50 protein-coding genes, 1 tRNA gene and 1 pseudogene (2 of these 52 running past the window's edge) are annotated in these 57,671 nt (G+C 72.1%); 35 read left to right on the top strand and 17 right to left on the bottom strand.

What is annotated here, in order from left to right:
• From P9841_RS07490 to P9841_RS07470, 5 genes are all read left to right on the top strand, one after another.
• Positions 1-378: the final stretch of a helix-turn-helix transcriptional regulator gene (locus P9841_RS07490; RefSeq protein ID WP_283321435.1), read on the top strand. Its footprint begins 2,313 nt before the window's first position; 378 of the gene's 2,691 nt are visible here — the last part of the coding sequence; the start codon falls outside the window, past its left edge; it ends in the stop codon at positions 376-378.
• Between the two features lie 204 nt (positions 379-582).
• The gene (locus tag P9841_RS07485; protein WP_283321434.1) at positions 583-1,713 is read left to right on the top strand and encodes a glycosyltransferase family 2 protein; all 1,131 of its coding nucleotides are present in this window, start codon (positions 583-585) and stop codon (positions 1,711-1,713) included.
• Positions 1,714-1,764: 51 nt separating this feature from the next.
• Positions 1,765-1,926 carry a hypothetical protein gene (locus tag P9841_RS07480; RefSeq protein WP_283321433.1) on the top strand — a complete coding sequence of 54 codons (162 nt, stop codon included), beginning with the start codon at positions 1,765-1,767 and terminating at the stop codon, positions 1,924-1,926.
• A gap of 103 nt (positions 1,927-2,029) precedes the next feature.
• The gene (locus P9841_RS07475) at positions 2,030-3,160 is read left to right on the top strand and encodes an ABC transporter permease (protein ID WP_283321432.1); all 1,131 of its coding nucleotides are present in this window, start codon (positions 2,030-2,032) and stop codon (positions 3,158-3,160) included.
• Positions 3,157-3,912 (top strand): ABC transporter ATP-binding protein, encoded by a 756-nt coding sequence (locus P9841_RS07470; protein WP_283321431.1) that lies wholly within the window; start codon positions 3,157-3,159, stop codon positions 3,910-3,912. The genes P9841_RS07475 and P9841_RS07470 overlap by 4 nt, the downstream gene beginning before the upstream one ends.
• 10 nt (positions 3,913-3,922) lie before the next feature.
• On the opposite strand, the gene P9841_RS07465 is transcribed toward P9841_RS07470, so the two are convergent.
• The 3 genes from P9841_RS07465 to P9841_RS07455 all read right to left on the bottom strand — a co-directional run bounded on the left by P9841_RS07465 (position 3,923) and on the right by P9841_RS07455 (position 6,602).
• Positions 3,923-4,570 carry a TetR/AcrR family transcriptional regulator gene (locus tag P9841_RS07465; RefSeq protein ID WP_283321430.1) on the bottom strand — a complete coding sequence of 216 codons (648 nt, stop codon included), beginning with the start codon at positions 4,568-4,570 and terminating at the stop codon, positions 3,923-3,925.
• 116 nt (positions 4,571-4,686) lie between these two features.
• Positions 4,687-6,069, bottom strand: a complete 1,383-nt coding sequence (locus P9841_RS07460) for a hypothetical protein (RefSeq protein ID WP_283321429.1) — start codon at positions 6,067-6,069, stop codon at positions 4,687-4,689.
• Positions 6,066-6,602 carry a sigma-70 family RNA polymerase sigma factor gene (locus P9841_RS07455; RefSeq protein ID WP_283321428.1) on the bottom strand — a complete coding sequence of 179 codons (537 nt, stop codon included), beginning with the start codon at positions 6,600-6,602 and terminating at the stop codon, positions 6,066-6,068. The genes P9841_RS07460 and P9841_RS07455 overlap by 4 nt, the downstream gene beginning before the upstream one ends.
• A 274-nt stretch (positions 6,603-6,876) precedes the next feature.
• On the opposite strand from P9841_RS07455, the gene P9841_RS07450 reads away from it, so the two are divergent.
• From P9841_RS07450 to P9841_RS07440, 3 genes are read left to right on the top strand one after another with little or no spacing between them, the layout of a single operon-like run.
• The gene (locus tag P9841_RS07450) at positions 6,877-7,635 is read left to right on the top strand and encodes an ATP-binding cassette domain-containing protein (RefSeq protein WP_283321427.1); all 759 of its coding nucleotides are present in this window, start codon (positions 6,877-6,879) and stop codon (positions 7,633-7,635) included.
• Entirely contained in the window at positions 7,632-9,122 is a 1,491-nt protein-coding gene (locus P9841_RS07445; protein WP_283321426.1) for a YhgE/Pip family protein, read from the top strand. Before P9841_RS07450 ends, P9841_RS07445 begins: the two co-directional genes overlap by 4 nt.
• Positions 9,008-9,568, top strand: a complete 561-nt coding sequence (locus P9841_RS07440; protein ID WP_283321425.1) for a YhgE/Pip family protein — start codon at positions 9,008-9,010, stop codon at positions 9,566-9,568. Before P9841_RS07445 ends, P9841_RS07440 begins: the two co-directional genes overlap by 115 nt.
• A gap of 123 nt (positions 9,569-9,691) precedes the next feature.
• On the opposite strand, the gene P9841_RS07435 is transcribed toward P9841_RS07440, so the two are convergent.
• Positions 9,692-10,240: a hypothetical protein gene (locus P9841_RS07435; protein ID WP_283321424.1), complete on the bottom strand. Its 549-nt coding sequence runs from the start codon at positions 10,238-10,240 to the stop codon at positions 9,692-9,694.
• A gap of 468 nt (positions 10,241-10,708) precedes the next feature.
• On the opposite strand from P9841_RS07435, the gene P9841_RS07430 reads away from it, so the two are divergent.
• Entirely contained in the window at positions 10,709-11,020 is a 312-nt protein-coding gene (locus P9841_RS07430; RefSeq protein WP_283321423.1) for a hypothetical protein, read from the top strand.
• 172 nt (positions 11,021-11,192) lie between these two features.
• A tRNA-Arg gene (locus P9841_RS07425) sits at positions 11,193-11,265 on the top strand.
• A 265-nt stretch (positions 11,266-11,530) separates the two neighbouring features.
• On the opposite strand, the gene P9841_RS07420 is transcribed toward P9841_RS07425, so the two are convergent.
• Positions 11,531-12,871, bottom strand: coding sequence for a hypothetical protein (locus tag P9841_RS07420; protein ID WP_283321422.1), 1,341 nt, complete (start codon positions 12,869-12,871; stop codon positions 11,531-11,533).
• Between the two features lie 770 nt (positions 12,872-13,641).
• Entirely contained in the window at positions 13,642-14,103 is a 462-nt protein-coding gene (locus P9841_RS07415) for a RipA family octameric membrane protein (protein WP_283321421.1), read from the bottom strand.
• 431 nt (positions 14,104-14,534) lie between these two features.
• Here P9841_RS07415 and P9841_RS07410 point away from each other — a divergent pair, with 431 nt between their 5' ends.
• A complete protein-coding gene (locus tag P9841_RS07410) occupies positions 14,535-15,140 on the top strand; it encodes a hypothetical protein (RefSeq protein ID WP_283321420.1) in 606 nt (201 codons plus the stop codon).
• A 12-nt stretch (positions 15,141-15,152) separates the two neighbouring features.
• On the top strand, positions 15,153-16,148 hold the full coding sequence (locus tag P9841_RS07405; RefSeq protein WP_283321419.1) for a thymidylate synthase: 996 nt from the start codon (positions 15,153-15,155) through the stop codon (positions 16,146-16,148).
• 10 nt (positions 16,149-16,158) lie between these two features.
• On the opposite strand, the gene P9841_RS07400 is transcribed toward P9841_RS07405, so the two are convergent.
• A complete protein-coding gene (locus P9841_RS07400; RefSeq protein WP_283321418.1) occupies positions 16,159-17,220 on the bottom strand; it encodes a nucleotide kinase domain-containing protein in 1,062 nt (353 codons plus the stop codon).
• A gap of 424 nt (positions 17,221-17,644) precedes the next feature.
• Between P9841_RS07400 and P9841_RS07395 the strand changes: the two genes are divergently transcribed.
• From P9841_RS07395 to P9841_RS07380, 5 genes are all read left to right on the top strand, one after another.
• Positions 17,645-17,938 (top strand): hypothetical protein, encoded by a 294-nt coding sequence (locus P9841_RS07395; protein WP_283321417.1) that lies wholly within the window; start codon positions 17,645-17,647, stop codon positions 17,936-17,938.
• Complete coding sequence (locus tag P9841_RS07390) at positions 17,935-18,807, top strand: hypothetical protein (protein WP_283321416.1); 873 nt, start codon at positions 17,935-17,937, stop codon at positions 18,805-18,807. The genes P9841_RS07395 and P9841_RS07390 overlap by 4 nt, the downstream gene beginning before the upstream one ends.
• The gene (locus P9841_RS19090) at positions 18,804-19,244 is read left to right on the top strand and encodes a holo-ACP synthase (protein WP_502848667.1); all 441 of its coding nucleotides are present in this window, start codon (positions 18,804-18,806) and stop codon (positions 19,242-19,244) included. Before P9841_RS07390 ends, P9841_RS19090 begins: the two co-directional genes overlap by 4 nt.
• Positions 19,245-19,295: 51 nt before the next feature.
• Positions 19,296-19,715, top strand: coding sequence for a helix-turn-helix domain-containing protein (locus P9841_RS07385; protein ID WP_283321415.1), 420 nt, complete (start codon positions 19,296-19,298; stop codon positions 19,713-19,715).
• A 67-nt stretch (positions 19,716-19,782) separates the two neighbouring features.
• Positions 19,783-20,844, top strand: a complete 1,062-nt coding sequence (locus P9841_RS07380) for a protease inhibitor I42 family protein (protein ID WP_283321414.1) — start codon at positions 19,783-19,785, stop codon at positions 20,842-20,844.
• A 925-nt stretch (positions 20,845-21,769) separates the two neighbouring features.
• On the opposite strand, the gene P9841_RS07375 is transcribed toward P9841_RS07380, so the two are convergent.
• Both P9841_RS07375 and P9841_RS07370 read right to left on the bottom strand, forming a co-directional pair.
• Entirely contained in the window at positions 21,770-22,645 is an 876-nt protein-coding gene (locus tag P9841_RS07375; protein ID WP_283321413.1) for a class I SAM-dependent methyltransferase, read from the bottom strand.
• A gap of 106 nt (positions 22,646-22,751) precedes the next feature.
• Positions 22,752-23,732, bottom strand: coding sequence for an NAD-dependent epimerase/dehydratase family protein (locus P9841_RS07370; protein WP_283321412.1), 981 nt, complete (start codon positions 23,730-23,732; stop codon positions 22,752-22,754).
• Positions 23,733-23,880: 148 nt separating this feature from the next.
• Between P9841_RS07370 and P9841_RS07365 the strand changes: the two genes are divergently transcribed.
• Positions 23,881-24,348 (top strand): MarR family winged helix-turn-helix transcriptional regulator, encoded by a 468-nt coding sequence (locus P9841_RS07365; protein WP_283321411.1) that lies wholly within the window; start codon positions 23,881-23,883, stop codon positions 24,346-24,348.
• A gap of 43 nt (positions 24,349-24,391) precedes the next feature.
• Here P9841_RS07365 and P9841_RS07360 read toward each other — a convergent pair whose 3' ends face one another.
• The gene (locus P9841_RS07360; RefSeq protein WP_283321410.1) at positions 24,392-25,138 is read right to left on the bottom strand and encodes an alpha/beta fold hydrolase; all 747 of its coding nucleotides are present in this window, start codon (positions 25,136-25,138) and stop codon (positions 24,392-24,394) included.
• Between the two features lie 166 nt (positions 25,139-25,304).
• Between P9841_RS07360 and P9841_RS07355 the strand changes: the two genes are divergently transcribed.
• From P9841_RS07355 to P9841_RS07320, 8 genes are all read left to right on the top strand, one after another.
• Positions 25,305-25,928 (top strand): GntR family transcriptional regulator, encoded by a 624-nt coding sequence (locus P9841_RS07355; protein ID WP_283321409.1) that lies wholly within the window; start codon positions 25,305-25,307, stop codon positions 25,926-25,928.
• Between the two features lie 88 nt (positions 25,929-26,016).
• A complete protein-coding gene (locus P9841_RS07350) occupies positions 26,017-27,030 on the top strand; it encodes a LacI family DNA-binding transcriptional regulator (RefSeq protein WP_222171435.1) in 1,014 nt (337 codons plus the stop codon).
• Between the two features lie 272 nt (positions 27,031-27,302).
• The gene (locus tag P9841_RS07345) at positions 27,303-28,436 is read left to right on the top strand and encodes a substrate-binding domain-containing protein (RefSeq protein ID WP_283321408.1); all 1,134 of its coding nucleotides are present in this window, start codon (positions 27,303-27,305) and stop codon (positions 28,434-28,436) included.
• 97 nt (positions 28,437-28,533) lie between these two features.
• Positions 28,534-30,036: a sugar ABC transporter ATP-binding protein gene (locus P9841_RS07340; protein WP_283321407.1), complete on the top strand. Its 1,503-nt coding sequence runs from the start codon at positions 28,534-28,536 to the stop codon at positions 30,034-30,036.
• Positions 30,033-31,019 carry an ABC transporter permease gene (locus P9841_RS07335; protein ID WP_283321406.1) on the top strand — a complete coding sequence of 329 codons (987 nt, stop codon included), beginning with the start codon at positions 30,033-30,035 and terminating at the stop codon, positions 31,017-31,019. The genes P9841_RS07340 and P9841_RS07335 overlap by 4 nt, the downstream gene beginning before the upstream one ends.
• Positions 31,020-31,053: 34 nt before the next feature.
• The gene (locus tag P9841_RS07330; RefSeq protein ID WP_283321405.1) at positions 31,054-33,159 is read left to right on the top strand and encodes an alpha-amylase family protein; all 2,106 of its coding nucleotides are present in this window, start codon (positions 31,054-31,056) and stop codon (positions 33,157-33,159) included.
• Between the two features lie 13 nt (positions 33,160-33,172).
• Complete coding sequence (locus P9841_RS07325; RefSeq protein ID WP_283321404.1) at positions 33,173-33,955, top strand: hypothetical protein; 783 nt, start codon at positions 33,173-33,175, stop codon at positions 33,953-33,955.
• Positions 33,956-34,301: 346 nt separating this feature from the next.
• A complete protein-coding gene (locus P9841_RS07320) occupies positions 34,302-34,697 on the top strand; it encodes a hypothetical protein (protein WP_283321403.1) in 396 nt (131 codons plus the stop codon).
• A 73-nt stretch (positions 34,698-34,770) separates the two neighbouring features.
• Here P9841_RS07320 and P9841_RS07315 read toward each other — a convergent pair whose 3' ends face one another.
• From P9841_RS07315 to P9841_RS07305, 3 genes are read right to left on the bottom strand one after another with little or no spacing between them, the layout of a single operon-like run.
• Positions 34,771-36,807 (bottom strand): YjhG/YagF family D-xylonate dehydratase, encoded by a 2,037-nt coding sequence (locus P9841_RS07315; protein ID WP_283321402.1) that lies wholly within the window; start codon positions 36,805-36,807, stop codon positions 34,771-34,773.
• The gene (locus tag P9841_RS07310; RefSeq protein WP_283321401.1) at positions 36,804-37,697 is read right to left on the bottom strand and encodes a dihydrodipicolinate synthase family protein; all 894 of its coding nucleotides are present in this window, start codon (positions 37,695-37,697) and stop codon (positions 36,804-36,806) included. Before P9841_RS07310 ends, P9841_RS07315 begins: the two co-directional genes overlap by 4 nt.
• Before the next feature lie 5 nt (positions 37,698-37,702).
• Positions 37,703-39,673: a right-handed parallel beta-helix repeat-containing protein gene (locus P9841_RS07305; RefSeq protein ID WP_283321400.1), complete on the bottom strand. Its 1,971-nt coding sequence runs from the start codon at positions 39,671-39,673 to the stop codon at positions 37,703-37,705.
• Positions 39,674-39,881: 208 nt separating this feature from the next.
• Here P9841_RS07305 and P9841_RS07300 point away from each other — a divergent pair, with 208 nt between their 5' ends.
• Complete coding sequence (locus tag P9841_RS07300) at positions 39,882-40,916, top strand: LacI family DNA-binding transcriptional regulator (protein ID WP_283321399.1); 1,035 nt, start codon at positions 39,882-39,884, stop codon at positions 40,914-40,916.
• Between the two features lie 62 nt (positions 40,917-40,978).
• On the opposite strand, the gene P9841_RS07295 is transcribed toward P9841_RS07300, so the two are convergent.
• A complete protein-coding gene (locus P9841_RS07295) occupies positions 40,979-42,019 on the bottom strand; it encodes a LacI family DNA-binding transcriptional regulator (protein WP_283321398.1) in 1,041 nt (346 codons plus the stop codon).
• 189 nt (positions 42,020-42,208) lie between these two features.
• On the opposite strand from P9841_RS07295, the gene P9841_RS07290 reads away from it, so the two are divergent.
• The 7 genes and pseudogenes from P9841_RS07290 (at position 42,209) to P9841_RS07255 (ending at position 52,339) form a co-directional block, all read left to right on the top strand.
• Positions 42,209-43,858 (top strand): GH39 family glycosyl hydrolase, encoded by a 1,650-nt coding sequence (locus tag P9841_RS07290; protein ID WP_283321397.1) that lies wholly within the window; start codon positions 42,209-42,211, stop codon positions 43,856-43,858.
• 41 nt (positions 43,859-43,899) lie between these two features.
• A complete protein-coding gene (locus P9841_RS07285; protein WP_283321396.1) occupies positions 43,900-45,216 on the top strand; it encodes an extracellular solute-binding protein in 1,317 nt (438 codons plus the stop codon).
• A gap of 112 nt (positions 45,217-45,328) precedes the next feature.
• Positions 45,329-46,477 carry a carbohydrate ABC transporter permease gene (locus P9841_RS07280; protein WP_283321395.1) on the top strand — a complete coding sequence of 383 codons (1,149 nt, stop codon included), beginning with the start codon at positions 45,329-45,331 and terminating at the stop codon, positions 46,475-46,477.
• Positions 46,474-47,403 (top strand): carbohydrate ABC transporter permease, encoded by a 930-nt coding sequence (locus P9841_RS07275; RefSeq protein ID WP_283321394.1) that lies wholly within the window; start codon positions 46,474-46,476, stop codon positions 47,401-47,403. The genes P9841_RS07280 and P9841_RS07275 overlap by 4 nt, the downstream gene beginning before the upstream one ends.
• Before the next feature lie 824 nt (positions 47,404-48,227).
• Positions 48,228-50,396, top strand: a complete 2,169-nt coding sequence (locus tag P9841_RS07270) for a DEAD/DEAH box helicase (protein WP_502848657.1) — start codon at positions 48,228-48,230, stop codon at positions 50,394-50,396.
• Between the two features lie 195 nt (positions 50,397-50,591).
• Positions 50,592-51,805 (top strand): annotated as a pseudogene (locus P9841_RS19085) (low temperature requirement protein A).
• Positions 51,806-51,859: 54 nt separating this feature from the next.
• On the top strand, positions 51,860-52,339 hold the full coding sequence (locus P9841_RS07255; RefSeq protein ID WP_283321392.1) for a GNAT family N-acetyltransferase: 480 nt from the start codon (positions 51,860-51,862) through the stop codon (positions 52,337-52,339).
• 79 nt (positions 52,340-52,418) lie between these two features.
• Here the strand turns inward: P9841_RS07255 and P9841_RS07250 are convergent, their stop codons facing one another.
• A complete protein-coding gene (locus P9841_RS07250) occupies positions 52,419-52,790 on the bottom strand; it encodes a hypothetical protein (RefSeq protein ID WP_283321391.1) in 372 nt (123 codons plus the stop codon).
• Here P9841_RS07250 and P9841_RS07245 point away from each other — a divergent pair.
• On the top strand, positions 52,783-53,442 hold the full coding sequence (locus P9841_RS07245; protein ID WP_283321390.1) for a PD-(D/E)XK motif protein: 660 nt from the start codon (positions 52,783-52,785) through the stop codon (positions 53,440-53,442). The genes P9841_RS07250 and P9841_RS07245 overlap by 8 nt on opposite strands.
• 627 nt (positions 53,443-54,069) lie before the next feature.
• Here the strand turns inward: P9841_RS07245 and P9841_RS07240 are convergent.
• Positions 54,070-56,568: a glycerophosphodiester phosphodiesterase family protein gene (locus tag P9841_RS07240; RefSeq protein ID WP_283321389.1), complete on the bottom strand. Its 2,499-nt coding sequence runs from the start codon at positions 56,566-56,568 to the stop codon at positions 54,070-54,072.
• A gap of 185 nt (positions 56,569-56,753) precedes the next feature.
• Positions 56,754-57,671, bottom strand: the 3' portion of a protein-coding gene (locus P9841_RS07235; RefSeq protein WP_283321388.1) for a LacI family DNA-binding transcriptional regulator. Its footprint extends 117 nt past the window's final position; 918 of the gene's 1,035 nt are visible here — the last part of the coding sequence; the start codon falls outside the window, past its right edge — the gene reads right to left on this strand; it ends in the stop codon at positions 56,754-56,756.

Below are 57,671 nucleotides of genomic sequence, written 5' to 3'. Positions count from 1 at the left end.
GACGAGGCCGCGCGCGTCGCGCCGGAGCTGCGGGCGGCCGGGCTGCGCGTGCACGCCGTCCGCGCCCACGCGCGCGCCGCCTCGCTCGCGGCGCTCCAGGGCGACCCGGCCGCCGCGCGGGAGCAGCTCCGGGCTGCCGAGGCGGTGATCGCGGAGGCCGGGGGAGACCTCGACCGGGCGCTGGACGCGGTCGGGCCGGTCGCCGGGCTCAGCGCCCGCGAGCTGGAGATCGCCCGGCTCGTCGCCGGCGGGGCCTCCAACCGGCAGGTGGCGGAGACGCTCGGCGTGTCCGTGCGGACCGTCGACAACCACCTGTACCGGATCTACCGGAAGGTCGGCGTCAGCGACCGCGAGAGCCTGGCCCGCCGCATCCACTGACCGCGACCCCGCCGGCCGGGGCGGGCCTCGTGAGCACCGCCGCCCGGGTCGCTCGCCGCCTCGCGCCCGGCTGCTCCACCGCGTGCCGCGCCCTGCTCGCGGGCGTCGCGCGGCCGGTGAGCACCACCCCCGCGGAGGTCCGATGGGTGCACACCGCACCCGGTCCTGCCGACACCCGGGTGCCCGAGCGCCCCGGAGGTCCCCATGCCCACCGCACCCGCGCCCGCCCCGCACGGGACGCCGCAGCGGCAGACCGCACGCCGGTCCGTCGACCGCTCCCGGCTGGTGGTGCTGGTGCCCGCGCACGACGAGCAGGCCGCCCTGCCGGGCACCCTGCGCGCGCTGCGCCGTCAGACCGTGCGGCCGTCCGCGGTGACCGTCGTCGCCGACCGCTGCACGGACGCGACCCCGGAGGTCGCCCACGCGTTCGGCGCCCGCGTGCTGCGCACCCGCGACAACGCGGACCGCAAGGCCGGCGCCCTCAACCAGGCGCTCGCCGCGCTCGCGGTCGCGCCGCCGGAGTACGTGCTGGTGCTGGACGCGGACACGCGGATCGCCCCGACGTTCGTCGAGACCGCCCTGGCGCACCTCGACTCCGACCCGGCGCTCGGCGCGGTGAGCGGCATCTTCCACGGCGACGGCGCGCACGGGATGGTCGAGCGCTGCCAGGCGAACGAGTACACGCGCTACGCGTCGAAGATCCTCACGACCGGCCGGGTGGCCGTCGTCACCGGCACCGCGTCGGTGTTCCGCTACCAGGCGCTCGCGGACGTGGCGGAGCACCGCGGCGACGTCCTGCCGGGGCCGCGCGGCGACGTGTACGACCGCGCCGCCGTCACGGAGGACTCCGAGCTGACGCTCGCGCTGCGGACCCGCGGCTGGCGGCTCGTCGCCCCGTCGGACTGCCGGTGCAGCACCGAGCTGATGCCGACGTTCACGACGCTGCACCGCCAGCGCGTGCGCTGGTACGCCGGGATGCTCGACAACCTGCGCGCGTACGGCCTGACGCCGGTGACCGTGCGGTACCACCTGCAGCAGGCGGCCCTCACCCTGGGGACGCTGACCTGGTGGGCGATGCTGGCGATCATGCTGGGCGCCGCGCTCGCCGGCACGTTCGTCTGGCAGGCGTTCTGGCTGGCCGTCGGGGCCGTGTTCGTCGTCGAGCGGCTCGTCACCGTCTGGGACGGCGGCCCGCGGGCGCGGTGGCTGAGCGCCGCGGTGCTGCCGGAGCTCGTCTACGACACGGCGCTGCAGTGCGCCTACCTGCATGCCTGGGTGACCCACCTGCGCGGCCGGCAGCCGAGCTGGGGTCACCTCGCACCCGCGCGCGCCTGAGCGTGCACCGACCCGCGGCCGCGGCCGCACGACACGAGAGGAGGGGGAACCGTGTACCAGATCACCGGACAGGGGGCGGGCGTGCTCGCCACGACAGGGCTCGCGCTCGCGAGCGGCTGGGTCGCCGCGTGGACGCTGGCCGTCGCGGGCGTGGCCGTGTGGTCGGTCGCGCGCGTGCTGCGGCGGCGCGTGGCCGCCCGCGCGGGTCGCTGACCCGCACCGCGACGGGGTGTCGGTGGGATACCGACACCCCGTCGGTATGATCCCGACATGACGTCGGAAAACCGGCGTCCGACCCGAACGGAAGAGGCCACCCGTGTTCCTCGCCCTGCGCGAGCTCGCCTTCGCGCGCACCCGCTTCGGACTCGTGGGAGCGGTGGTCGCCCTGATCGCCGTCCTCATGGTCCTGCTGTCCGGGCTGTCGTCCGGACTCGTCACCGATGGTGTCTCCGGCCTCCAGCGCAGTCCGATCGACGCGCTGGCCTTCGCCGAGGGCACCAAGACCGACTCCGCCTTCACGCGCTCCGAGGTCACCACCGAGCAGCGCGACGCCTGGGCGGCCCGGGACGACGTCGCGGTCGCCGAGCTGCTCGGCACCGCGATCGTCAACGCCAAGAACGACGACGGCACGCCCGTCGACCTCACGCTGTTCGGCGTCCGGCCGGGCGGGTTCGTCGCGCCCGAGGCGGCGCAGGGACGCGAGGTCGCCGGGGACGGCGAGGTCGTCCTCAGCGCCACCGCGCGCGACGAGGGCGTCGAGATCGGCGACGTCATCACGCTCGACCGCCTCGGCACGCCGCTCGAGGTGGTCGGCTTCACGGCCGACCAGCGCACGTTCGGCCACGTCGACATCGGCTACATCGCGCTGACCACCTGGCAGGAGGTGCACGCCGGCGTGTCCCCGGGGGACCCCGTGCCCGCCGACGCCTACGACGTCGCGAGCGTCGTCGCCCTGCGGGGCGTCGGCGGCGACGGCATCGACCTGGCCGCGGGTGACGCCGCCGCCGGGACGTCCGCCCGCACGATCACCGAGGCGTACGACTCCTCGCCCGGCTACACCGCCGAGCTCATGACCATGCAGCTCATCCAGGCGTTCCTGTACGCGATCTCCGCACTCGTCGTCGGGGCGTTCTTCACGCTCTGGACCGTGCAGCGCACCCGCGAGCTCGCCGACATGCGGGCCATCGGCGCCTCCACGCGCTACCTGCTGACCGACGGCCTGCTGCAGGCCGCGATCCTCCTGGTGACCGCCACCGCAGCGGGCGTCGCCGTCGGACTGGGGGCCGGTGCGCTGCTCGACGGGACGGGCATGCCGTTCGCGCTCGAGGCCGCGCCCGTGCTCGGCGGCGCGGCGCTGATCGTCGGGCTCGGCCTCGTCGGTGCCGCCGTCGCGACCACCCGCATCGCCTCCGTCGACCCCGTCACCGCCCTGGGAGAGAACCGATGACCGCCACCACCGCCGGCCCGTCCGGCACGCAGGGCACGCCGGGCACGCCGCGCACGCCCCGCCGGCGCGACGCCGAGCCGCGCATCCCGTCCGAGCTCGCGCTCACCGACGTCGTGCTGACGTTCGGCGACGGCGACCAGCTCGTCACCGCGCTCGACCACGTGGACCTCGTCGTCCAGCCGGGCGAGATCGTCGCGGTCGTCGGCCCCTCCGGCGCCGGCAAGTCCAGCCTGCTGGCCGTCGCCGGCGGGCTCACCCGCCCGACGTCGGGCTCCGTCGTGGTCGACGGCACCGAGCTCACGGACGTCTCCACCCGGGGCCTCGCCCGGTTCCGGCGCGACCACGTCGGGTTCGTGTTCCAGTCCGGCAACCTCGTGCCCGCGCTCACCGCGATCGACCAGATCCGCCTGGTGGAGAAGATCACCGGCCGCCCCCCGGCCCGCCCGCCGCTCGAGCTGCTCGACGCGGTCGGCATGGCCGAGCACGCCCACCGGCGCCCCGGGCGGCTGTCCGGCGGCGAGCGCCAGCGCGTCGGCATCGCCCGGGCGCTCGCGGCGACCCCGTCGGTGCTGCTCGTCGACGAGCCGACCGCCGCGCTCGACCGCCGGCGCAGCCACGAGATCGTCGAGCTGCTCGCCCGGCGCACGCACGAGTTCTGCGTCGCGACCGTCATGGTCACCCACGACCACGACGTGCTGGAGCACGTGGACCGCGTGGTGGAGATGGTCGACGGGCGGCTCCGGCCGGCGTGACCCGGGGCGGCTAGGTCCGGTCGGGGACGGTGCCGTCCGCGGCGCCGCCGTCCTCGGCGGTGCCGGTGCGCCCGCGCGTGCCGGCGCCGCCGAGGTACGGCTCCAGCAGCGCCGCCGTCGCCTCGTACGCCCGCTCCAGGTCACCGGTCTGCTCGACCCGCCGCGACGCCGCGTGCACCAGGGCGTTCACCAGCTCGGCCGTCGTCTCCGGGTCCGGGACGCCCAGGGCCCGCAGCGCGTCCAGCACCGGCAGCAGCAGCTGCTCGTGGAACGCCCGCGACTCCCGCGCCAGGTCCTCCGCCGGTGCCACCACGGCGAGCGTCCGCGCCAGCGCGTGCTCGCCGTCCGCCACCAGCTGCAGGTTCGCGCGCACGAACGCCAGCACCCGCTCCGCCGGGTCCGGCGCCGCGCCCATCACCGCGTCGAGCCGCTGCTGCCACCGCGGGAACGAGTCGCTCACCACCGCGCGCAGCAGGTCGTCCCGCGACCGGAAGTACTCGTACACGCTCGACCGCGACAGCCCCGCGCGCTCCCCGACCTCCGCCAGCGACGGCAGCCGGTCGGGCTCCGCGGTCAGCGCGTCGCGGGCCGCGTCGAGCAGCGCCCGGCGCCGCGCCGCCCGGTGCTCCGCGACGGTGGGGGCGTCGATCCGCGGCACCGCAACCCCTCCTGTCCGACCGGTCGGCGGGCCCGGGCGGGCCCGGCGGCCACTCTAGGCCGAGCCGCTCGCGGCGGGAGGACGCCGGGGCGCCGACCGGCCCGGTCCGGGGCCGGTCAGTCCACGACGACCGTCGCCCTCGCGCTCACCACGTCCGACCACTGCGTGCCGTCACCGTCGGGCAGGACGATCGCGGCGACCAGCGCCTCGTACCGCCCGGGCGGGACGGGGCTGCCGTCGCACAGCGTGAGCCCGGCCGAGGGCGGATCGAGCTCCGCCGCGGTCCCGGTGGCCAGCAGCGGACGCCATGTGGGTTCGTACGGGTACGGGGACGAGCCCACCACCTGGCCGTCGGAGAGCAGCAGCACCCACAGCGGGGTCGCGTAGAAGCCGAGCCGGCCCTCGCCGGTGTAGCGGATCCGCGCGGACGTCGACGTGAGCTCCTCTGCCCCGACCGTGGTGCCCGCGGCCGACCACTCGAGCCCCAGCGGCGACGGTGGGTCGGCCGACGGCGTGACGTCCGTGCGGCACGCGACCGTGACCCCCGGCGCGGGGAGCGTCGCGGTGCCGCCGGCGCCGGGCACGGGTTCCATGCGGTCGGCGGCACCTGTGATCGTCAGGGGGACCGCGGCGCCCACGGCCGTCCCCGGCGTCCCGCCGCGCGCGAACGCCTCCTCGCCCGAGACCAGCTCCCCACCCGGCCCGACCAGGCCCTCGCCGGACGTCCCGAGGTCGACGACGTCGGCCCAGGCGAGCACCTCGTACGAGCCGGCAGGCAGCGGGGCGCCCGTCGAGGTGCCGGACTGCCCCTCCGGCCCGCACACCGACAGCGGCATCCAGTCGGCGGCCCAGCGGTACTCGCCGAGGTAGTCGTTGCGCAGCTCCCACGAGTCGTCGCCGCCCAGGGTCCCGGTCGCGACCACGACCCCGTCCCGCAGGACGGCGAGCTCGGGACCGGAGGACGGCACGAGCGTGTACCGGGTCGACGACCCCTCCAGGCGGTGCGCGACCGACCCGCGGACCTCGGCGTTGCCCCCGGCGGGCACCGACTGGCTCCCCAGCTCGAACCGCACCTCGAACGTGTCGGTCACGGGGTGCTGCGGCGTCGCGGACGCGAGCGACCCGCACGACCCGAACGGCAGGGCGGGATCCCCGGCCGGGAGGACCACGCGCGGCGTCGCCGGCTCCGCGTCCGCCGTGGGCGTGCCGGACGGGCTCGGCGCGGTGGTGGTGGACGGGCTCGGTGCGGGCGTGGTGGGCGTCGGTCCCGCGGGCTGCGGGGTCGGCTCCGGCGCCAGGGCGAACCCGCCGGCCACCAGGGCCGCGACGACCGCGAGCCCGCCGGTGGTCGCCGCAGCGCCCCGGACCCGCCGCCGCCGTCGCACGCGCCGGACGGTCGGGGCCAGCACGAGGCGGTCGTCGTCGGCGGCACGGGCGCGGTGCGCCGCCGCGGCGCCGGCGGCCAGGTCGTGCAGGGCGGCGTCGAGGTCGTGGTTCATCGCGCGCTCCCGTTCGTGGTCGTCGGCAGGTCCTCGGAGGCCAGACCCGGCTGCGGTCCGAGCAGCGGGGCGAGCGTCCGGTTGGCGTCGTGCAGGTAGCGCTTCACCGCGCCGTCGCTCACGTCGAGCCGGGCGGCGATCTCCGCCACGGTCAGGTCCTCGTAGAACCGGAGCACGACGCATGCCCGCTGCCGCGGGCTCAGGTGTGTGAGCGCCGTCGCGACCAGGTCGCGGTCTTCCGTGCGCGTCGGCCCGTCCGCGGACCGCTCCGGCGTGGCGACCAGGTGCGACACGTCGCGCCACCGCCTCGCCCGGCGCCGCCCGTCGACGAACGCGTGCAGGATGCACCGCCGGACGTACGCCTCGAGCCACGTCACGTCGCCGTCGCGCCTCCGCCGGGTCCACGTCCGGACGAGCCCCTCCTGCACGAGGTCCTCCGCCGCGGCGAGGTCCCCCGTGAGCAGGTAGGCGTAGCCCACCAGCGCATCCCCTCGCTCGCGCACGAAGTGCTCGAGCTCCCGCTCCCAGGCCACGCCGCCCCCTCCGCTGTCCGGTCCCCACCACCTTGTCGCCCGCTCAGACGCCCGGGGGAGGTGCGACGTTGGGGGTGTCACCCGATCGGAGCAACCCGGATCGAGCGCCCGCCTCCGGGGGGCCCTGCGCGGGACCGGTGGCGCCCCGCCGGCCCGTGCGGTGCTCGACCATCCCGACGGCGGGCCGCAGCGCGGGCGGTTGCGGCCACCCCGGGGCGGGTCGAGGCTGACCGGCAGGGGGCCGCTCCGTGCTGCCCACGGCAGGAGGTGCCGGATGTCGTCCGAGCAGTCGCGGCCCGCCCACGAGGGCGTCGTCCCGCTCCCGCCCGCGGGGACGCCCGATGCCCCGGACGACGCGTCCGCCGTGCTCCGCGCGGACGGCCTCGGCATGCGCACGCACGTCGGGTGGGTGTTCCGGCACGTCGACCTGCGGGCGGACGCCGGCGAGGTCGTCGAGGTCCGCGGGAGCGGCGGGACCGGGCGGTCGATGCTGCTGCTCACGCTCGCGGGCCGCGCGCGCCCGTCGGTCGGCACGCTGCGGGTGCTCGGGCACGACCTGCCGCGGGGCTCGCGCGCGGTGCGGCGCCGGTCGGCGGTCGCGCGGCTGGACCGCGTCATCGGGCCGGAGGAGCACCACACCGTGCGGATGACGTTCCGGGAGCGGGCGCGGTGGGAGCGGGTGCACCCGCCGGGGTCGGACGGCCTGGGCTACCGGGTGGACGAGGTCCGCGAGCTGACGGGGCTCGTCGCCGACCCGGACGTCCACGTCGAGGGGCTGCCCGCCGTGCAGCGCACCCTGCTGGCGGTGGCGCTCGCGGCGCTGCCCCGGCCCGAGCTGCTGGTCCTGGACGACCTCGACGACGGCCTGCCGCCGGACGAGCAGGCGCTGGTCTGGGAGGCGCTCACGCGGGTGGCGGACGCCGACGGGTGCGTCGTCCTCGCGAGCACGGCCGGCGACCCGCGGACGCCGGCGCCGGACGATCCGCCGCGCACCGTCCTGGAGCTGCACCCGACGCACGTGGAGGAGTCGTGACCATCCCGCTCGCGTGGTCGGAGCTGCGCCGCTACCGGATGCCGGTGCAGCGGGTGGCGCTGCTGTTCCTCGTCCTGCTGCCGTCGCTGTACGGCGGGCTGTACCTGTGGTCGAACTGGGACCCGTACGGGCACCTCGGCGACATCGAGGTGGCCGTCGTCGACGAGGACGAGCCCGTGGAGGTCGCCGGGCAGCGCGTCGACGCCGGGGCGCAGGTGGTGCGCGAGCTCCAGGCGGACCCCGTCGTCGCGTGGACGCCCACCGACGCCCGGGACGCCCGCGCGGGCCTCGCCGACGGCACCTACCCCATGTCCATCACGATCCCGCGCGACTTCTCCGCGAACCTGGCCGCCGTCCAGTCCGGCGAGCCGGAGGTCGCGGAGGTCGTGCTGCGCCGCGACGGGGCGAACGGGTTCATCGTCGGCGTCGCCGCCCAGGGACTCGCCCTCGAGCTCAAGGAGCGGATCAACGCCGCGGCGACCTCCGCGTACTTCACGGTCGCGTTCCGCCAGCTCGCGGAGCTCCGCAGCGGGCTGCAGGACGCCGCCGACGGCGCGACCGAGCTGCGGGACGGCCTGACGACCGCGCACGACGGCGCCGCGACCCTCGCGTCCGGGCTCGCCGGGGCGGTGCAGGCGTCCGGCGAGCTCCGCGACGGCGCGGGCCAGGTCGCCGAGGGAGACGAGCGGATCGCCGCCGTCGTCGACCCCCTGGTCGACCGCGTCGTGCCCGCGCTGCCCGCCGTCGCGCAGGCCGCCGACCAGGTCGCGGGCGGCGCGGCGGGGCTCGCCGGCCTGGTCGCGCAGGACGCCGAGGGGCTGCCCACCCGCACGGCGCAGCTCGTCGCCCTGCTCGACGGCTGGGCGCAGACCCACCCCGACCAGGCCGCCGACCCGGGCTTCCAGCAGATCCAGGCCGCCGCCCGCGCCGCCGACGCCCGCGCCGGCGAGGTCGTCGCCGCAGCGCAGGCCGTGAACGGGGCGGCGGCCGACGTCGCCGCCCGCGCGGACGCCGTCACCGCCGAGGTCCCCGCGATCCAGCAGCGCATCCGCGCGGCGCAGTCTGACATCGACCGGCTCGCCACCGGCTCCCGCCAGGTCGCCGACGGCCTGGGCGAGCTGACCACCGGCCTCCAGACCGCCGCCGACGGCGCGGGCCGGCTCGCCGACGGCACGCAGCAGCTCCAGCAGGGCGCGGCCACGCTCACCGACGGGCTGACGTCCGCCGTGCAGCGCGTCCCCACGCTCGGCGCGTCCGACCCCGAGGGCACCGCCGACCAGCTCGCCGACCCCACCCAGGTGCGCGTCGAGTCGCGCAACGAGGCCCAGTACTACGGGCAGGGCCTCGCGCCGTTCTTCTTCGGCATCGCGCTGTGCGTGTTCGGCGTCGCCGTCTTCACCGTGCTGCGGCCCGTCAACCCCCGCGGGCTCGCGTCCGCCGCCGGTCCCTGCGGGTCGCGCTCGCCGGGTTCCTCCCCGTCGCGCTGATCGGCGTCACCGGCGGCCTCGTGCTGCTCGCGATCGTCCAGCTCGGCCTCGGCCTCGACCCCCACAGCTGGCCGCGCACCCTCGGCCTCGTCGTCGTCGGGTCCCTCACGTTCACCGCCATCGCCCACGCGTTGCGCACCGCGTTCGGCGTCGTCGGGTCCGCGGTCGCCCTCGTCCTGCTCATGGTGCAGCTCACCAGCGCCGCCGGCATCTACCCGCCGCAGACCCTCCCGCTGCCCTTCCGCGTCGTCCACCCGCTGCTGCCGATGTCCCACGTGGTCGACGGGCTGCGCATCGCGCTCACCGGCGGGCCGCCCGAGCGGTACCTGCGGGACCTGCTGCTCGTCGGCGCGATCGGGGTCGGGGCGCTCGCGGCGGGGGTCGGGGCGACGGCGTGGCGACGGCGGTGGCGGATCACGCAGGTGAAGCCGGTGCTGGGGGAGTAGGGCGGGATGAGGGTGCTGCCGGCCCTGGACGGCCTCCACAGGTGGGGATGCCCCGGCCGGCCGGCCTGCTCGGTCGCCACAGACGGCGTCGATCTCCTCTGGCGACCGCGCGCGGTCAGGCGGTCACCCGCCGCGACGGCCGGTGGCGAGCACCTCTCCGGTGTCCATGTCGAGCACGACGGAATCGACGTCGGCGGGCCACTCGTCGGTTCGTGTCGGCACGTAGGTCGGATCGGGACCGCAGGTGATGCGGTCCCAGGTCGAGTACACCTCTGCGCTGTCCACGCCCACGACTGCGACGCGAGGGTGGTCGCGCATCCGGGCGTCGGGCCACTCCTCCGGGTCCCGGATGGTGCTGCCGTCAGGATTCGCCGGCGCTCCGTTCCACCAGCCCTCGAGGTCGCCCGCCGGTGTCTGCCCAGCGGGCGGGAACTCCGCGCACAGGGCGTACTCCGAGGGGACCCACTCGGTGGGTGCAGCCGTCGGGCCTCCGCGCTCGGCCTGCTTCGCGATGAGCTCGGCGGCGCTCGGGCCGGTGGCGGAGTCCGATGCGGGCGCCGATGCCCCGTCTGCCGTCGCGCATCCCGCGAGCGAGGCGACGAGGAGGGCCGAACCGCCGAGGGCGACGCCCCACGGGCCGCGCGGCCGTAAACCGGGACGGGTCGTGTTCATCCGTGCCACCTTCTTGCGGTCCGTCCGGACAGGGACTGCGCGTACGAGGTCGTCAGCGACTGTCGTGCATCTCCGTGCCGGCCGTCTGTCGCGTCCGACTGTTCGGGCCCCGGGTCCATCGCGCTCCGGACAAGCATCGAGTTGATCGCGCGGTTCGTCGAGGGTGGTCGATCCGGGACCGGCTGGACAGGCAGAGGCTAGGACGGGGCTTCACCTCGTCGCAGGCAAACCGATGTGCCGTGGTCACACATGGCTCTGCCGCAGAGGACCGACCGGAGGGCCGGCTCGGGGATCCGGCCAAGTTCTCTGGCCGGGCCCCCGGCGTCTGTGGACCATGAGGGAACTCCGTGCGGCCTGGTCGGGTGTGTGCCATACGTTGAGGGACAGAACCCGACACTTGTGCAAGCGAGGTCCTGATCGACCTCTGACCTGAGAGGTCCTGGACCACCTGCTGGAGGAGATCATCGAGTGAACGACCAGCCGTTCGACGACATCGAGGCGTGGCTCGCGCTTCCTCAGGAGGAGCGGGACGAGCGTTTGCGTGCCTGGAAGGCGCGCCGCGATGCCGAAGCCGCGAGCGGGCCCATCGGGCTCCGCAAGGCACGGGTGTCGATCGCCAGCCGGGTGACGGGCCGTCGACGACCTGACGGCACGATCGAGCCACTCGATGCTCCCGCGTCAGGCCCGGAGGGCGGCCGGGAACGCGAGTCTCACGGCACCTCGCTGCTCGCCGAGCAAGAAGACGTTCGAGCGAGAGCGACGCTGCCGATGCCCTTCTGAGCGCCGGGGGACGGTCTGCCTGCACCCACCCGCTCCGCGCACCGGTAGGCTGAACGGGCGTCAAACGGCTCGTGTAGAGCCGGCTGGCGTCGCACGGGGCCGACGAGAACACGCACGGGCCGACCCGGGACGATCCTCGCCGGGTTCCGACCACGTATCTGGCCTGGCCCGGGCGCCTGTAGCTCAGTGGATAGAGCACCGCTCTCCTAAAGCGGGTGTCGGCAGTTCGAATCTGCCCAGGCGCACTGGATGTTCGTGCAGGTCAGCGGCAGTATCGGCGCCTTGGCCGCGTGGGGACGGTCTTCGATTGGCCGACCTTTGGTCAGCGTGTGGTCAGCGACTTGTCTCAGGGTGTGGACGGACCGTCGGGAACGTGGGCGGACGCCGGCGGCGATCGCCGGTGCTCGCTAGCAAACGAATTGTTGCGGCCATGACCCGGGATCCCCCGTGGGCGGCCGCACCCGGCAGGCACGCGTCGGCTGCGGCGCGGGCCGCGGGAATGTAGGGCACTCAGAAGGGTGCGCTTGAGTCCAGCACGGGCGCCACCCCCGCCGCGGACTCGCTGACCCACTTGTCCTTCACGGCTACGAGCGTCTGCCGTCCGGTCCTACTCAGGTCTGCTATGACCGCGTGCAGGTGCTTTGAGTGAACCGAGTCGGTGCCGATGAGCCCGCGTCGTAGGAGCTCGACGAACGGAGCCCGCGTCAAGTATCTCGTGTTGCTGTGTCCGAGCCTGAAGCCGCCACGCTCACCCGTGCGAAAGGTACCGTCTTCCACCGCTAGTCGAAGGTACTCGGCGGGGACGTACATGCCCTTGAGGACGATGTTGTCGTCGTCGCGCCCGGCGTCGCCATTCACAAACTTGAACCAGAACGGTGAGGGAGTCAGGCGCCAGTCTCGGCTCATCACTGATTGATTGGCGAGCGTCGGCATGAGGGCCAATTGCTTCTTCAACTCGGACTCGCGCGTATACACCCAGTCGTAAGTATGCGTAGCCCTATCCGTCGCGGCTCTCTCGAGCCGCTTATACTGGATGAGCGAGAAGGTATCGTTCGTCTTGTCCCAGTAGACGAGGTCTACGCCCAGTTCGGTCTCGAACGCCTTCTTGTTCACATTGAACACCGCGAGTTGGTACCCGCTGACCGGGTCCGTGAAGAGGGAAGCGCTGGCCGAGATGCGCTCGAGATCCGCCCTCCCATCGAAGCGACGCAGGTCCTCGGGTAGCAGGTCCTCCTCGAGATCGGCGACGTAGGCGGAGTTCACCACTACCTCAAGTAGCGAGTCCGTGTCTGCGGTAGAGCTGACATGACGGAACGCGTCCTCGGGAAGCTCGATTCCCGCGAGATCGGCAGCGAGTGCGATTGCGTCGCGTCCTTCATCGCGAAGCAGCCTGTGTTCTGGTGGTAGGTCGACATCGTCTGACAGGCTTTCGAGCCAATAGGCAAGGTTCGGCCGGAGCGCTACGAGAGCCCGCATTACTTGCTCGCGCCCACTCTTTGTATATCGCGATACGTCAAGTTCTGGAGGCACAGTAAACTCAAAGCTCGCAGAGGTCGCCCTCCGAGCGACTTCCTCCTCCAGGTCAGCCAGGGGAATGGGCTCTACTAGGGAGTGCCATGAACTGAACTTGGTCCGCACGCGTCTATCGGCGACGCCCTGTGGCTTGCCGGCGATCCCTAGTCCGACAGCACAAAGGGTTCCATCTTCACCGTCTTGGAAGGCGATGCAGACGGATCCCGGGCGAGGTATCGACCCTTTGCGAAAGACGCCAAGGACATATGTTCGCGGGTTGGCTTCAAGCGTGCGTTCGGAGAGGTCCGATCGCCAGACCCCCACCTCGGTCGCGTCCACCTCGTCCCCCAAGTTCGCGAGCTGTATGGCGCCCAGCCTAAGCGATCGCTCCGGGGCGCCGGGAGCGCCCTGTATGCCGGATCGGCACCGCGGAGAGGCAGGCCTCGGGGGGTTAGCTGGTGGGAAGACCCATCTTGGGTACGTCAGTTACGCATGCAGTCCTTCACCGGGTCTGCCAGCCCCAGCTTGCCGCACGCATATCCGCACGGACACATTCCCCAGCCGTGGGCGCTTGAGCGGGACCGCTAGTCGGACGGAAGCGAGGGCCGCGACGAAGCTGGCTCGATGAGTCGCTGCGGCTCCATCAGTGGGATCTCAGGGCGAACCGCCCCGGGTTCCATGGAGGCTCTCAATCCACGGAGGGTGAGCGTCATGGCTGCGCCGAGGAAGTACCCGGACGAGCTGCGTGAGAGCGCGCTCCGGCTCGCTGGTACAGACGGCGGTGGGAGGAGGGTCGAGGCGACGGCTTCGACGGCTGGGGATCAGCGACGTACTACTTCGAAACCTGTGACGACGGAGCACCGACCCGACAGATCGAGGCCCATGACGCCGGCCCTACCTTCCGAAACGGACCTGGTCGTGTGCCGACCGCTCCGTCTCCGGGACGGTGCGGCCGATGACGCAGCGTCGACTCGTCTTGCATCTCGGGATGCTCGCAGGGTCCGGGCGCGGTCGGTGGCGAGCGCCTCTGCCGACGCTGACTGCGGCCGCGTCGACGGGGCCTTGCGCTGACGGCGAGCACGCCTGGACGAAGCGTCTTGCGCTCTTCTCTAGCGGGAAAATCCATAAGCGGCGCCGAAGGCGAACAGTATAAACGCAACCGCTGCGAGTGCCCGGATGATCGAAGTGTACGAGGACACTCTATTGGCTGGCGTCTTCATCAGAACCACCATGTCCAGGCCCGAGATTCCGCTTGCACGGCTGATCTTCTCCTCGAGATCCTCGAGCGGCCTCTCCGCGACCCGAATCAACTCGCGCGTACGAACATCGAGGCGCCAGAACAAAACCGCCAATATGCAGCCTCCCGCGGCCACCGCCCCAGCCACATGTGGGCGGCTCGAGTTTAGGGTGGCTCCATAGCCGGCAGTGATGAACCCCGCGGATAGAAGGAAGTAATTCAGGAGTTGCATCCGTTGTGCGGCATGCAGAGCGAACCACTGCCACGCGTGGTCAAGGGCGATCTCCACCTCGCTGGTGTCGTTTGAGCAGCTCGCGTGCCCATCGCTGGTCATCTCGTCTCCGAATGAGTAGGCGGGATCCGGGCCGGCACCACCGTCCGGGAGCGCGCGGAACCCACTCGCCGAGCCCGCGCGCCTGAGGTCTCAACGTCTACACGACGGGGTGGCCCAGTTGTCCGAACGACTCGCTGGCGGCTCACGAGCTTGGCCTTCAGAGCGGCATCCGTCGTCGGGGTCGACCGTCGGGCAGCGCGGCGCGACCTCGGCTCTGGAGGCTCCTTTGCGCACGTGCGGCCAATCCCGTGCCGGCACCCAGGAGATTTCGGGAGATCGCGGGCTGCGAGATGGCACTGACGCGGTAGCATGCTCTGGGTAACCGGCCACAAGCGCAGTCCCCAGAGCAGCGCATCGACAGATGTGGCCACACCGCGGCACGCGGTCGGGGAGCCATGAGGCGCCGATGGCCGACGGACAGGGGGAACCGGATGACCGGCCGAATCCTCAAGCCCGGGACGCTTGTTGTCCTCGAAGGTCTGGACAAGACAGGCAAGAGTACCCAGGCAGCGCTGCTCAAGCGAGAGCTCGACCCGGCGACCACCGAGCACGTGCACATGCCGCGCGGTTTCAGTCATTTCACTGCAACGACGTACGCGCTGCTGGAGGACGACGCCTGTCGGCCGTCATCTGGCGTAGCCAGGCAACTCGCGCACCTCGCGTGTCATGCAGAGAGTATGCCGCGTATTGTCGAGCTCCTGCGCGACAAGGCAGTACTGCTTGACCGCTGGTGGTGGTCAACGATCGCATACGGCTGGTACAGCGGCGACATTCCCGAGGGTGGGATAACCAAACAGGCATTCATGAACGTCGTCCAGAACGTCTGGTCGCCGCTCACTGCGTCGGTCATCTTCGTGTTCGACGAGCCCTACGAGGATGATAGCAACAACTCTCGCCCGATCCGCAACGGGTACCGCGAGTTGGCAAGCGAAGCCCAGGCTTTGGCGGCCCGCGTTCCGGTGGCGGGTGTGGCCGAGGTAACGGCCTTCATGCTTGCCGAGCTTGAACGCCGCGACTTGACAATAGCAGCGAATTGAAGCAGGTGCCGCATGGTGAGTTTTCGGAACGTCAACTCCGCGTTTACGGGCATGTTGTCGGATCTGATCACAGCGGGGACGCAGATCGATAGCCGAAACGGGCTTACTCTTGAGCTTCCCGCGCAAACGGTGAATGTTGAGGCGCCGCTCGAGCGATTCGTCTTTGCCCCAGGAAGAAACAATAACCCGTTCGCTGCGATCGCTGAGAGCATGTGGGTGATCGCGGGCCGCAATGACTTGGCCTACCTGACGCCGTACTTGAGGCGAGCCCCCAACTTCTCTGACGACGGCGGCGTCACGTGGCGCGCCGGCTACGGCCCCCGTCTCCGCAACTGGGGTGGGGTCGATCAGCTTGCCGCTGTGCGCCACGAGCTGCATCGTTCGCCGATGTCACGGCGGGCGGCCATTTCACTGTTCGATCCCTCTCAGGACTTCCAGGACAGCAGGGACATCCCATGTAATAACTGGCTGCACTTCCTCTCACGAAACGGCCGACTGGACCTGAGCGTCGCAGCGCGCAGTACGGATGTATGGTGGGGCTTCTCCGGCATAAACGCCTTCGAATGGAGCGTCCTCCTGGAGATGATGGCGCGATGGCTTGATCTGGAGCCCGGCGTGCTGACGTTCTTTACGTCCTCCCTGCATCTATATGAAAAGCACCTGTCCCGTGCCCGGAATGTGCTATCGACCGCAGGTCCTGACATTTCTAGCTACGTTGGGAGGTCCATGTTCCGCTACGACACGGAGTGGACTGAAGCGGGGGCGGCACTCTCGCAGTGGATGGACCTCGAGGAGCATCTGCGCACTGGGGCGAACCTCGGGGACCTGGTGATCCCGTTCGACGACCCCATGCTCACGGGGTACATCCGAGCCCTCGATGTCTTTTGGGCGTTCAAGCGCGGGGCGACGCCCTCTGATCTGGAGCCGCGTCTCGTCTCGCTCGGCGACACGGATCTCGCAGTCGTCGCGCGCGAGTATGTCAACCGGCCCAACGCGCGGGACCATTGAGGCCAGCCAACTACCTAAGTTCCGCGCCGACAGGCTCGCTCGATCTCGCCACGCTGCCGAAGAGGTCAGTCGCCGTTGCCATCCGTTCATCTGCGACGGCTGAAATCGCGCGCTCGTTGATTCCCCACTTCGGCGGGAAGAAGGGTGCCGGTACCGCCGAAGCGGGTGCGAACCTCTGCTTGATCCGACTGCGCCGTCCAATTCCAACCGCTTCTGGGTGGGCGACGCGCGCGTACTTGTCGGTCTCGCAGAACAGGTTCTGGCAGTCGATCAGCGCCAACCGTCGGCCGAACAGGTCCTGGAATTCGAGCCCGTAGTAGGCAAACTCCTCCTCCTGGTTATCCACGGCCCAGCGGATGATGTCCTCGTGTGAAGCGCCGCCGGTGTCGGCGAAGCATTTTGCAATGCCGCTGCGCGCTCCCGGGCCGGCGACGACGAACTGGTCTTCTTCAAAGTCCAGTAGCGTCGAGTAGTTCAAGTCGACCGTCAGCTGAAAGGCAAGGAAGGGACCAAGAGATGGGTACGATGAGATTGTGTCGAACACGTCCCGCATTGTTCGAGCGCCGAGAACTGATTGCGTCGCTCCCGATTCGAGGATGTGCTGAGCCAGAAGCAGATGGTTCAAATGCTTGCGGCGGGCGCCAAATTTGGGTGGTGGGATAATGTAGGCTGGGGAGTAGATGGTCTGTCCGCGTCTCATCAGCCTCTCGAGGCTGTTGTTGATCCGGGCAACGTCGAACGCCTCGAGTGAAACGGTCCCAACCGCGTCTTCTATCGCCCGCCATGTCGAGGGCTTGTTGAAGAACCGATAGAGAATGGTCCTAAGTAGCAGGTCGTCAGGTGCTTGGGGCCCGCGGTACTGGACCTGGATTAGGTCTTGCGACACTCGGTCCGCCGCGCGGTATGCGTTGGTGAACCGGTAGGTCGACAAGATCAAGTCAGTCGTCCATGGCGGGGGGGCGCCTCGAAGCCGTTGGTGGTAGACGCGCTGTCGCTCAGCGGCGACGAACCAGTAACTGCGGAGGACTTCGGTCGCGACGGCTGTGCGGCGGCCGATGCGGATCGTCCTCATCGCTCTCCTCGCAGGTGGACGGGGACGGGTACTTGCGGGGCATGACAGCGGCGCCTGTGCCGAACTCATCCGAGCGGGTCCTCGGGGCGCTCGGAGACTGCCGCATGGCAACCTGCTGTGGGCGCGCCGACGCCAGGAGCGGCCACCTCGGCTCAGGATATGCCCTGCTTGAGCCGTGCGTTCTCGGGTGCCCCCGTGTGAGCTGGCGTGTCGGACTGCGAGGTCGCGCAGCCCGCCACAGGTGCGTGGCGGAGGGCCAACGGTGCGGGAGGGGTCGCGCATAGGCCTTCGGCGCCCGACGCCGGTGTCGGCCTGGGCTCTTCCGTCCCTGGATGTCCACTGGTCCCGGGTCGGTTGAGATGCTTGATTTGCTGACGCTCCCACCATAGTGTGATGGCATTGCTGTCGCCAAGAGGGGGTTCGGATGGTAGCCATCAGCAGGTCTGACATCCGCGAGGCGATCTTGGACGAACTCGCCGACGTCGAAGGCGTGGATCGAGGCGACATCGACGGTGCGGTCGGCGGGGTCGGTGGAGACGAAATGTACGAACTGGAGAGCAAGACCGCCGAGGCCGTACTCGCAGGCGTGTCTGCCCGGTTTGGGGTGCCCCTGCCCGGGCCCGCTGATCTCGCACCCGAGCAGTTCGCCACCGTCGACGCCCTCGTTACGCTCGTCGTGGAGAAGCTCGCCGCCGGCCCGGAGGGTGACGTCGCATGAGCACTCACGTCGACGCCGGCAACATCGGTGACGCATGGCTCGGCGCCTACAGTGCGCTGGCGACTACTGGAGAACTTGTGAACCTCACGGTCACCATCGCCGACCCGCTCCACGAAGACGTTGGCATTCGCCGCACTATTGAGGCGCGTCTCGCCGAAGAGAGTCGACGTAAGAGGGACTTCAGGGCTCAGACGATGCACACCGTGGCGAACACGATCTTCCCCATTGGGCTCTATCGGCCAGAGCGGCCTGGCGCTGTGCAGCGCTTCTACGAACGTGTGGAGGCGATCGAAGGCGCCCGCAGGCATTCGCGGAAGACAGGATGGGGGACGTACATCGGGCGACTGGTCAGTTACCCAAGCCCGGACGGAAAGCCGACCAACCAGCTTGCGCAGGTTCTCGACGTGCTTTGCGCGGAACGCAACTACAAGAATCGGTACGAGATGCCGATCATCGCCCCCGACCGGGACGGGCCGGTCGGGGGCAGCGGAGGCTCTGCGGTGCTCCAAGGAGGGAGGGGCACCGCGGCTCCGGCCCGTGGCGGACCATGCCTCGCACACATTAGCTTGTCGAGCCTTCATGGTGCAGTTTCGATGGTCGCGCTGTATCGTAATCACACCTACGAGGACCGCGCTTACGGGAACTTCCTGGGCCTGGCGCGCCTTCTGTCGTTCCTTGCCACCGAATCGGGCCAGGCCGTCGGTGAGCTCATGGTCGTTGCGAGTCACGCAGACGCGATCCTGCCGCGACGCAAAGAGTTACTCCGTGCTGCGTCGTCCGTTGCTGGCGAGACTAGGCCCATCGAGCTCTCTGCCCGACCGCTTGGCGCGCCGATGAGCGATCTCGCGATGCCGGAATCGACGACATGAGCGAGTTGAGTCTGTCTGCCCGGGAGGTACTTGGCGCGGTCGAGCGCCTCGGCCTGAAGCCTGGGCAACGGCTCCGCATCGGATGGGACGTGGTGAGCATTCGTCAGTACGTTCGGCTCGTCGAGCGTCGCGGGGGGGACATAATGGTCGAGCGCTGTTTCACCGCCGATGAGCGGAACTATGCGGCCGGGCGCCCTGATCGATTGGCGGCCCGCTGGGCGGCCAAGGAAGCTGTGGTAAAGGCCCTTGGAACGGGTTTTAGAGGTATCGCCGCGCACCAGATCGAGATCGTGCACGACGCGCGAGGTGAACCGTCAGTCGCTGCGGCCGGCACGATGCCGTGGCCTCACGGTGGGGATGCGTGGATTTGGGGTCTTACCATCAGTCATGAAGGCGACGCGGCTGCAGCGCTTGCGGTTGCGCTAGTTCCTGAATAGCGCTCGATTGAATCCTCCAGACCTCAGGAACGCGACAGGAGGGAGACGCAGATGACCGAAAAGCGGGAAGACTCGCAGACGCCTGCACCTCGGGACAGTGCCACGTCGAGCGTCGATCCGGTTGACGATGAGCAGGCGCTTGCCGAACGAATCCGCACGGACCGGTTGTACGTCGGCCTCAGCCAGGCGGACGTGGCGGAGGTTCTCGGCATCTCCCGCGCGGCAGTGAGCGCAATCGAGAATGGCCGTCGTCGAGTCACTGGTATCGAACTGAAGCGACTTGCCGAGCTATTCGGAACCACTGGTGACCGCCTACTCGGCAGGGCTGCTCACGATGACCCCGCGACGACGGCGCTCTTCCGCGCGACCAAATCACTCTCGGAATCTGACAAGCAGCAGGTGCTGCGGTTCGCAGAGTTCCTCCGGGGAGCCGGCCAAGCGCCGCAAGCTGGTTCGGACACAGTCGACTAGCCGACCTACGAAGCCTGCACAGGAGCGCAAAGCGATGCGAATTAGTCCCGCACTCGGTCGGGCCTCAATGGAGGCGCAGCGGCTCCTTGCCCATCGGGAGACCTCGTGGGATGAGCCGATCGATGTCTTCAAGATAGTTCAGGACGAAGGTATCTGGCTCGTGAGCAAGCCACTCGGAGCGGGCCTGTACGGCTTCTATCTCCGCGAGGGTGACGCGACCGGAATTGTCGTCAACGCTAATCACCCTGAGACTCTTCAACGCTATACCGCAGCCCATGAGCTGGGGCACCACGTGTTGGGTCACGAGTCCCATCTCGATGGCCCCGATGACGTGAGGGGCCCAATCGAGAAGGCGCGCGCGAATGAGCTCGCGGCCCAGGTGTTCGCGGGCAACCTGCTGATGCCGCTCCAGGCGGTGAACCGCGCTCTGCGCCGCCAGGGAGTAGCCCGACAGGCGAGTCCGACCGCGGCTCAGGCCTACATGCTCGCGAGAGATCTCGATGTGAGTTTCAGTGCCGCTGTGTGGCAACTGGTCAGCCTGAGGAGACTGGACCATCAGACGGCGGATGACTACTTGCGCGCGGGCGCAGCGGCGATCAAGCGCGAACTGCGGGCCGGCGACCATCCCGAGGGCAACAACCGCGCCGATCTCGTGCTGCTTGATCAGCGCTCAAACGGCCTGGCAGCGGTCTGTCGGGTCGGCGACGAACTCCGAGTGCGGCTGCCCGAGAACCCATCGACCGGGTATCAATGGCGACTCCGCGAACCGGCGACGGCAGCGCTAGGTCCGCAGGGGGCAGTTTGGGATGGTGGGCGGTTGCTCGAAAGTGAGCCCGCCGTCTCGGCTGCCGTCACCGTGCCGTGTGAGCTTCGGGTGGTAGTCGACACGTTCCTGGCGCCGAGTAGTGGTGACATGGTCGGTGGAGGCGGGGTGCGGGAACTGGTGATGCTAGCCGATGAGGCAGGTTCGACTCGCATCCAGGCAGTCCTTGCGCGTCCCTGGCAGCCCGATGGTGTGGTTGATGAGTTCGGAGTCTCGGTGAGGGTCGCGCCCTCCCATTCGTTGGAGGGGTTCGCCGAGTCACAAATTGCGGCCCATCGGTCACGCGTGGCCAGGCGGGTCGCATGATCGAGTGGATCGCCGACAATCGTTCATCGTTTCCCGGCGTCGCTGATCAAGGCCAGCGTGGCACATGCCTATCGATGGCGATCACCGCCGTGCACACGTTCCAGTCGCAGGTGGCCCATAGTGCGGAGTACTTGCACTGGGCTAGCGGGAACCACCCGGGGGGCCGTGGCAACGTGGGGGCAGCAAGTTCTGCCCTGCTCGACGACGGACAGCCCCCCGAAGCGCAGTGGCCGTACGACGCGGGCGTCGACGAGGCCGACCCGTCGTACGGGCCTCCCGCCGCTGTTGTCGGGCCAAACGTTCGGGCACATGTAGTCCGGGGGGCCGGCATCGATGAGATCCGACGTGCTCTTGAGTCCGGGCGGTGGCCGGTCCTTCTGCTCCGCGTCACCAACTCGTTCCTTCATGGAACGGGACTTGTCTTGCCTGATGGGCCCGGAGTGGCACGGCATGCTGTGGCTGCGGTCGGGATTGCGCGGGTCTCTGGTCCGCACCTGCCCGCCGGACTGGCGGACGGAGAGCTGCTTGTCTGCGTGAGAAACAGCTGGGGCGAGAAATGGGGAGCTAGCGGGCATGCACTGGTGAGTGAGGCGGCGCTCGAGCAGTGTCTCGAAGGCGTCTTAACCATCGAGCCCGCCTAGGGCACCCATGCAGAGGCGCCGTGGTCAGCGTGCGGTCAGCGAGCACCCCGGACAGAGGTCACTCGACGAACTACCCGCATGTAGTTTCGCCGTTCCGCGCGTTGTCCACAGCCCAAGATCGAGCTCCCAAAGCATGTCTAGTCGCCTCGAAGCCACTCAGGCGAAGCCGAGCCAGCGGACATGGCTGTTGTCGCAGGTCGGAGCGGCATGGGTTCTGCGACGTCCTGTCCGGGTACCGGTCTTCGTCGACATTGGTGGCAGCCATGTCGCGGGTGGGATACGGGTCAGCGTCGCCGAGCGGTCAGCGTGAACGTCGCCGGGAGCCGCTCAGGGCGGTCGCGAAGGCGGTACTCACCGATCTGCTCGTCCAGTACCAGCAGCCCGGGGAGGGCATCCCACGGCACGCTGTCGTGTTCGGTCAGGGACGTCAGCTCCAGGCCTGCCTCGAGCACCGCCGTGACGATCTCGCCGAGTCCGTGGTTCCACTCCATGGATCGCGGTTGCGCGACCTTGCCGCTGCCGGCGTAGCTGGACTCGTCGGTCCAGACGAGAGGTTCGGCCTGCTCGAAGTAGGGGAGCTCGAGCCCGGGCGTGAGCGTGCCCGGCGTAGTGATCCATGGCTGCTGCTCGCGATCGACGTGCTCGGCGCCCACCGCCATCGCGAGAGTCGACAGCAGCACCGGATGGCCATCGCGGACGAACAGTCGGCCACCCGGGCGCAGCAGGTCGGCGACGGTCTGCGCCCACCGGCGGATGCTCGGCATCCAGCAGATGGCGCCGATGCCGGTGTAGACGACGTCGAAGCGGCGGCTGCCCAAAGCCCGCGGCGCGGCGTACACGTCGGATTCGACGTACTCGATCTCCGCCCCTGCGCGCTGGGCCAACCGCCGCGCCTCGTCGAGCGACGCCCCGGAGAGGTCGACGCCGGTGACGCTCGCGCCGAGTCGGGCGAGGCTCAGCGTGTCGGTGCCGATGTGGCACTGCAGGTGGACGACGTCCAGGCCCGCGATGTCTCCGAGGCGCGGACGGTCGAACTCGACGACGCTCGAGAGGCGCTGCGGGTCGGCGAGCAGCGCCTCGATCCCGTAGCCCTGCGCGTGGACCGGCGCGCGGCTGTCCCAGTTCGATCGGTTGACGTGGAGGTATCCGCCGACGGGCACGCTCGGGACGCTAGCAGCGAGGCAGGCTCGCCGATGGCCCGTCGGGGATGTGCGCTGCGAGGTGACCCTTGAGCGCTCCTCCTTCATGGATGGTCGCGACGCGGGCTCACGCGGAAGTCATCCCCGCGAGCCCCTGCTCCAACGTCACCCCCGCCACGTACCCGAGCTCCCTCCGCGCAGCCGTGATGTCGTATGCCCGGTCGCGCCCCGTGAAGCTCACCAGCCAGTTCGTCAGCGGGGGAGCGGTGCGCCGCCGCAGCACCCGCGCCGCGCGGTCCAGCACGGCGGCAAGGGGCGCGGCCACCGCGAGCGGGACGCTGCGGCTCCCCGACACGTCGATGCCCTGCGTCGCCAGCAGCGGCACCAGGAACTCGCGGATCGGCCCCGGTGCGCCGTCGGTCACGTGGTAGATGCCGCCCGCCCGCCCGCGGGTCAGCGCCAGAGCCAGGGCGGAGACGAGGTTGTCGACGTGGACCATGTCGACGGTGTGGCGGCCGTGGTCGATCCAGGCAAACCGGCCCGTTCGCGCCGCCTCGACGAAGCCGTCGATCGTCGCCATCCCGCGCCCCCAGATGAACGGCGGCCGCAGGATCACGAGCTCGGTGCTCCCCGCCGGCGCGGCGAGGAGGGCGCGTTCGGTCGCGAGCTTGACCCTGCTGTACGCGATGTTGGGCCGGCCCTCGGGGGTCGTCTCGTCGACGACCGGGCGGCGCTGGCTGCCGGTGGAGACGGAGGCGGCGCTGACGAGGACGAAGCGGCGCACTCCGGCAGCGACGGCGGCGGCGTGCAGCGCGACGGTGGGTGCGTAGTTGAGGCGCTCGAACAGGGCGTCCGGCCCCCAGAACTCCATGTGCGCGGCCGTGTGCACGACGGCGTCGACGTCGGCGAGGCGTGCGAGCCACTCGGCGCCGGCCGCGTCCGCCAGGTCGGCGAGGTCCCCGTGCAGCGCGACGGCGCCGGCCGCGCGGACCCGCTGGGCGCTGGATTCCGACCGTGCGAGGGCGGTGACCTGGTGGCCCTCGGCGACGAGGCGGCGCACGAGCGCGCCCCCGACGAAGCCGCTGCCTCCGGTGACGAAGATCCTCATGGCTGGTCCTCTCCGATCGACCTGCGTGGGCTGCGGTCGCGCGACGGCACCACCCGGGACCGCATCGACACCAAACAGTTCGGTATCAATACATCGAGATCTATGTAACCCGCCGTAGGATCGGCTCGTCAAGGGAGGGGCGGTGCCGATGGCACGCAGGAGAGCGACGGTGACGGCCGCCGAGGTGGCGGACGAGTTCAGCCGCACGGCCAAGGTGCTGGTGCGGCGCCTGGACGAGCGGCTGGGCGGGCACGGCGTGTCGACGCCGCGGTCACGCCTGGTGGTCGAGGTGGCCCGGTCGCAGCCGGTCCGCCTCACCGAGCTCGCGCACGCGGTCGGCATCGCGCAGGGCACGGCCTCGACGCTGGTCGACGGGCTCGTCCGCGACGGGCTGCTCGAGCGCCGGCCGAGCGCCGACGACCGGCGGTCCGTGCTGCTGCACGTCACCCCCGACGGCGCCGACCTGGCGAGCGCGTGGGTCGCCAGCTACGAGCGCGCGACGGACGAGCTGTTCGCGGTGCTCGACGACGACGAGCTGACGGCCCTGGCCGTGATGCTGCGGAAGCTCGGTGCCGCGCCGACCGGCGACGCCCCCGGCCGCCCCGCCCCGGACTGATCCGGGCCGGAGCGCCCGAGGGCGCCGCCCTGCACGCGAGGGCTCAGCGCGCGGTCGCCCGCGCCGCCTCCTCGATCAGCTCCGCCACGACGCCGGGCTGCGACACGGTGACCGCGTGCGACGCGTCCACCTCGACGGCGTGGGACGACGCCCGCGACGCCATGAACCGCTGCGCCTCCGCCGGGACGGCCAGGTCGGCGAGGGTGACGAGCGTCCACGACGGGATCGTCTTCCAGGCGGCCTTGGTCGCCTTGTCGGCGAGCGCCTCGCCGATGATCGGCCGCTGGGTGACGGCCATGACGGACGCGACGTCCGCCGGGACGTCGCCGGCGAACACCGGCCCGAACTTGTCGAGCTGGATGTAGAGGTCGTCGACGGTGCGCCCGTCGGGGGTGCGCACGGGCACGGGCCGCAGCGCGCCGCCGAGCTCGTTGCCGGGGTAGCGGCCGGCGAGCTCGCCGGTGCTCTCGCCCTCCTCGAGCAGGAAGCTCGCGACGTACACGAGCGCCCGGACGCCGGGGTGGCCGTCGGCGGCCTCGCTCATGACGGTGCCGCCGTAGGAGTGGCCGGCCAGGACGATCGGGCCGTCGATGCTGTCCAGGACGTCGCGCAGGAACCGGGCGTCGCCGTCGAGGGAGCGCAGGGGGTTGGCGACGGCGAGCACGGGGTAGCCGTCCTGGCGCAGCCGGGCGATCACGTCGTTCCAGCTGGAGGAGTCGGCGAACGCGCCGTGCACGAGCACGACGGTGGGGGTGGAGGTGCCGGTGCTGTCGAGCGTGGTGTCGGTCATCGGAGTGTCCTCTCGGTGATCCGGGGCGGGCGGGTCCCGCTCCGGTCGGGATGAGTAACGCACGCGGTATCCGATATATTGCATCCAGCGATACGCTCTGTCGAGAGCTAGCCCCTGACCGATCCGAGAGGACCCGCCCGTGCCCGTCCCGGCAACACCCCCCGGCGTGGACCGCCACCTGCTGCGCGACGACGTCTACCTGCGGCTGCGCGACGCGATCGTCGACGGGACGTTCGAGCCGGGGGAGCAGCTGCGGGACCAGGAGATCGCGGCGTGGCTCGGCGTCAGCCGCACGCCGGTGCGCGAGGCGCTGCTCCGGCTCGCGCAGGGCGGCCTCGTGCTCGCCCAGCCGGGGCGCTCGACGATCGTCAGCCCGCTCGACGCGCGCGAGGTCCGCGACGCCCGCGACGTGGTCGCCGCGATGCACGAGGTGGCCGTCCGCGAGGCGGTGCCGCTGCTCACGGAGGCGGAGGTCGTGGAGATGCGGGACGCCAACGTCCGCTTCGCCGCGGCGGTCGAGTCCGGGGACGTCGACGCGGCGCTGCGCGCGGACGGCGAGCTGCACGGCGTGCTGGTCGACGTCGCCGGCAACCGCGCCCTCGAGCGGGTGCTGGAGCTGTTCACGCCCGCGGTGCGGCGCGCGGAGCGGCTGCGGTTCGAGTCGGAGGCCGGCCGGCGCTCGGTCGCGCAGCACGACGAGCTGATCCGGCTGTGCGCCGCGGGCGAGACCGACCGGGCCGCTGCCGTCGCGTACGACACGTGGCACAGCCTGGAGAGCACGCGGGAGTGAGCGCGGGTGCCCGGGGCGCATGAGGCCCTAACCTGGGGCTCTGTCAGGGGGGGTAGCGCCCTCCGGGGGCGAGGGACGAGGAGCCGCAGTGCCAGGAACGCGTCGGCGGGCGTCCTTGAAGGACGTGGCGCGGGAGGCCGGCGTCTCGTACCAGACGGTGTCGCGCGTCATCAACGACGGCGGCCGGGTCTCGACGGCCACCCGCGACCGGGTGCTCGCCGTGATCGCGGAGCTCGGGTACCGCCGCAACGACGCGGCGCGCGCCCTGGTGACGAGCCGCTCGCACACGATCGGCGTCATCGCCGACGCCTCGCCCAAGTACGGGCCCGTCAGCACGCTCGCCGCCGTCGAGTCCGCGGCCCGGGACGCGGGCTACACGGCACTCGTCACCACGACCAGCCACCCGTCCCCGCAGGAGGTGGCGGCGATCTTCCGCGCGTTCGTCGAGCGCGGGGTGGAGGGCGTCGTCGTGATCGCCCCCCGGGTGTCCCTGTCGCACGTGACGCAGGAGGTCACCGCCGGGCTCCCGGTCGTGCTGCTGTCGCCGGGGGAGACGAGCCACGAGGGCATCACGGTGTTCTACGAGGACCAGGAGCTCGGCGCCCGGCTGGCCACCCGGCACCTCGTGGAGCTCGGCCACCGCGAGGTCGCGCACCTCGCCGGCAGCCAGGACTGGCTGGACGGTCAGGTGCGGCTGCGGGGCTGGCAGGCCGAGCTGCGCGCGCACGCGCTGCCGGCGCCGGCCGTGCAGTACGGGGACTGGACGGGTGAGAGCGCGTACCGGATCGGGCGCCGCATGGTCGCCGCCGGCCTGCCGACGTCGGTGTTCGTGGCCTCGGACCTCATGGCGCTGGGCTTCCTGCGCGCGCTGTACGAGGCGGGTGTCCGGGTGCCGCAGGACGTCTCGGTGGTCGGGTTCGACGACAACGAGTTCGCCGCGCAGGTGTTCCCGCCGCTGACGACGGTCCGCCAGTCGTTCGCGACGGTGGGGTCGCGCTGCATGGAGATCCTGCTCGGGCTGATCGAGGGCCAGGACGTGGACACGTCGCCGGCCGAGCCGTCGCTGGTCGTCCGGGCGTCCGCCGCCCGGCCCGCGCGCTGACCTCCGCCCGCCGCCCCTCCCGCCCGCCCCCCTCCCGTCCGGGTCGAACGTCCCGCCCGCACGGCACCCCGCGCACCGAGACCGAATCGTGATAGGCGAACGTTCGCCCAAACCCTTGACCCCGCTCAGGGCGAACGTTCACACTCCTCGGGACGGGGACCTGCCGAGGACGGCGCCCCGCACTCGGGAGCAGCCGTGACGGGCGTCCCGACCCCGCACCACCACCGCACACCGATCGAAGGAGATTGATGATGTTGCGCAGGCTGCGTTGGGTGGCACCACTGGCGGTCGCCGCCGTGGCACTGACCGCGTGCTCGTCGGAGAGCGGCGCGACCACCGAGCAGAACACCGAGGTCTCGACCCAGGCCGACGAGGCGCTGGCCGAGCTCGAGGGGCAGGTCCTGGCCCAGGGGCCGCGCGGTGAGGACCCGGCGCCCGCGTCGGAGGCCGCCCTCACGGACGACGAGGTCGCGCAGGTCCGCGAGATGGGGGCGACGGCCGCGATCGTCATGCACTACGGCGGCAACGACTGGGCGAACGCCCAGATCGCCGGGCTGCGTGAGCGGTTCGAGGAGCTCGGCATCGAGGTCGTCGCGGTGACGGACGCCGACTTCGACCCCGGCCAGCAGGTGTCGGACATCGAGACCGTCATGGCCCGTGACCCGGACATCATCGTGTCGATCCCGACGGACCCGGTCGCCACCGCGGCGGCGTACAAGGCCGCGGCGGACGCCGGCGTGAAGCTCGTGTTCATGGACAACGTCCCGGACGGCCTGGAGCCGGGGACCGACTACGTCTCGGTGGTCTCGGCCGACAACTACGGCAACGGCGTCGTGTCCGCCCACCTCATGGCGAAGGCGCTGAACGGCTCCGGCAAGATCGGCCTGATCTACCACGAGGCCGACTTCTTCGTGACGCAGCAGCGGTACGAGGGCTTCAAGACCACCATCGAGGAGCAGTACCCGGACATCGAGGTCGTCGACGAGCGCGGCATCGCCGGGCCCGACTTCGCGGGTGACGCCCAGGCCGTCGCGGACGCGTGGCTGACGCAGTACCCGGACCTCGACGGGATCTGGGCCGTCTGGGACGTCCCCGCCGAGGGCGTCATGGCCGCGGCGCGCGCCGCCGGCCGCACCGACCTCAAGATCGCCACGGAGGACCTGGGGACGAACGTCGCGATCGCGCTGGCGCGCGGCGAGATGGTGGTGGGCCTCGGCGCCCAGGTGCCGTTCGACCAGGGCGTGACCGAGGCCGACCTGGCCGCGGGCGCGCTGCTCGGCAGGACGGCCCCGCCGTACGTCGCGCTGTCCGCGCTGCCGGTCACGCACGACAACGTGCTCGACGCGTGGCAGCAGGTCTACCACGCGGACCCGCCGTCCGAGGTCACGGACTCCTACGCCGACTGAGGCGACCCCGCGGCCGGCGGCGCCGCCGGGACCGGGAGCCGCTGCTCCACCCCCGGTCCCCACCCCACAGACACGACTGCGCACGAGGAGGTGCCGCATGCCCAGCGAGCCCCCGCTCGCCATCCGGATGCACGGGATCCGCAAGGCGTTCGACGGCGTGACGGTGCTGGACGACGTCGACTTCGAGGTCCGCCCGGGAGAGGTCCACGCCCTGGCGGGCGGCAACGGAGCCGGCAAGTCCACGCTCATGAAGATCCTGCAGGGCGTCTACCAGCGGGACGCCGGGGTCGTCGAGGTGTTCGGCGAGCCGCTCGAGGCCCGCAGCATCCAGGCCGCCCGCGCCGCGGGAGTCGGGATGGTGTTCCAGGAGTTCTCGCTGATCAGCACGCTGACCGTGGCGCAGAACATCTTCCTCGACGGGGAGCCCACCCGCGCCGGGCTGATCGACGACGCCGCGATGCGGACCCGCGCGGCCGCGCTGCTCGGCCGCATCGGCGTCGCGATCGACCCGGCCGCGGAGGTGGGCTCGCTCTCGACCGCCCAGTGGCAGCTCACCGAGATCGCGAAGGCGCTCGGCCAGGACGCCACGGTGCTGATCATGGACGAGCCGACGGCCTCGCTCGCCAAGCACGAGGTCGACGCCCTGTTCGAGCTGGTCGCCCGGCTCAAGGAGCAGGGGATCGCGATCGTCTACATCTCGCACCGCATGGACGAGGTGTACCGGATCGCCGACCGCATCACGATCGTGCGCAACGGCCGGAACCTCGTGACCGCGGCGCTCGACGAGATCACGCCGCAGGAGATCGTCGCCGGCATCGCGGGCAGGGAGCTGGCGGCCACCGCCGGGCCGGTGCGGGACACCGAGCCGGGGCCGGTCGTGCTCGACGTCCGGGACGTCCACGCGGCGGGCGTCGACGGGGCGACGTTCCAGGTGCGGGCGGGCGAGGTGGTGGGGATCGCCGGCCTCATGGGGTCGGGCCGCACCGAGCTCGCCCGGGCGCTGTTCGGCATGAGCCCCGTCACCGCGGGCTCGGTGCACCGCAACGGCAGCCCGGTGCGCCTCGGGTCGGCCGCCGACGCCATCGCCGCCGGGATCGCGCTCATCCCCGAGGACCGGCGGCTGCAGGGCCTGGTGCTCGACCACTCCGTGCGGGACAACCTCACGCTGCCCCTGCTGGACGGGCTGCGCCGGCACGGCCTGATCGCCCGGGACAAGGTGCGCGCGCTGTCCGACCGGCTGATCGAGCAGCTCTCCATCGCGGTGGCCCGCCCCGACGGGCCCGCCCGCCTCCTGTCCGGGGGCAACCAGCAGAAGATCGTCATCGCCAAGTGGCTGGGGACCGACCCCGAGGTCCTGGTGATGGACGAGCCCACGGCCGGCGTCGACGTCGGCACCAAGACCGAGATCGTCCGCATCGTGCGCGAGCTCGCGCGGACCGGAAAGGGGATCATCGTGATCTCGTCGGAGTACCCGGAGCTGATCGCCATGTGCGACCGGTTCCTGATCATGCGCGACGGCCGGGTCGTCGACAGCATCGACGCCGACCGCATCACCACCGAGGTCGAGCTGGAACTCGCCGTCCAGGGGATCGCGGCATGAGCACCACCGCCCCCGACCGGCCCGGCACCCGCGCGGCGACGCCGTGGTGGCGGAGCGCCGGCGCGCGCATCGACTGGCGCCGCGACGTCATCTACGTCGGCTTCGTGGTGGTGTTCCTCGTGTTCGCCGTCCTGCTCGGCGACCAGGGCTTCCTGTCGACCACCAACCTGCTGAACATCCTGCGGCAGTCGGCCATCATCACGATCATCGCCGTCGGCATGACGTACGTGATCGCGTGCGCCGAGATCGACCTGTCCGTCGGCTCGATCGCCGGGCTCACGTCCATCACCGCCGCCATGGCGATCGCCGCCTGGGGCCTCGTGCCGGGCATCGTCGCGGGGCTGCTGGTCGGGGTCGTCGTCGGCGCGGTCAACGGCTCGCTGGTCGCGTTCCTGCGCATCCCGTCGTTCCTCGTGACGCTCGCGATGCTCGGGATCGCCGCGGGCGTCGCCCAGTGGGTCACCGCGTCGGCGCCGCAGCCCATCCTCGACCGCACCTTCAACACCGTCTTCGGCAGCGGCAACATCGGCCGACTGCCGGGCCTGGTCGTCTGGAGCGCCGTCGTCGTCGCCGTCGGGGCGGTCGTCCTGAAGAAGGCGAAGTTCGGGCGGCAGGTGCTCGCGACCGGCGCCAACCGCACCGCCGCGGAGTACTCCGGGATCAACACCCGGGCCATCACGTTCCGCGTGATGATGCTCTCCGCGATGGCCGCCTCCCTCGCCGGCCTCCTGTACGCCGGGCGGCTCCAGTCCGGGCGCTTCCAGTGGGGCGCCGGGGACGAGCTCTCCGCCATCGCCGCCGTGATCCTCGGCGGCACCGCCCTGGCCGGCGGACGCGGGTCCGTGGTCGGCACCCTCTTCGGCGCCCTGCTCATGGGCCTCATCAACAACGGCCTGATCCTCGCCGGCCTCGACTCGAGCCAGCAGCAGGTCATCAGGGGCGTGATCATCGTCCTCGCGGTGGCCCTCGCCCGGAACAAGTAGCACCACCACTCACCCAGGAAGGAAGGGACGCCCCGTGCCCCACCACTCCGGCACCCACCGCCCCGTCACGATCCAGAACAGCTCCCTCGCCGTCGACGGCGAGGAGGTCAGCCTCTACGGCGGCGCCGTGCACTACTGGCGCCTCGAGCGCGACCGCTGGGAACCGATCCTCGACTCGGTCCGGCGCATGGGCTTCACCATGATCTCGATCTACATCCCGTGGGAGGCCCACGAGATCGAGAAGGGCCGCTTCGACTTCGGCGAGATCAACCCGTCGAACGACATCGACGCGTTCCTCACCCTCTGCGAGCAGAAGGGCTTCCGGATCGTCGTCCGCCCCGGGCCGCAGATCAACTCCGAGCTGACCTGGTTCGGGTACCCCCGGCGCATCCTCGCCGACGAGCGGCTGCACGCCGTGAGCGGCAAGGGGTCCAAGGTGATCCTCACGCAGGTACCGAAGCCGATCCCCGCCCTCAACTACGCCTCCGAGGCGTTCTACGAGGAGACGGCGCTCTGGTACGACGCGATCTGCTCGATCCTCGCGAAGCACGCCTACCCGAACGGCGGCATCGTCTCCGCGCAGGTCGACAACGAGATGGCGTACTTCTTCGGGGTCAACGCATACATCGCCGACTACTCGGCCGAGTCGATCGAGAACTACCGGGCGTTCCTGGTCGGCAAGTACGGGGACCTGCCGGGTGTCGCGGCGGCGTACTCCCGGCCGTACGCCGAGCTGTCCGAGGTCGAGCCGCCGCGGCGGTTCGAGGCGACCGACAAGGCTGACATCCCCTGGTACGCCGACTGGGCGGAGTACCGCGAGCAGTACCTCGTGGACGCCATGGACCGGCTCGCCGGCATGATGCGCGAGCGCGGGCTCGGCGGGATCACCCTGTTCCACAACTACCCGCACCCGCTGGGCCCGGGCGGCGCCGCGTCGGGGTTCACGACCCCGTTCAACCTCATGCGGCTGGAGGACAAGCTCGACTTCGTCGGGTTCGACATCTACTCGCGCAAGGAGCTGTTCTCCCACGTCAAGACGGTCGCGTCGTACGTGGCCGGGACGAGCCGCTACCCGTACATCCCGGAGTTCATCGCCGGCGTGTGGCCCTGGTACCTCAACCCGGGCGACTGGCACGACGAGGAGTTCGTCACCAAGGCGGCCCTCATGCAGGGCATCCGCGGGTTCTCCCGGTACATGCTCGTGGAGCGCGACCGGTGGCTCGACTCCCCGGTGCGCCGCGACGGGCGCGAGCGCCCCGAGAAGGTCGCGATGTTCGGGAACGTCAACGCGATGCTGGACCGCGGCGAGTACCACCGGTTCCGGCGGGACGCGGACGTGCTGCTGCTCGCCAACCGCGAGTACGACCGGCTCGAGGCGACGAGCGTCCTGGTGTCCTTCCCGGGCGACTTCCTGGAGACGCCGTCGGGCTTCTCGGAGTACGCCGGGCCGGTGACGGTCAGCGAGGCGACGCTCGGCTTCGACCAGCCCGTGCAGCTCGCCAAGGGCACCTGGTTCGGTGCGTTCTCGGACGCCCTCGCGGCGACGGGCGCGAGCACGGTGCTGTCCGACACCGACCTGCGCCCCGAGCGCTGGGCGGGCCGCAAGGTCGTGGTGCTCACGACGCTGGACTACCTCGACGAGGGCGTCCAGCGCGGCCTGGTCGACTTCGCGCGCGGCGGCGGTCACGTCGTCGTCGGGCCGAAGGTGCCGGGGCTCGACAGCGTGATGCGGCCCTGCCCGGTGCTCGCCGACGCGGTCGGCGAGGCGCTCGCCGACGCGGCGGGTGACGTGGTGACCGCGCAGGTCGGCGCCGGCTCCGTCACGGTCGTGACGCAGCTCGACGCGGTCCCGCAGGCCGTGGCCCGGGTGGTCCGCGACGCGGGCGCCCACGAGGTCGTCACCAACGACCCGCGCCTCGACGTCACCATCCACTCCGACCCGCACGACCCCGGCACGCTGCTGGTGTTCGTCGCGAACCCCACCGCGGAGCCGGTCGACGCCGAGGTCGGACTGGGCGTCGGCCTCAAGGAGGTCCACGAGGTCTGGGACGACCGCGACGTCACCACCTCCGGCACCACCGTCGCCGAGCGCATGGCGCCGTACTCGATCCACGTCTACCGGTGCACCGTCACCGCCTGAGAGGAGCACCTTCATGCTGCATCAAGACGTCCTCATGGCCGACATCGACGTCGACCAGTGGCGCAACGCCCAGTCGCTGCTGCTGCGTTCCGCCAAGGCCGCCCGCCGGCTCGTCGTCATCCACGACCGGGGCACGGTGGTGAAGTTCCGGCACACCGCAGGCACCGCGTGCACGGGCCGCGTCGACCGGGTGGACGACCCGCACGCCCTGGCCGAGGCGCTGTACGCGCAGAACGCGGAGGCCGTGGACTTCGTGGTGGTGATGGAGCGCGACGCCGTCGACTCCTACTTCGCCGCCGTCCAGGACTCCTGGGACATCGACGAGGACCTCGACGTCTTCGTCCAGCGCACGTACGCGCTGCTCGACCGGTACCCGGACGGCATCGTCACGTTCCCGGGCGCCGCGCGGGACGTGCTGGGGCTGCAGTGGGCGACCGGCGCGTCGCGGGACGACGTGGAGCGCGCCGCCCGGGCGCTCGTGCCCGCGGGGACGACGGTCGTCCTCGGCGTGTACGACGCCGGCAGCCTGTGGGCGTCCCTCGTGCTCGACCTCGACGAGGACCACAAGGTCACGTCGGTCACGACGGCGGACCCGTCGCTGGTCGACATCGCGGGGACCCGGGAGGAGGTGCTCGGGCGCCTCACCGCCTGGCAGGAGTCGACCGGGCGCACCGTGTCCCTCGCGCTGCTCCTGGACCGTCCGGCGGCGGACGAGTACCTGGCCGCCCCGGCGGACCGCAAGGGCGCCGTCCTGACGGCGCTCGTGGAGGGCGGCACGGCGACGTTCCGCGTCTGACGACCGGTGGCCGGCCGGCCCCGACCGACCGGCCGGCCACCGGCGCACCGGCGCGACGGCGGGCGGGAGATCGGCCCGGTACGGGGTCCCGCGGGTGTCGGGGGCCCTAGCCTGAGGACGTCGGGCGGGTAGCGCCCCCGGGCGCGAGGGACGAGGAGCGGCGGTGCCAGGAACGTCTCGGCGTGCGTCCGAGCCCGGGTGTCTTCCCCACCGCCGTGTCAGGGTCGAATCGTCCGTGACGCTCATCGAGGGCGTGCTCGCCGCTGCGGGCGTCCTCGCGGTCGCAGGGTGTGCGCCTGCCACGGGGGATGACGGACCGCTCCACCTGTCCGGTGAGCCGGCCACGGTGTGTGCACCGCTCCCCGACTACGCGGAAGCCGCCTTCGGGGTCAACCTGCCGAACGGTCTCCCCGCCGACCTCGTCATCGATGCCGTCGACCCGGTCGACGCGGAGCACATCGTGATCGGCGGGGCGTACCTGATGCCGGTCACCGAGGAGTACCGGCTGATGCTCGACGCGCTCCCGCCGACGGACCAGTTCCCCGACGCCTGGCGGGACGCCGTGCCGGCGCTGGGCGAGGAGCTGCCGGGCGGCCCGGCCGTCGATCTCGTCATCGAGGTGGTGGCGGACGGCCCGGCGGGCTCGCTGGACGGGATCGCGATCACCTACTCCACCGGAGGTCGGACGTACGTGGAGCGCGCGTCCCTCGCGCTCGAGCTCACCCAGGGCGAGTGCCGCTAGGCGGAGCGGCCAGCGTCGTCCGTCCATGGTGCGGGGCCGGACGACGTCCCGTCGGTGACATCGCGACGCGGGCCTACGGCGCGGCGTCCTCCCGCGGTGCGCCCGCCAGCGCCGCCGTCCCCGCCCGCAGCACCTCCACGATGCGGTCGACGTCGTACACCGCCCCGCCCCACGTGCCGCCGCTGGCGTCCTGGAGCGCCGCCCACAGCCGCGTGTCGTCGGGCAGCAGCGGGTGGGGCGCGAGCCCGGGGTGCGGCGGCCGCGCGGCGAGCACGGCGGCGCCCTCGACCGCCGACACCCGCTCCCCGTCCACGGACCCGACGTAGTCCACCGACCCCTCGAGCCGCTCCACGTCGACGCGGATCGACACGACGTCCCCGTCGCGGAGCCGCCCGAGCGGCCCGCCGGCGAGCGCCTCCGGCCCGACGTGGCCGATGCAGGCGCCGGTGGAGACGCCCGAGAACCGCGCGTCGGTGACGAGCGAGATCTCCTTGCCGTAGGACAGGTGCTTGAGCGCGGACGTGACCTGGTAGGTCTCCTCCATGCCGGTGCCGAGGGGGCCGCCGCCCATGATGACCATGATGTCGCCGGGGTGGACGTCGTGGGCCTTGATGGCGGCGATGGCGTCGGCCTCGGAGGTGTAGACCCGCGCCGGGCCGGTGTGCTCGAACACGCCGTCGGTGATGCGGGACGGGTCGATGGCGGTGGACTTGATGACGGAGCCCTCGGGGGCGAGGTTGCCCATCGGGAACGCGGTGGTCGGCGTGAGGCCGCGGCGGCGCGCCTGGTCGGGGCTCATGATGACGTCGTCCGGCTCGACGTGCTCCTGGTCGCGCAGGGCCTGGTGCATGCGGGCGCGGCGCTCGGAGCCGGCCCACCAGTCGAGCACGGTGCCGAGGGTCTCGCCGGTGGCGGAGAGCGCGTCGAGGTGCAGCAGGCCGAGGTCGCGCAGGTGGAGCATGACCTCGGGGGTTCCGCCGGCGAGGAACATCCGGACGGTGGGGTGCTGCACGGGCCCGTTGGGGAGCACGCTGACGATGCGGGGCACGGCCCGGTTGATGCGCGCCCAGTCGTCGACGGTGGGGCGCGGGACGCCGGCGGCGTGGGCGATGGCGGGCAGGTGCAGCAGCAGGTTGGTGGACCCGCCGACGGCGGCGTGCACGACCATCGCGTTCTCGAACGCCTTGGGCGTGAGGACGTCGCGCGTGGTGAGGCCGCGGCGCCGCATGTCGAGCAGGGCGCGCGCGGACTGCCGGGCGATCTCCGCCCAGACCGGCTCCCCGGAGGGCGCGAGCGCGGAGTGGGGGAGCGCGAGGCCGAGCGCCTCGGCGATCACCTGGCTGGTGCCGGCGGTCCCGAGGAAGTGGCAGCCGCCGCCGGGGGACGCGCACGCGCGGCAGCCGAGCTCGGACGCGTCGGCGAGGCTCAGCTCGTCGTTGGCGAACCGCGCGCCGAGGGTCTGCACGCGCGCGAGGTCCTCGCCGGTGGTGGGCGGCAGCGTGACGCCGCCGGGCACGAGGATCGTCGGCAGGTCGTGCTGGGAGGCGAGCGCCATCATCGTGGCGGGCAGCCCCTTGTCGCAGGTCGCGACGCCCATGACGGCGTGCCGGGTCGGCAGCGAGCGGATGAGCCGGCGCATGACGGTGGCGGCGTCGTTGCGGTACGGCAGCGAGTCGAACATGCCGGTGGTGCCCTGCGACCGGCCGTCGCACTGGTCGGACACGAACGACGCGAACGGCAGACCGCCGGCCTCGGCGATGGTCTCGGACGCGGCGCGCACCTGGTCGACCAGCTCGAAGTGCCCGGAGTGCAGGCCGAGCGCGATCGGGTCGCCGGCCTCGGACCGCAGCCCGCCGGCGGTGGAGACGATCATGACCTGCGGGCCCAGCATGTTGGCGCGCGGCCAGCCCATGCCGGCGTTCTGCGTCATGCCGAACACGTCGCCGCTGGGGGAGTCGCGCAGCACCTCGGCGGTCAGCGGCAGCCGGCCGCTCGGCCCCTCGGCGTGCGAGCGCACGGCGTAGATGCCGTCGTGCGGCTGCAGCAGCCCCTCCAGCACGCGCTCCGGCACGCGCTCCGCCTCGCCCTCCGACCGCTCCCCGGGCGTCACGGCATGTCCTCGACGGTGGCCATGAGCGCGGCGAGCGCCTCGGCCTGCTCGGGCGTCGCGGGCAGGTGCGGCGCGGTGGAGTGGTGCTCCAGGCGGACGCCGCGCCCGACCATGCCCTCCTTGAGCAGCGGGAAGAACGGCGCGCCCAGGGAGTACAGCCCCATGAGCACGTCGATGCGCCGCTGGGCCCGCGCGATGGCCGCCGCGTCGCCGGAGTCGACGGCCCGCACGTAGGCGGCGCAGTACTCCGGGTACAGGTTCGCGAGCCCGCCGATGGCGCCGGCGCCGCCGGAGGTCACCACGTGGTGCAGGTTCTCGTCGAACCCGGCGAACACCCGGAAGTCCGGGAACTCCGGCAGCAGCTCGGTGAGCAGGCGCCGGGTGTGGCCGACCTCCTGCACGGTGTCCTTGTAGCCCACGATGTTCGGGTGCCGGCGCAGCAGCCGCCGCGTGACGTCCGGGCCCAGGTCGTAGCCGGTGCGGGCGGGGAAGTTGTACAGGTAGATGTCGCCCGGCACCTGCTCCGCGATCGCCGAGTAGTACGCCTCGATGCTCGCGTCCTCGAGCGCGAAGTAGTAGGGGCTGACGATCATCACGGCGGGCGCCCCGGCGTCCAGGGCGTACCGGCTGAGCTCGACGGTCTCGTCCACCCGCAGGCACGCGGTGCCGACGATCAGGTCGGCGCGCGGCGCGACGTGCCGGACGGCCAGGTCGATGAGCTCGCGCTTCTGCTCGGGCAGCAGCGCGAAGAACTCGCCGGTGCTGCCCATGAGGGCGATGCCGTCGACGCCGCCGTCGAGGATGTGCTCCCAGACGGCGAGGTTGCCGTCGCGGTCGAGGGTGCCGTCGGCGTGGAACGCGGTGACGGCGGGGGCGTAGAACCGGGCCACCGCGCTCACCACACCCGGACGCGCGCGGCGCCGTCGGCGAGGGAGGCCAGCGGGCCCGGCGGGTAGGCGGTCCCGGGTTCCTTGCGGTGCCCGACCAGGTCGACGTCGGCGACGAGGGGCGTGCCGTCCGGGTTCTCGTACGACGCCGACGCGATGCGGACGTGGCCGAGGTCCCGGCCGGTCACGACGCCGACGCGCGGCGCGACCAGGGCGCCGGGCAGGTCGTGCTCCAGGTAGACCGCGTCGCCCTCGTCGACCACCCGCACGGTCGCGGGCCCGGCGACGGTCACGGCGTCGGTCTCGTGCGAGGCGGGCCGGGCGCCGTCCGCGTAGGCGTTCGACCGGACGTACGCCGGCTGCTGCTCGAGGTGGAACCGGGAGTGGTCGCCGGCCCCGCCGGGCGTCCCCACCCGGCGCAGGTACTCCTCCCACGACCCGGGCGCGCCGTCGTAGGCGTGCGTGCCGAACGTCTCGGGCGGGAACTCCTCCAGCACCAGCGGCGCGTCCGGGCCGTACACGCCGCGCCGGGCGCCGACGAACAGGTTGCCGACGTACCGGTCGTCGCCGGCGTAGACGAACGCGTAGCCCGCCACCTGCGTGGAGTGCGGCACGTGGTACGGCGTCGCGCGGTCCAGCACGGCCTGCATCCGCACGGCTCCGAGCACCAGGTTGTGCAGGAACGCGTTGCCCTGGCTGAACAGCTCGATCGCCGCGGGGGAGGCCAGCACGTTGTGGTCGACCGTCGCGGGACCGTGCGCCACCTCGATGAACAGGTCGCGGATGTTGCCGTACAGCAGGTTGCGGGTGACGCGCGTGCCCTGCACCTGCCAGTCGAGCCAGATGCCGAGCGTGGTGTCGTGCACGCGGTTGTGGCGGATGACGACGTCGAGCGGGGCGTGCAGCTTGATGCCCGCGATCTCGTAGCCGGAGAACTCGTGCTTGGTGCCGATGCGGTGGATGTGGTTGTCCTCGATGGTCGAGAACGCGCAGCCCAGGTGCCCGACCACGCCGTTCTGCCCGCAGTCGCGGATCTCGTTGCGGCGCACCACGTGGGAGCCGACGCGCTCGCGCTCCCAGCCCTGGTGCAGGGCGGTGAACACGGACTCGAGCTGGTACTGGTAGCCGGGCTTGTCGCCGCGCTCGTGGGCGAAGTTGTCGCCGCTCGCCGCGGTCTTGCCCAGGGAGATCCCCGCGCACGTCGCGTCGCGGACCAGGTTGTCCTCGATGACCCAGCCCTTCGACCAGCCGGGGCCGACGAGGCCGAGCTGCTCGGCGGTCGGCGGCGCCCACGGGGTCGCGGCCTGCGCGAGCTCGAAGCCGCGCACCGTGACGTAGTCGATGTGGTGCCGCACGGGCGTGAACACGGAGGGCCGGACGTTGACCTCGACCAGGGAGGCGTTCGGGTCGGCGCCGGCGAAGTTGGCCCAGATCGTCGTGACGTCCTCGCCGACCTCGGCGTACCAGACGAGCACGGTCCGGTCGGGCTCGAGCAGCTCGGTGTCGAGCGCGGTCCACTGGTAGCGGACGTGGGTGCGGCGCTCGGGCGCGGCGACGGCGGCGCGGTCCTGCGCCTCGTGCAGGGAGCGGCCGTCCAGGTACACCGCGCCGCGGTGGACGACGGGGCCGGGGTGCAGCCAGTCGCCGGCGACGGGCTCGTCGAACGGGTTGAGCTCCCCGAACAGCGTGTTCGGCACCTCGGCGCGCCAGACCGTGCCCCCCTCGGGCACCCAGCCGGTGACGACCTCCGCGCCGGTGATCGTCACGTGCTCGCCCGGGGCGGCCTCGAACGTGATGCGGCGGTCGTCGCCGGTGCCGCCGCGCACGGGCCGCACCCACTCGCGGTAGGTGCCCTCGTGGACCTGCACGGTGTCCCCGGGCATCGCCGCGCGGGCGGCCCGGTTGACGGTGCGGAACGGGGCGCCGGGGGAGCCGTCCGCCCGGTCCGAGCCGGTCACGGCGACGTGGAAGGTGGTCACGGCGGAGGTCCTCCGAGGGGTCGGGCCGGGTGCGGGCGCGCCTCCGCCCGCCGGCGTCGACGCCCCACGCGACGAAACTGTTTCCGTCGCGTTTCTGCTGAGTCGACCCTAGACGGTGTCGGCGCCGAGCGGAAGTGGGGCGGCGAGCGGCGACGGGGCGCCGCGGCGGCCTATCGGTGGTGGAAACTCTTTCGCTAGACTTCCCCGCATGTCAGACCGCCCGCGCCGCCCCACGCTCGAGCAGGTCGCCGCCACCGCCGGGGTGTCGACGTCGACCGCCTCCAAGGTGCTCAACGGCCGCCCCGGCATCTCCGCGGAGACCCGCCGACGCGTCGAGGAGGCCATCGACGCGCTCGGCTACGCGCCCACCACCGGGCCGCGCGCCGGCACGCCGCCGGTCGGTGTGGCCGTGGTGTTCCGGACGCTGTCGGACATCTACGCGATGCGGGTGCTGGAGGGCGTCGTCGCCTCCGCGCGGGAGCACGGCATCGAGGTCGCCGTCGACGTGCTCGACGTGCCCGGCGGCAGCACCCCGCCGCTGTCCCCGGGCTGGATCCGCCGCCAGGCCGCCCCCGACCGCGCCGGCGTCGTCCTCGTCACGATGCAGACCACCGCCGAGCAGCACGCGCTCCTGCGGGACCTCGGCGTCGCGACCGTCCACATCGACCCCGTGAACCCGCTCGACGACTCCACGGTCTCCGTCGGCTCCACCAACTTCTCCGGCGGGGTGCAGGCCACCCGCCACCTGCTCGACCTCGGGCACCGCCGCATCGCGTTCGCCGGCGGGGCCGAGTCGTTCCTGCCGTCCTCGGAGCGGCTCCAGGGCTACCTCAGCATGATGCGCGCCGGCGGCGGCCAGGTGGACGAGGCCCTCGTGCGCTCGCGGGCGCACACGTTCGCCGCGGGGCTCGAGATGGCGGACCACCTGCTCGACCAGCCCGAGCGGCCCACGGCGGTGTTCGCGGCGTCCGACTCGATCGCGCTCGGCGTGCTCGCGTCCGCGCAGCGGCACGGGCTGCGCGTGCCGCAGGACCTGTCCGTCGTGGGGTTCGACGACAGCCCGGCGGCCTCGTCGTCCGCCCCGCCCCTCACCACCGTGCGGCAGCCCGTCGTCGAGATGGGCCGGGTCGCGCTGCGCACGCTGCTGCAGCTCGCGCGCGGCGAGGGCGTGGACTCCCACCACGTCCAGCTCTCGACGACCCTCGTGGTGCGGGAGTCGACGGCGCCGCCCGCGACGGGGTGACGGTCGCACGTACCGCGGGCCGGCGCCCGTGCGCCCCGGGATCGGACGGGTGCGGGCGCGGATCAGGCCGGCGCGGGCCCCGTGCTCGCGCGCAGCGTCAGCGACGTCGCCAGCTCGACGTGCCGCGACGCCGGCCGGCCGCCGTCGGCCATCGCGAGCACGGTCTGCACGGCCATCCGCCCCATCTCCTCCAGGTGCTGGTGCACGGTGGTGAGCGGCGGCGTGGTCCAGGCGGCCTGCGGGGTGTCGTCGAACCCGGTGACGCTGAGCTGCTCGGGCACGCGGACGCCGAGGGCGTGCGCCGCGGCGAGCACGCCGACCGCGATCTCGTCGTCGCCGCCCATGATCGCCGTGGGCGGGTCGTCGAGGGCGAGCAGCTCGTGCGCGTGCCGGGTGCCGGGCGCGACGGCGAACTGGTCGGACCGCACGAGCGCCGGGTCGACGGTGAGCCCGGCGGCGTCGAGCGCGGCCTGGTAGCCGTAGAGCCGGTCCCGGGCGGCGTCGGACGCCTCGGGGCCGCCGATCCAGCCGATGCGCCGGTGGCCGAGGCCGATGAGGTGCTCGGTGGCGGTGCGGGCGCCGGCCCAGTTGCTCGACCCGACGCTGACCATGTGCCGGTGCCGGGTGTCGACGGGGTCGACCATGACGAACGGCAGGTCCGCGTCGCTCGCCGCGCGGATGAGCCCGTCGGGCGCGGTCAGGGTCAGGCCGATGATGCCGACCACGCCGGCGGCGCGCTGGTCGGCCACCCACTCGCGGGCGACGGTGCGGTGCGTGCGGGACGCCCGCTCGGGGGCGAGGCGCACCAGCAGGTCGACCTGCTCGGCGGTCGCGGCGTCGATGGTGCCCTGGAGGACGCCGAGGATGTACGGCGAGGCCGGGATGTCGAAGACGACGGCGACGGCGCGGCGCGACGTGACCGGCGCGAGGCTCGTCGTGGGGCGGTAGCCGATCTCGGTGACGGCGGCCAGGATGCGCTCGCGCGTCTCGGCGGAGACGTCGTCCCGGCCGTTCAGCGCCTTGGACACGGTGGCCTTGGACACGCCGGCGGCCGCGGCGACGTCGGACAGGGTGGCGCGCCGCCGCTCCGGACCACTCGACATGGAGCTCCTCAGGTCGAAACTGTTTCGCGACTCTATAACAGTCGACGCCCCGAAGGCATCGATTGGTGCGGGGGTGTTGCCAGACGGTGCGTCCACCCTCTACGGTCAAGCCACGATACAGGTTGCGAAACCGTTTCGAACTCACGAGGGGCCGCACGGCAGCGGCCCCGCCGACCAAAGGAGGTCTGCGTGCCTGTCGACGCACCGCCGTCAACCCTACTGATCGACGGTCGCCCCGCGGCTGAGATCGAGCTGCGGCACGTCTGGAGCCAGTGCCTCGGCGCCGGCCGGGCCAACGAGGCGCTGCGCGTCGACTGGCAGGACCACTTCCGCGAGGCCGTGGAGGTGCTCGGGGCCCGCTCCGTGCGGTTCCACGGGGTGTTCCACGACGACATGTTCGTGTACCGCGCCTCCAACGGCGGCGGGTTCGGCCCGCCCACGCCGCTCGAGAAGCCGGTCTACACGTTCGCGTACGTCGACAAGGTCTTCGACGCGATCCTCGACGCCGGCGCCCGCCCGTTCGTCGAGCTCGGCTTCATGCCGCGCGAGCTCGCCCGGGACACGGAGACGCTGTTCTGGTGGAAGGCCCACGGCAGCCCGCCCACGGACATGGACGCGTGGGTCGACCTCGTCACCGCCACCGTCCAGCACTGGGTCGACCGGTACGGCGTCGAGGAGGTGCGCCGCTGGCCGTTCGAGGTCTGGAACGAGCCGAACCTCGTGCCGCACTTCTGGACCGGCACCAAGACGGAGTACTTCGAGCTCTACGCGGCCACCGCCCGCGCGGTCAAGGGCGTCGACCCGCAGCTGCGCGTCGGCGGCCCGTCCTCGTCGGTGTTCGTCCCCGACGCCCGGTACGACGGCGAGTACCACGACCCCTCGCTCGAGGGCGCGACCGCCGAGGCGCCCGACCCCGACGTGCTGCCGTGGAAGCCGGTCTGGATCCACGAGCTCATCGCGTACTGCGCCGAGCGGGACCTGCCGATCGACTTCCTGTCGACCCACCTGTACCCGACGGACTTCGCGTTCGACACCCAGGGCGTCGGCCGGCCGATCAGCCGCCACCGGGACGCGACCCGCGACGACCTGCGCCGGCTCCGCGAGATCATCGCCGCGAGCCCGTACCCGGACGCCGAGCTGCACATCACCGAGTGGTCGACGTCGCCGTCCAGCCGCGACCGGATGCACGACACCCTGTTCGCCGCCACGTACATCACGCGGGCGTTCCTGCAGTGCCAGGACCTCGCCGACTCGATCTCGTACTGGACGTTCACGGACGTGTTCGAGGAGGGCGGCGGCGGCATCGGCCCGTTCCACGGCGGGTTCGGGTTCGTCAACGAGCAGGGCCTGCACAAGCCGACGTTCCACGCCATGGCGATGCTCAACCGCCTGGGCGACCGGATGCTGCTGCGGACCGAGCACGGGGTGCTGACCCGCACCGCCGGCGACGCCGTCGCCGGGGTGTTCTTCAACTACCCCGACTCGATGGGCTCCCGGTCCGTCGGCAGCGCCAACAGCTACGCCGCCACCCGCGCGCTGGCCTCCGAGGGGCCCGCCCGCCGCATCACGCACACCGTCGCCGGCCTGCCCGCCGGCGCCGCGTACACCGTCGAGGTCCTCGACTGGGAGCACGGGAACGTCGCGGAGGAGTGGTTCCGTCGCGGCGAGCCCCTCAACCTGTCGCGCCGCGACGTCGCCGAGCTCGCCGAGGTCGCCGACGCCCTGGACCGCCGCACCGTCACGGTCGGCGCCGACGGCGTGCTGGTGATCGACCTCGACCTGCCCGCCTGGGCGGTGGCGTCCGTCGCCCCCGCCGCCGCCGAGCACCACCCCCGCTGAAACGCCCGCTGGATACCCGGAAACCGGAAAGGACCTCACCGATGAGGATCACCCGCAAGTCCGCTGGAGCGGCCGCTGCCGCCGCCGTCACGGCCCTCGCCCTCACCGCGTGCGGCGGTGGCGGCGGGGGAGGTGGCTCCGCCGAGGAGGCGAGCGACGACAACAAGCCCGACAAGCTGACGGTCGCCGCGTGGATGGACTTCCCGCAGGAGCTGCTCGACTCGTTCGAGGAGGAGACCGGCATCGAGGTCGTCGTCAACTCGTTCCCCGACGGCGCCTCCGCCCAGACCGTCCTGCGCAACGGCCTGTCCTCCGACGGCGCCGGCCTGTCCGACGTCCACCTGGTCGAGCTCGACTGGTGGGCCGAGATGATGGCCGTCCCCGAGGACTGGGTCGAGCTGCCGGAGATCCCGGACCGCTGGGTCGACTGGAAGGTCTCGCAGGGCTCCGTCGACGGCGCGATCACCGGCTACGGCACCGACATCGGCCCGCTCGCCATCGCGTTCAACGAGAACATGACGGCCGAGGCCGGCGTCGCCACCGACCCGGAGTCGCTCGGCGAGTTCATCGGCGGGGACGACGCCACCTGGCAGACGTTCCTCGACGCCGGCCGCGAGTACGTCGCCGCGAGCGACAACTACTTCATCGACTCGCTGACCAACGCGTTCCAGGCCGCGATCAACCTGCTGCCCGCCGCGTTCGAGGACCCGGAGTCCGGCCTGCCGTACGACCTGTCGGAGAACGCCGAGGTCAAGGACCTCTTCATGATGTTCGCCGACGCCGCCGAGGACGACATCTCCGCCGGCATCGCCATCGGCCACGCCGACTGGGGCGCCGGGTTCCAGAACGAGCAGTGGGCCACCGTGGTCACGCCCGCCTGGATGACCGGGATCATCGCGGACAACGCCGACGGCATCGACGGCTGGCGCATCGCCAGCACGTTCCCCGACGGCGGCGGCAACTGGGGCGGCTCGTTCTTCGCCGTCCCGTCCACCGGCGAGAACACCGCGTGGGCCACGGAGCTCGCGGACTACCTGACCTCGCCCGACGCGGCGATCGACTGGTTCAACACCACCGGCCAGTTCCCGTCGCAGCTCGAGGCCATGTCCGCCCCCGAGATCGCCGAGTCCACCAACCCGTTCTTCGGTGACCAGCAGGTCGGCAAGATCTACGGCGACCTCGCGGCAGCGGCCGGTGACGCCGCGGCCGGCGGCTACCGCGGCGAGAACTTCGCCGGCATCCAGACCCTCGTCACGGACGGCATCCGCCTGGTCGAGTCCGACAGCGCCACCGCCCAGGAGGCGTGGGACTCCGTGGTCGCCAACTTCGACGCCCTGGGCTTCGAGACCGCGAGCTGACCCGACGCGGCCGGCGCCCCCGCGAGGGCGCCGGCCGCGACCGGGGCTGCCGGCCGGTGTGCGCGCCGGCCGGCAGCCCGTCCACCAGACGCACGTCACGGAAGGCTCACGCATGTCATCCAGATCGGCGGCACCGGGTGCGGTGCGCCGCGTGGGGTGGGGTCAGCGGCTCTCGCGGTGGGACATCAAGGTCTCGCCGTACCTGTACGTCTCGCCCTTCTTCATCCTGTTCGCGGTCTTCGGGGCGTTCCCGCTCCTGTTCAACGTCGTCGTGGCCCTGCACGACTGGCACCGTCGCGCCGGCATGGGCGACTTCGTCGGGTTCGACAACTTCACGTGGGTGCTCAAGCAGCCGCTGTTCTGGCGCTCGCTGGAGAACACGTTCTCGATCTTCCTGTGGGGCAGCGTCCCGCAGCTCGTCCTCGCGCTGCTCATCGCGGCGGTGCTCGACCAGAACCTGCGCGCCCGGACGTTCTGGCGCATGAGCGTGCTGGTCCCGTTCGTCGTGATGCCCGTCGCGACGTCCATGATCTTCGGCCAGGTGTTCGGGCAGTTCGGGCTGCTGGTGCCGAACCTGCACGACCTCGGGCTGCTCACCGGGCTCGACTCGCCGTTCTTCCAGGACCGGATGCTGTCGCACATGGCGATCGGCTCGATGGTCGTGTTCCGGTGGACCGGCTACAACGCGCTGATCTTCCTCGCCGCCATGCAGGCCGTGCCGCGCGAGCTCTACGAGGCGTCGACCGTCGACGGCGCGAGCCGCACCCGGCAGTTCTTCTCCGTGACGATCCCGAGCATCCGGCCGACCATGATCTTCGTCATCCTCACGATGACGATCGGCGGGCTGCAGATCTTCGACGAGGCCCGCATGTTCGACGGCGGCGGCACCGGCGGCGGCAAGGGCGGCGCCGACAACCAGTGGACGACCGTCGTGCTCTACCTCTACGAGCTCGGCTTCGGCGACTGGCAGGACCGCCTGGGCCAGGCCGCGGCCGTCGGGTGGATCTTCGCGCTCATCATCGCCGTGTTCTCCCTGGTGAACTTCCTGCTCACCCGGTCCATCTCGTCCTCGCAGTCCAAGGCGTCCCGCGTCACCCGCGCCCAGCACAACGCGGCGGTCGCCCGGGCGCGGGCCGTCGCAGCCGGGTCGGTCGCGTCCGCCCCGCAGGGGCCCGAGACCGTCGCCGCGCCGACCTCCGGGCCACCGGGGCCGGCCGACGACGCCGACGCCGACGCCACCCAGGAAGGAGTGCGGTCGTGAGCACCGGATTCATCGAGAACACCGCGGGTCGCGGCGCCGCCGCCTACGCCAAGAAGCGTGCCGCCCGCGGCCGGCCCGTCCCGCAGCACGAGTCCGCCGGCCGCCGGCCCGGGTGGGTCACGTACGTGATCCTCACGGTCGTGTTCGTGGTGTCGGTCTTCCCGCTGTACGCCTCGGCGATGTACGGGTCGTCCACCACGCAGGAGATCGCCCGCGCCGTCGGCACCCTGCCCACCTGGTTCCCGACGCTCGTGCTGATCGAGAACTTCGGCGAGGTCTTCAACGCCTCGCAGTTCAACTTCTGGATGGCGTTCCTGAACTCCGTCCTCGTGGCCGTGTCCGTCACGGCCTCGACGGTGTTCTTCTCGACGCTCGCCGGGTTCAGCTTCGCGAAGCTGCAGTTCCGCGGGCGCCAGGCGCTGTACGTCGCGGTCATCGCCACCATGGCGATCCCCGCGCAGGTCGGCACCATCCCGATGTTCATCATGATGAACGACTTCGGGTGGATCGACTCGCTGCTCGCCCTGACCGTCCCGACGCTCGTCACCGCGTTCGGCGTGTTCTGGATGACGCAGTACCTGCAGGAGGCGCTGCCGTTCGAGCTCGTCGAGGCCGCCCGCGTCGACGGCGCGTCGATGTTCCGCACGTTCTGGTCGATCGCGCTGCCGGCCGCCCGGCCCGCGGCCGCGACGCTCGCGCTGTTCACGTTCGTCGGGTCGTGGAACAGCTTCTTCTGGCCGTCGGTCGTCATGCGGTCGCAGCTCACGATGCCGCTGGTGGTGCCGCAGCTCAAGGGGGCGTTCACCACCGACACCGGCCTGGTGATGTCCGGCGTGTTCCTCGTGGCGGCGCCACTGCTCGTCGTGTTCGTCGTCGCCGGCAAGCAGCTGGTGTCCGGCGTGATGGCGGGCGCCGTCAAGGGCTGACGCGCCGGCCCCGCCGGCCCGCCGGCCGTCGGCCCCGCCGGGCCGGCGGCCACGGGGTCGCCGCCGGCCGGGCGGCCGCAGCGGAGCGCGAGGTCGTCACGCCGGGCCGAGGTCGTCAGCCCGGCGTGACGACCTCGGCTGCACGTGACGACCTCGGCTGCGCCTGACGACCTCGGCCGCAGGTGACGACCTCGGCTGCAGGTGACGACCTCGGCCGCACGGGACGACCTCGCACGCCGGGCGACTGCCTCGCGGCGGCACCCGCCTGCACCCCAGGCCCCGGGCCCGTCGCCCACCGGGTCGGCGAGGTCGTCACTTCTGGCCCAGGTCGTCAGCCCGGCGTGACGACCTCGGCCGTACCTGACGACCTCGCGCCGGCCGGCGCGTCCGGGGGGCGCCGTGACACGCGGGGGCTCCGCGGCGTTAGGCTGCTCCCGACGGCGACGCACCCACGGTGGTCCGCGTCGTGGTCCCGCGAGGCGTATGGCGGCGTGCCACCCCCGGGTGGCCGGTGGAGTCACTCCCGCCGGGGGCGCAAGGCTCGGCCCTGACCGCGGCGCCCCGGCGTGCCGGGAGGTCCCGGTCGTCCGGTGGCGCGCACATGCACCACGGTGGCGTGCGGTGCCGGGCGTCCGGACGGGTCCGGGTGCCCGGATCGTCGGGGGTTCCGGCAGTCGGAGCGCCGGGGCTGCCGGGTCGTCCGGGGTTCCGGCGGTGCGGGTGTCCGGGCGGTGCCCGTCCGGGGCGTCGCGGACGCGTGTGCTGCGGCGCCGGCGCGTGCCGTGCCGCCGTCGTCGCTGCGGTCGGTCGTCGAAGGAGGAGATGTGGCAGGAGCGGGCTCGGGTCGGCGGCGGTCCGGTGGTGGGCGCTCCGCGTCCGGTGGTGGCGGTGCCGCCACCGCGCAGCGACGTCGTGCGCCGCGCCGCTCGGAGGAGGGGCTGATCCCCGTCCTCGCCGCGGCGGCCCGCGACGTCGACGCGATCGTCCGCCGGCCCCCGACGCGCCCGGCCGTGCGCACCAAGTTCCAGGTCGTCGCCCTGCTGGTCCGCGAGGAGCGCGCCCGGGTGATGGGCGACGCCGAGCTCGGGCAGTCCCGCCGCACCGAGCAGCTCAAGCGGCTCGACGGCGTGGCGACGCTGCTCGCGAAGATCGCCGCCCGCGACACCTCCCTGCTGGCGCTGCTCGGCGACGACGCCCGCGTCTCCGACGCCGCGCGCACCCTGAAGGCCACGATGATGCGCGCCGGTGGGCTGGAGCCGCCGGAGGAGCCCGAGGAGCCCGCGCCCGTGCAGCCCGAGCCGGGTGCCGAGAAGCGCGTCGTGCCCCGCTCCGTCGTCGCCCGGCAGCTCGCGAACCCGTTCCTGGCCCCCGACTTCGAGGCCGCCGCCGAGCGGATGGCCGGCCGCCCGCGCCGCCTCGCCGGCTGGGAGCTGCTCGAGCCGCTGTTCCGCTCGTTCGAGCAGGCGCCCGCCGGTGCACCCGCGTGCATGCCGCTGCCCGACGGCCGCCTCGTCCAGGTGCCCGCCGGCCGCGAGCTGATGCCGCACCAGGCGCAGGTCGTCGCCGCGACCGCCGCCGGCCACCGCACCTACCTGCTCGCCGACGAGCCGGGCCTCGGCAAGACCGCCCAGGCGCTGCTGTCCGCGCGCGCCGCCGACGCCTACCCGCTGCTCGTCGTCGTCCCCAACGTCGTCAAGACCAACTGGGCGCACGAGGTCCGCATGTGGACGCCCGAGCGGCAGCCCACGGTGGTGCACGGCGACGGCGAGGGCGTGAACGGCTTCGCGGACGTCGTCATCGTCAACTACGAGCTGCTGGACCGGCACGTCGGCTGGCTCGGCGACTTCGGGTTCCGCGGCATGGTGGTCGACGAGGCGCACTTCATCAAGAACAAGGGCTCGCAGCGCTCGCGGCACGTGCTCGCCCTGTCGGAGCGGATCCGGGAGCGCGCGCCCCGGCCGCTGCTCATGGCGCTCACCGGCACGCCGCTCATCAACGACATCGAGGACTTCCGGGCCATCTGGCAGTACCTCGGCTGGATCGACGACGAGAAGCCGCTCGGCCGCCTCATGACCGCCCTGGAGGAGACGGGCCTGACGCCGGCCGACCGCGGGTTCTCCGCCGCCGCGCGCACCGCCGTCATCGACATGGGCATCGTCCGGCGCCGCAAGATCGACGTCGTCGCCGACATCCCCGCCCGCCGCGTCGCGGACCTGCCCGTCGAGCTGGACGGCGCCGTCGGCCGCTCCATCCGGGCCGCCGAGGAGGCGCTCACCCGCCGCATGGTCGAGCGCTACCACGCGGCGCTCGCGGCCCGGTCCGAGGTCTCCGACGGCCTCGACCGCGAGCTGGTGCGCCGCGTCGCCGCCACGGAGCTCAAGGACTCCAGCAGCAAGGGCGGCGGCGAGAACGTCTTCACGATGGTCCGCCGCATCGGGCAGGCGAAGGCCGGGCTGGCCGCCGACTACGCCGCCCAGCTCGCCCGCAACGTCGGCAAGGTCGTGTTCTTCGCCAAGCACGTCGACGTCATGGACACCGCCGAGCAGCTCTTCGCCGACCGCGGCATCCGGTACGCGTCCATCCGCGGCGACCAGACGCCGAAGGCCCGCGAGAAGAACGTCACCGCGTTCACCGACGACCCCGAGGTGCAGATCGTCGTCTGCTCCCTCATGGCCGCCGGCGTCGGCCTCAACCTGCAGGTCGCGTCCAACATGGTGCTCGCGGAGCTCTCCTGGACGGACGCCGAGCAGACCCAGGCCATCGACCGCATCCACCGCATCGGCCAGTCCGAGCCCGTCACCGCCTGGCGGATCATCGCCGCCCAGACCGTCGACGCGAAGATCGCCGAGCTCATCGACGCCAAGTCCGGCCTCGCGGCGCGGGCGCTCGACGGCGCCGGGGAGCAGGAGGACGCCGGGGCGGCGGACGTGCAGCTCGAGACGCTCGTGGGGCTGCTGACCGAGGCGCTGGAGGCGGAGGCCGCCCGGGGCTGAGCGGCGGCGGCCGTCCCTGGTGCTGCCGGCGGTGCGAGCGGGTCGTGTCCGCACCGGTCGACGTCACCGGGCGGCGCGGCCTGCGCGCCGGGCGGGGTGTTCCCGGATCGTCGTGGCCGTGCCACGATCCGTCGCGTGACGAGTCCGCCCGGCTCCCCGGCCGCGTCCCCGCGCGTCGCCCCGCTGCGGGTGCGGATGGTCGGGCGGGACCCGCTGGAGCGGCTGCGGACCGCGACGCCGCTGGAGCTGCTGTTCGACCTGACGTTCGTCATCGCGTTCGGGCGGACGGCGGAGGAGCTCGCCGTCCTGGTCGCGGACGGCCACGTCGGCGCGGCGGTCACCGGGTTCGCGTTCGCGACGTTCGCCGTGTCCTGGGCGTGGATCAACTTCACGTGGTTCGCCTCGGCGTACGACACCGACGACTGGCTGTTCCGGCTCACCACGATGGTCCAGATGGTCGGCGTGCTCATCCTGGCGCTGGGCGTCCCGCCGATGTTCGAGTCCCTCGCCGCGGGGGAGCACCTCGACAACCGGGTGCTCGTGCTCGGCTACGTCGTGATGCGCGTGCCGATGGTGCTCCAGTGGAGCCGCGCGGCTCTCGCCGACCCGGACCGCCGGCCGAGCATCGCGGTGTTCATCGCGACCCTGCTCGCCGCGCAGGCCGGGTGGGTGGCGCTCGCGCTGGTCGACGTCCCGACGGTCACGGCGCTCGCCCTCGTCGTCCCGCTCATGGTGCTCGAGGCCGTCGGCCCGGTCGTCGCCGAGCGCGTGCACGGCGGCACCCCTGGCACCCCCACCACATCGCCGAGCGGTACGGGCTGGTCGTCATCATCGCCGTCGGTGAGGGGCTCACCGGCACGACGTTCGCGCTCGCCGCGATCCTCGAGGAGTCCGGCTGGACCGTCGAGACCGCGCTGCTCGGGCTCGCCGGCGTGGCCCTGACGTTCGGCCTGTGGTGGGCGTACGACGTCATGCCGAGCGGCGCGCTCCTGGCCGCGCGCCGCCGGCGGTCGTTCGCGTGGGGGTACGGGCACATCGTGCTGTTCGGCTCCATCGTCGCGACCGGTGGCGGGCTGCACGCGGCGGCGTTCTCGCTGGAGGGCGCCAGCGCGCTGGGGCGCGTCGGGACGCTGCTGACGGTCGCCGTGCCCGTGACGGTGTACGTGGCGACGTTCACCGCGCTGTTCGGGGCGCTGAGCCGGGAGCGCGGGCGCGTCCACGTCGGGCTGGCGGCGGCGTCCGCGGCGGTGGTGGTCGGGGCCGTGGCGCTGGTCGTCGCGGGGGCGCCGCTGGTGTGGGGGCTGCTCGTGCTGGCGCTGGTGCCGTGGGTGACGGTCGTCGGGCACGGGCTCGCGGGGCGGCGCGCCGAGGGCCGGGCGGCGGCCGTGGAGGAGGTCGGGGAGGTGTGAGCACGGGTCGATAACCCGTCGCCCCCTCGCCCGGACAGCACCTACCGTGCGCGGGTGGCGAACCAGCTCCTGCTCTCCGGCTCCGTCCCCGCTGACCCCTGGCGCCCGCCCGTCCCGGTGGCGCTGCACCGCATCGGCGAGGAGGACCTGGCGGACGTCGGCCGCGGCTACTGGTCCGCCTACCGGGGAACGGCGGACGAGATGTCGCTGACCGCCGCCTCGGACGACGTGCTGGCGGCGTGGAACGGCGAGTACGGCCGCTGGCTGGCGGCGGGGAGCCTGCTGGTGCGGATCGGCGACGACCTGTGCGGCGCGATCATCACCGTCGAGGACCCACCGTGGCCCGACGTCCCGCGCGGCCCCTTCATCACCGACCTGTTCGTCGTCCCGGAGGCGCGCCGCCGCGGCATCGGGCGGGCCCTCGTGCACGCCGTCCAGCGGGCGGTTCCCGCCCCCATCGGGTTGCGGGTCGACGACTCAGCGCCCGACGCGCTCCGGCTCTACCTCTCGCTCGGCTTCGCGCCTGCGGGGTGATCGGCCGTGCGCCGGCCGGGACGCGGTGAGCGGGCACGGCCGCTCCCGCGTCCCCGACCGGAGCGCTCGGTCGCTGCGGTCAGGCCTCCGAGGCGGCGCCGCGGTCCACGAGCGTGAACACGCTGGCCGGGCTGGACGGGTCCGGCTCGATCGCGAGGCCGCCCTCCTGGTCCGCGACCACGACGCCCGCCTCCGACGAGATGTTCACCTGGTCCGGCTGGTCGAGCGTCCCGACCTGGATCTGCTGGTCGGCGGCCGCCGGGTCGCACATCGCCACCGTGACGACGCCGTCGCCCGGGATGCTCAGGCACGACGGCTCCGCGTCCGTCGTCGCGACGGTCCGCACCTGGAACGCCGAGCCGTTCGGCTCGAACACCCACGTGGTCGGCACCCCGCCGGCCTCCGCCGGGTCGGTCACCGTGGTGACGCCACCCTCGACCGTCGTGGTCACCCACTCGCCGCCGTACGTCTGGATGTCGACCTGGTGCGTGCCCGCGAGCAGGGGCGGCCGCGCGGTCTTGGCATCGGAGATCGACCCTGCGCCCGCGGCAGTCTACGAGCGAAACTGGGGTCTGCGTCCCGAGGGCGACGTCACGTTGCTCGCTGCTGACGCCGCCACTCGTGTGGAAGCGTGGCACGTTGATGTGGGCGACCGCTTCGACTTCGCCGTACCCTCCGCCCGAATCGAGGTCAAGACAACTCAGGCGGGTGTCAGAGTTCACGAGTTTGACCTAACCCAGCTTGAGCCGGTCGAGGGCGCCGTCTCTACGGTGGTCAGTATCGTTACCACTCCTACGCACGCCGGGGCTAGCGTGCTCGACCTGGTCAATGAGGTGCAGGAGCGGCTCGGAGCGCGGGCCAATCTGGCGGTGAAGTTGTGGCAGATCGTTGCGGCGACGGTCGGCGAGGACTGGATCGCGGACACGGCAGGTGCGCGGTGGGACCGCGACGAAGGTGCCGCATCCCTGAGAGTGATGCGGGCGGCGAGCATTCCGCGAGTGATGGAACCGCTGGACCAGGCCATCTTGAGTGTGCGGCTCCGAGTTCTGTGTGAGAACCTCCCTCTCTTGCCCAGGTCGATCTCTCTCGCACCCACTTGGTGAGTAGTCCGAGTCGGCGGAGTTGTCACTGAACTCGTTCGGTTGGTGCGCACGGAACTCCCAGGAGGTAGGCAGATGGCCCGGATCAGGTCCTTCGAGAAGTCGACGCAGGACGTCCGCCCTCACCGAACTGAGGTGGACTGTGAGCATCAAGTCCTCTACGACGGGCAAGTAAGGCTTCTTCATCTGTCAACGTTCGGATCGGACGACCGGATGAGCGGACACAAGTCGAGCCAGACACTTCAGCTGGATGAAGTCGCAGCCCGCGAACTGATGGATATCCTCACGGCTGCATTCCCGGGTATTCGTCGCTGGTAGGTCCGGCCCGCGCTCCCGGGTGCCTGGGCTACAACGGTGGTGGGTTCCGGATGCCCGCCGCTAGGACTTCGCTCGTGCGCGCGACTTCCGCCGCGTCCAGCGAGACGTTGGCGGGTGATCGTGGTTCAGCGCACTCGCGAGGAACGCGGCCTTGTGATGGACCCCCTGCCACGACGCGGGCTTCGCGCTGTTGCCCGACGCGGTGGGCGTCATCTCCGACCGCGCTGGAGAGTCAGCGCCGGGTCGCTGAGCCGCCGCCGGACGACCAAGTTGGTCCGGCGCGAGCCGATCCCGGCCGGCACTACGCCCGCCCTACGACCCGTCCCCCGTCACCACCGGCGCGAACCCGAGCGGCTGGAGCAGCACCCGGTTCGTGCGGGCGTTCCACGAGGTCGTCGCGGTGACCCACCCGTACTGCCCGTCGACGCGCCGGAGGTTGTCCGCGTCGATGTCCTGGTGCTTGTCGACCGTGAGTGTGCCCTGGGCGATCTTGTCGTCCGCGGAGCCGCTGTCGGCGTCCCACAGGTCGAACCGGATGGCGGCGAGGTCGAAGCCGGGGGCGTCGTGGGAGTTGAGCGGCACGTCCCGGCCGGGGCCGATGCTGAGGTACTCCCAGCGGTTGCGGAGGAAGTTGTGGCTCCGCCAGGAGTCGTCGAGGTCGGCGTGGGTGGTGCGGATGGTGCCGAAGAGGTCGCCGGGGTTCTCGCCGTCGATGTTGCGGATCGTCGTGTCGCGCAGCTCGATGTTGGTCCAGTACCGCTGGACGGTGTAGTTGATGACCGCCTTGCCGTAGGTGGTCTTGTTGCCGACGCCGGGGATCGGGTGTGTCTCGCCGCGGTCGGTGAGGACGTAGTAGCTGCCGTCGGGGGTGTCGGCGGGGATGTCGATGGTCCGCTTGACGATGAGGTCGTCGGGGGAGGCGTCCAGGTCGCGGTCCCAGAGCTCGATGTCGAGCGTCCCGCCGCGGAACAGCGACTGGCCGCCGGCGTCGAGCCGCACCTCCGGGTACTCGGCGTAGTGGATGCGCGCGTCGTTGCGCGCGATCTGGAGGGGTTTGCGCCCGGTGGTGCTGCGGTCGGTGATGCTGATGGTGCCGAACAGGTCGCCGGGGTACTCGCCGTCGATGTCGGTGACCTGGATGGAGCGGACGGAGACCATCACCATCGTCGGGCTGAGCCGGAGGGTGCCCTGGTTGGCGGACGGGCTGATGAGCGAGTTCATCGCGGCCGGCGCCGGGCTGACCTGCGTCTGACCGGCGGGACGGCCGAGGTCGTACAGCGTGCCCTGACCGTGGAAGAACGCGTCGATGCTGTCGGTGTCGTCGGCGGTGAGGACGGTGGCGCCGATGTCCTGCATCCACGGCAGGATCGTGCGCTGCTCGTTCTGCTCGGGGTCGTGGCCGGTGTCCGCGAGGCGCAGCTCCAGGGCGTAGCAGCAGCGCGAGTCGTTCTGGAAGTACGCCTCGCGCGGCGTGATCGGGGTGGCGCTGCCGACGACGCTCGGCAGGCTCCGGTCCCAGTCGACGGGGCCGGAGCGCCACATGACCCAGTCGGGGATCGGCACGAACTGCCCGAGCGGCTTGTTCGACGCGCGCACGAGGGCGGTCAGCCGCGCCATGGTGCCGGGGCGGGTGTTGGCCTCGTTGACGGTGAGCGGCGTGTAGTACTCGACGTCCCGGAACGGCTGCGGGAACGCGGTGCCGGTGCTGGATCCCTGCTGGTGCCGCGTCTCGTAGAAGCCGACGGAGTCCTTCATGGTGACCTCGACGCTGAGGACGCCGTCGGTGGTGGCGTTCGCCCTCGCCCAGGTGGACGTCGCGTAGTAGCTGGGCGTCTGGCCGGACGGGGTGCCGAGGTCGGCGCGCCGGTCGACCTCGTCGGCGATGACGCGGCTCACCATGACCTGCGTGAGCGGGGTGCGCGGCAGCCCGGCGATCGCGGCGGTCGCCTGCCGCCACGAGGCGAACGTCGGGTAGGCGCTGAGGCGGATCTTGAACACCACCCGGTCGAAGACCGCCGCCTGCGGGTGCCGCTGGTGGAACGCGAGCGTCTCCTGGACGGCCGGGAGGACGTCGGCGTTGTCCTTGACCTCGACGAACAGCAGCGACGGGCCGCCGTGCTCGACGGCGTCGGTGAGGAACTCGTCGAACGTGACGATGCTCCACTCGGACGGTTGGCGGTCGATCGTCACGAGGCGCTTCTGCCGGAGCTGCGCGAGTGTGAGGCTGGTGAGAGCGGCGTTCGGGCCGGTCGCGGTCTCCGGGACGTAGGTCGGCTCCATCATCTTGCCGACGTGGGTGTCGTGGAACATGACGAGCTTGCCGTCGGCGGTGTGCCGCAGGTCGGTCTCGACGCCGGGACGGCACCTGTCGTACGACCGCCGGAACGCGCCGAGGCTGTTCTCCGGGGTGGTGGCGTCGAAGTCGCCGCGGTGCCGGACGGTCGTGAACTGCTGCTGGCCCTTGAGGCCCTGGAGGCCGGCGAGCACCTGCGCGGCGGTCTTGGTGCACGCCGGGGCGGCGGACGGTGTGCCCGGCTCGATGGGCGGGCGACCGGGGCCGGCGGGCCGACCCGGATCAGAGGGCCGGCCCGGCTCGGCGGGTCGACCCGGTTCCGCGGGCCGGCCCGGCTCGCCGCTCGCCCCGCCCTCGGCGGGCGGCCCGGCCGGAGAGCCACCCGGCCCCGACCCGTCCGGCGCCACGGCCGCCGCCGTCGGTGCCGGACCGGGCGGTGGCGCGGCGGCGACGGTCAGGGGCAGCACGCACGCCGCCCCCACCAGGACGCCCAGCGCGCGCAGCATGGATCTCCTCATGACGGCTCCCTCGCTCGTCGCAGTGATCAGCGCGTCGGTGCCGCCGCGGGCCGCCCGGCACCGGGCCGCGCGTCCGGCGGGGGACCGACGCCCGCGACGCTAGGTGCGCACCGTCGGAGCCTCCGAGGGGAGTTCCCACGGATGACGACAGGTCGTCAGCCGGGGCGCGACCGGTGAGGTAGCGATCAGTCGTCGACGGCCACGCGACCGACCGAGCCGTGCTCCAGCAGCTCGCCGCGCAGCGACTCGTGCACCGGCTCCTCGGGTTCGCCCTGCATGAGCCGGGCGAGGTGCCCCACCACCTGGTCGGCGAGCTCCTCGACGGGCAGCCGGACGCTGGTGAGCCCGATGAGGTCCAGCCCGGGCAGCACGCCGTCGCAGCCGGTCACGGACAGGTCGTCGGGCACGGGCACGCCGCGCGCGCGGGCCTGCCGCAGCACCTCGAGAGCCCGCAGGTCGGTCGGGCACATCACGGCGGTCACCACGCCGTGGCGGGCCAGCTCGAGCACGCGCGCGACGCCGTCGGTGGTCTCGCGGACGGGTACGGGCACCGGCTCGGCGCCCGCGGCCTCCAGCAGGCCGGTGGCGCTCGACGCGCGCACCGACTCGGGCAGGGACACCTCGCGGTCGGGGGTGAGGACGGCGACGCGCCGGTGCCCCCGGGACAGGACGTGCTCGACGAGCAGCCGGGCGTGGTGCGCCTCGTCGTAGGCGACCGCGTGGATCTCGGGGTCGGACTCGGGGCGGCCGGCGCGGATCATCGGCACGGCGTCCCGGAACGGCAGCAGGTGCTCCGACGGGACGTCGCCGGTCGCGACGACCAGGCCGCTGACGCGCATCCCGAGCAGGCGGCGCAGGCCGGCGACCTGGCGCGACGGGCCGATGTCGCCGGTGGCGGTGACGGTGAGCACCTCGATGCCGCGGCGGTGCGCGGAGGCCTGGAGGCTGGCGTGCAGCAGACCGTAGGCGGGGTTGGAGGAGTCCCGGAGCAGCAGCCCGACGGTGCGCGTGCGGCCGGCGGCGAGCTCGCTCGCCATGACGTTGGGCACGTACCCCACGCGGTCGGCCATCTCGAGCACGCGCCGCCGGGTGGGGGCGGACAC

This window comes from Cellulomonas sp. ES6, assembly GCF_030053835.1.
GTDB lineage: Bacteria > Actinomycetota > Actinomycetes > Actinomycetales > Cellulomonadaceae > Cellulomonas.
The sequence above is the reverse complement of the archived record's forward strand: the minus strand, read 5'-3'. Positions and strand labels throughout refer to the sequence as shown.

Coding starts and splice junctions, on each gene's coding strand:
- P9841_RS07485 (WP_283321434.1), top strand. CDS start 583: ATGCCCACCGCACCCGCGCCCGCCCCGCACGGGACGCCGCAGCGGCAG.
- P9841_RS07470 (WP_283321431.1), top strand. CDS start 3,157: ATGACCGCCACCACCGCCGGCCCGTCCGGCACGCAGGGCACGCCGGGC.
- P9841_RS07460 (WP_283321429.1), bottom strand. CDS start 6,069: ATGAACCACGACCTCGACGCCGCCCTGCACGACCTGGCCGCCGGCGCC.
- P9841_RS07450 (WP_283321427.1), top strand. CDS start 6,877: ATGTCGTCCGAGCAGTCGCGGCCCGCCCACGAGGGCGTCGTCCCGCTC.
- P9841_RS07435 (WP_283321424.1), bottom strand. CDS start 10,240: ATGAACACGACCCGTCCCGGTTTACGGCCGCGCGGCCCGTGGGGCGTC.
- P9841_RS07415 (WP_283321421.1), bottom strand. CDS start 14,103: ATGACCAGCGATGGGCACGCGAGCTGCTCAAACGACACCAGCGAGGTG.
- P9841_RS07410 (WP_283321420.1), top strand. CDS start 14,535: ATGACCGGCCGAATCCTCAAGCCCGGGACGCTTGTTGTCCTCGAAGGT.
- P9841_RS07405 (WP_283321419.1), top strand. CDS start 15,153: ATGGTGAGTTTTCGGAACGTCAACTCCGCGTTTACGGGCATGTTGTCG.
- P9841_RS07400 (WP_283321418.1), bottom strand. CDS start 17,220: ATGAGGACGATCCGCATCGGCCGCCGCACAGCCGTCGCGACCGAAGTC.
- P9841_RS07395 (WP_283321417.1), top strand. CDS start 17,645: ATGGTAGCCATCAGCAGGTCTGACATCCGCGAGGCGATCTTGGACGAA.
- P9841_RS07390 (WP_283321416.1), top strand. CDS start 17,935: ATGAGCACTCACGTCGACGCCGGCAACATCGGTGACGCATGGCTCGGC.
- P9841_RS19090 (WP_502848667.1), top strand. CDS start 18,804: ATGAGCGAGTTGAGTCTGTCTGCCCGGGAGGTACTTGGCGCGGTCGAG.
- P9841_RS07385 (WP_283321415.1), top strand. CDS start 19,296: ATGACCGAAAAGCGGGAAGACTCGCAGACGCCTGCACCTCGGGACAGT.
- P9841_RS07380 (WP_283321414.1), top strand. CDS start 19,783: ATGGAGGCGCAGCGGCTCCTTGCCCATCGGGAGACCTCGTGGGATGAG.
- P9841_RS07370 (WP_283321412.1), bottom strand. CDS start 23,732: ATGAGGATCTTCGTCACCGGAGGCAGCGGCTTCGTCGGGGGCGCGCTC.
- P9841_RS07365 (WP_283321411.1), top strand. CDS start 23,881: ATGGCACGCAGGAGAGCGACGGTGACGGCCGCCGAGGTGGCGGACGAG.
- P9841_RS07360 (WP_283321410.1), bottom strand. CDS start 25,138: ATGACCGACACCACGCTCGACAGCACCGGCACCTCCACCCCCACCGTC.
- P9841_RS07340 (WP_283321407.1), top strand. CDS start 28,534: ATGCCCAGCGAGCCCCCGCTCGCCATCCGGATGCACGGGATCCGCAAG.
- P9841_RS07335 (WP_283321406.1), top strand. CDS start 30,033: ATGAGCACCACCGCCCCCGACCGGCCCGGCACCCGCGCGGCGACGCCG.
- P9841_RS07325 (WP_283321404.1), top strand. CDS start 33,173: ATGCTGCATCAAGACGTCCTCATGGCCGACATCGACGTCGACCAGTGG.
- P9841_RS07300 (WP_283321399.1), top strand. CDS start 39,882: ATGTCAGACCGCCCGCGCCGCCCCACGCTCGAGCAGGTCGCCGCCACC.
- P9841_RS07295 (WP_283321398.1), bottom strand. CDS start 42,019: ATGTCGAGTGGTCCGGAGCGGCGGCGCGCCACCCTGTCCGACGTCGCC.
- P9841_RS07285 (WP_283321396.1), top strand. CDS start 43,900: ATGAGGATCACCCGCAAGTCCGCTGGAGCGGCCGCTGCCGCCGCCGTC.
- P9841_RS07280 (WP_283321395.1), top strand. CDS start 45,329: ATGTCATCCAGATCGGCGGCACCGGGTGCGGTGCGCCGCGTGGGGTGG.
- P9841_RS07240 (WP_283321389.1), bottom strand. CDS start 56,568: ATGAGGAGATCCATGCTGCGCGCGCTGGGCGTCCTGGTGGGGGCGGCG.